Annotated in this window: 55 protein-coding genes (1 of these 55 only partly in view); 37 read left to right on the forward strand and 18 right to left on the reverse strand. The window is 70.4% G+C overall.

What is annotated here, in order from left to right; translation table 11 throughout:
• Together QM779_RS01530 and QM779_RS01535 are read left to right on the forward strand one after the other, a co-directional pair.
• Window positions 1-466, forward strand: the end of a protein-coding gene (locus tag QM779_RS01530; RefSeq protein ID WP_428530558.1) for a hypothetical protein. It extends 530 nt beyond the left edge of the window; the window shows 466 of its 996 coding nt (coding positions 531-996); its start codon lies off the left edge, out of view; the stop codon is at window positions 464-466.
• Window positions 467-563: 97 nt separating this feature from the next.
• Window positions 564-1,331 (forward strand): AfsR/SARP family transcriptional regulator, encoded by a 768-nt coding sequence (locus QM779_RS01535; protein WP_428530561.1) that lies wholly within the window; start codon window positions 564-566, stop codon window positions 1,329-1,331.
• Window positions 1,332-1,352: 21 nt separating this feature from the next.
• On the opposite strand, the gene QM779_RS01540 is transcribed toward QM779_RS01535, so the two are convergent.
• Both QM779_RS01540 and QM779_RS01545 read right to left on the reverse strand, forming a co-directional pair.
• Entirely contained in the window at window positions 1,353-2,186 is an 834-nt protein-coding gene (locus tag QM779_RS01540) for an SDR family oxidoreductase (protein WP_428530564.1), read from the reverse strand.
• A 3-nt stretch (window positions 2,187-2,189) separates the two neighbouring features.
• Window positions 2,190-2,960, reverse strand: a complete 771-nt coding sequence (locus QM779_RS01545) for an enoyl-CoA hydratase/isomerase family protein (protein WP_428530567.1) — start codon at window positions 2,958-2,960, stop codon at window positions 2,190-2,192.
• A 111-nt stretch (window positions 2,961-3,071) separates the two neighbouring features.
• Here QM779_RS01545 and QM779_RS01550 point away from each other — a divergent pair, with 111 nt between their 5' ends.
• The 3 genes from QM779_RS01550 to QM779_RS01560 all read left to right on the forward strand — a co-directional run bounded on the left by QM779_RS01550 (window position 3,072) and on the right by QM779_RS01560 (window position 6,171).
• Complete coding sequence (locus QM779_RS01550) at window positions 3,072-3,329, forward strand: hypothetical protein (RefSeq protein WP_428530570.1); 258 nt, start codon at window positions 3,072-3,074, stop codon at window positions 3,327-3,329.
• Window positions 3,330-3,569: 240 nt separating this feature from the next.
• A complete protein-coding gene (locus QM779_RS01555; RefSeq protein ID WP_428530573.1) occupies window positions 3,570-4,964 on the forward strand; it encodes an MATE family efflux transporter in 1,395 nt (464 codons plus the stop codon).
• 10 nt (window positions 4,965-4,974) lie between these two features.
• Entirely contained in the window at window positions 4,975-6,171 is a 1,197-nt protein-coding gene (locus tag QM779_RS01560; RefSeq protein WP_428530576.1) for an aminotransferase class I/II-fold pyridoxal phosphate-dependent enzyme, read from the forward strand.
• A 78-nt stretch (window positions 6,172-6,249) separates the two neighbouring features.
• Here the strand turns inward: QM779_RS01560 and QM779_RS01565 are convergent, their stop codons facing one another.
• The gene (locus tag QM779_RS01565; RefSeq protein WP_428530579.1) at window positions 6,250-7,989 is read right to left on the reverse strand and encodes a PQQ-binding-like beta-propeller repeat protein; all 1,740 of its coding nucleotides are present in this window, start codon (window positions 7,987-7,989) and stop codon (window positions 6,250-6,252) included.
• A gap of 185 nt (window positions 7,990-8,174) precedes the next feature.
• On the opposite strand from QM779_RS01565, the gene QM779_RS01570 reads away from it, so the two are divergent.
• Window positions 8,175-8,369 (forward strand): hypothetical protein, encoded by a 195-nt coding sequence (locus QM779_RS01570; protein WP_428530582.1) that lies wholly within the window; start codon window positions 8,175-8,177, stop codon window positions 8,367-8,369.
• 33 nt (window positions 8,370-8,402) lie between these two features.
• On the opposite strand, the gene QM779_RS01575 is transcribed toward QM779_RS01570, so the two are convergent.
• From QM779_RS01575 to QM779_RS01610, 8 genes are all read right to left on the reverse strand, one after another.
• Window positions 8,403-8,939, reverse strand: coding sequence for an alpha/beta hydrolase (locus tag QM779_RS01575; protein WP_428530585.1), 537 nt, complete (start codon window positions 8,937-8,939; stop codon window positions 8,403-8,405).
• A 40-nt stretch (window positions 8,940-8,979) separates the two neighbouring features.
• On the reverse strand, window positions 8,980-10,452 hold the full coding sequence (locus QM779_RS01580; protein WP_428530588.1) for an NAD-dependent succinate-semialdehyde dehydrogenase: 1,473 nt from the start codon (window positions 10,450-10,452) through the stop codon (window positions 8,980-8,982).
• A 292-nt stretch (window positions 10,453-10,744) separates the two neighbouring features.
• Entirely contained in the window at window positions 10,745-11,962 is a 1,218-nt protein-coding gene (locus QM779_RS01585) for a Bcr/CflA family efflux MFS transporter (RefSeq protein ID WP_428530591.1), read from the reverse strand.
• Entirely contained in the window at window positions 11,959-12,357 is a 399-nt protein-coding gene (locus tag QM779_RS01590; protein WP_428530594.1) for a RidA family protein, read from the reverse strand. Before QM779_RS01590 ends, QM779_RS01585 begins: the two co-directional genes overlap by 4 nt.
• A 1-nt stretch (window position 12,358) precedes the next feature.
• Window positions 12,359-13,213, reverse strand: coding sequence for a fumarylacetoacetate hydrolase family protein (locus tag QM779_RS01595; RefSeq protein ID WP_428530597.1), 855 nt, complete (start codon window positions 13,211-13,213; stop codon window positions 12,359-12,361).
• Window positions 13,210-13,680, reverse strand: coding sequence for a YybH family protein (locus QM779_RS01600; protein WP_428530600.1), 471 nt, complete (start codon window positions 13,678-13,680; stop codon window positions 13,210-13,212). Before QM779_RS01600 ends, QM779_RS01595 begins: the two co-directional genes overlap by 4 nt.
• A gap of 4 nt (window positions 13,681-13,684) precedes the next feature.
• On the reverse strand, window positions 13,685-14,467 hold the full coding sequence (locus tag QM779_RS01605) for an SDR family oxidoreductase (RefSeq protein ID WP_428530603.1): 783 nt from the start codon (window positions 14,465-14,467) through the stop codon (window positions 13,685-13,687).
• Between the two features lie 38 nt (window positions 14,468-14,505).
• On the reverse strand, window positions 14,506-15,783 hold the full coding sequence (locus QM779_RS01610) for an FAD-dependent monooxygenase (RefSeq protein WP_428530606.1): 1,278 nt from the start codon (window positions 15,781-15,783) through the stop codon (window positions 14,506-14,508).
• Window positions 15,784-16,191: 408 nt separating this feature from the next.
• On the opposite strand from QM779_RS01610, the gene QM779_RS01615 reads away from it, so the two are divergent.
• The 5 genes from QM779_RS01615 to QM779_RS01635 are packed head-to-tail and all read left to right on the forward strand — an operon-like array spanning window position 16,192 to window position 22,487.
• The gene (locus QM779_RS01615; RefSeq protein ID WP_428530609.1) at window positions 16,192-17,217 is read left to right on the forward strand and encodes an ABC transporter permease; all 1,026 of its coding nucleotides are present in this window, start codon (window positions 16,192-16,194) and stop codon (window positions 17,215-17,217) included.
• Between the two features lie 43 nt (window positions 17,218-17,260).
• A complete protein-coding gene (locus QM779_RS01620; protein WP_428530612.1) occupies window positions 17,261-18,427 on the forward strand; it encodes a sugar ABC transporter substrate-binding protein in 1,167 nt (388 codons plus the stop codon).
• Window positions 18,424-20,046 (forward strand): sugar ABC transporter ATP-binding protein, encoded by a 1,623-nt coding sequence (locus QM779_RS01625; RefSeq protein WP_428530615.1) that lies wholly within the window; start codon window positions 18,424-18,426, stop codon window positions 20,044-20,046. Before QM779_RS01620 ends, QM779_RS01625 begins: the two co-directional genes overlap by 4 nt.
• A gap of 56 nt (window positions 20,047-20,102) precedes the next feature.
• Window positions 20,103-21,152: an amidohydrolase family protein gene (locus QM779_RS01630; protein WP_428530618.1), complete on the forward strand. Its 1,050-nt coding sequence runs from the start codon at window positions 20,103-20,105 to the stop codon at window positions 21,150-21,152.
• A 42-nt stretch (window positions 21,153-21,194) separates the two neighbouring features.
• Complete coding sequence (locus QM779_RS01635) at window positions 21,195-22,487, forward strand: DUF3500 domain-containing protein (RefSeq protein WP_428530621.1); 1,293 nt, start codon at window positions 21,195-21,197, stop codon at window positions 22,485-22,487.
• 257 nt (window positions 22,488-22,744) lie between these two features.
• Here QM779_RS01635 and QM779_RS01640 read toward each other — a convergent pair whose 3' ends face one another.
• Both QM779_RS01640 and QM779_RS01645 read right to left on the reverse strand, forming a co-directional pair.
• Window positions 22,745-23,404 (reverse strand): GntR family transcriptional regulator, encoded by a 660-nt coding sequence (locus QM779_RS01640; RefSeq protein ID WP_428530624.1) that lies wholly within the window; start codon window positions 23,402-23,404, stop codon window positions 22,745-22,747.
• A 56-nt stretch (window positions 23,405-23,460) separates the two neighbouring features.
• Window positions 23,461-24,390, reverse strand: coding sequence for a LysR family transcriptional regulator (locus tag QM779_RS01645; RefSeq protein WP_428530627.1), 930 nt, complete (start codon window positions 24,388-24,390; stop codon window positions 23,461-23,463).
• Between the two features lie 130 nt (window positions 24,391-24,520).
• On the opposite strand from QM779_RS01645, the gene hpaD reads away from it, so the two are divergent.
• From hpaD to QM779_RS01670, 5 genes are all read left to right on the forward strand, one after another.
• Window positions 24,521-25,519, forward strand: a complete 999-nt coding sequence (hpaD, locus tag QM779_RS01650) for a 3,4-dihydroxyphenylacetate 2,3-dioxygenase (RefSeq protein ID WP_428530630.1) — start codon at window positions 24,521-24,523, stop codon at window positions 25,517-25,519.
• A 120-nt stretch (window positions 25,520-25,639) separates the two neighbouring features.
• Window positions 25,640-26,359 (forward strand): ribonuclease activity regulator RraA, encoded by a 720-nt coding sequence (locus QM779_RS01655; protein ID WP_428530633.1) that lies wholly within the window; start codon window positions 25,640-25,642, stop codon window positions 26,357-26,359.
• Entirely contained in the window at window positions 26,344-27,033 is a 690-nt protein-coding gene (locus QM779_RS01660) for a GntR family transcriptional regulator (protein WP_428530636.1), read from the forward strand. Before QM779_RS01655 ends, QM779_RS01660 begins: the two co-directional genes overlap by 16 nt.
• 55 nt (window positions 27,034-27,088) lie before the next feature.
• Window positions 27,089-27,874 carry a 2-oxo-hept-4-ene-1,7-dioate hydratase gene (hpaH, locus tag QM779_RS01665; protein WP_428530639.1) on the forward strand — a complete coding sequence of 262 codons (786 nt, stop codon included), beginning with the start codon at window positions 27,089-27,091 and terminating at the stop codon, window positions 27,872-27,874.
• Window positions 27,859-28,659, forward strand: a complete 801-nt coding sequence (locus QM779_RS01670) for an aldolase/citrate lyase family protein (protein ID WP_428530642.1) — start codon at window positions 27,859-27,861, stop codon at window positions 28,657-28,659. Before hpaH ends, QM779_RS01670 begins: the two co-directional genes overlap by 16 nt.
• Before the next feature lie 163 nt (window positions 28,660-28,822).
• Here QM779_RS01670 and QM779_RS01675 read toward each other — a convergent pair whose 3' ends face one another.
• Window positions 28,823-29,422 carry a TetR/AcrR family transcriptional regulator gene (locus QM779_RS01675; RefSeq protein WP_428530645.1) on the reverse strand — a complete coding sequence of 200 codons (600 nt, stop codon included), beginning with the start codon at window positions 29,420-29,422 and terminating at the stop codon, window positions 28,823-28,825.
• A 144-nt stretch (window positions 29,423-29,566) separates the two neighbouring features.
• Here QM779_RS01675 and QM779_RS01680 point away from each other — a divergent pair, with 144 nt between their 5' ends.
• The 4 genes from QM779_RS01680 to QM779_RS01695 are packed head-to-tail and all read left to right on the forward strand — an operon-like array spanning window position 29,567 to window position 33,910.
• Entirely contained in the window at window positions 29,567-30,991 is a 1,425-nt protein-coding gene (locus tag QM779_RS01680; RefSeq protein WP_428530648.1) for an efflux RND transporter periplasmic adaptor subunit, read from the forward strand.
• A gap of 26 nt (window positions 30,992-31,017) precedes the next feature.
• A complete protein-coding gene (locus QM779_RS01685) occupies window positions 31,018-31,746 on the forward strand; it encodes an efflux RND transporter periplasmic adaptor subunit (protein WP_428530651.1) in 729 nt (242 codons plus the stop codon).
• Window positions 31,743-33,290 (forward strand): MDR family MFS transporter, encoded by a 1,548-nt coding sequence (locus QM779_RS01690; protein WP_428530654.1) that lies wholly within the window; start codon window positions 31,743-31,745, stop codon window positions 33,288-33,290. Before QM779_RS01685 ends, QM779_RS01690 begins: the two co-directional genes overlap by 4 nt.
• Window positions 33,291-33,301: 11 nt before the next feature.
• Window positions 33,302-33,910: an AAA family ATPase gene (locus QM779_RS01695; protein WP_428530657.1), complete on the forward strand. Its 609-nt coding sequence runs from the start codon at window positions 33,302-33,304 to the stop codon at window positions 33,908-33,910.
• 534 nt (window positions 33,911-34,444) lie between these two features.
• Here the strand turns inward: QM779_RS01695 and QM779_RS01700 are convergent.
• A complete protein-coding gene (locus QM779_RS01700) occupies window positions 34,445-34,951 on the reverse strand; it encodes a MarR family winged helix-turn-helix transcriptional regulator (RefSeq protein WP_428530660.1) in 507 nt (168 codons plus the stop codon).
• A gap of 165 nt (window positions 34,952-35,116) precedes the next feature.
• Here QM779_RS01700 and QM779_RS01705 point away from each other — a divergent pair, with 165 nt between their 5' ends.
• From QM779_RS01705 to QM779_RS01775, 15 genes are all read left to right on the forward strand, one after another.
• Window positions 35,117-35,992 carry a DAPG hydrolase family protein gene (locus QM779_RS01705; RefSeq protein WP_428530663.1) on the forward strand — a complete coding sequence of 292 codons (876 nt, stop codon included), beginning with the start codon at window positions 35,117-35,119 and terminating at the stop codon, window positions 35,990-35,992.
• 45 nt (window positions 35,993-36,037) lie between these two features.
• Window positions 36,038-36,526, forward strand: a complete 489-nt coding sequence (locus QM779_RS01710) for a hypothetical protein (RefSeq protein WP_428530666.1) — start codon at window positions 36,038-36,040, stop codon at window positions 36,524-36,526.
• A 208-nt stretch (window positions 36,527-36,734) separates the two neighbouring features.
• Window positions 36,735-38,042: an ABC transporter substrate-binding protein gene (locus QM779_RS01715; protein ID WP_428530669.1), complete on the forward strand. Its 1,308-nt coding sequence runs from the start codon at window positions 36,735-36,737 to the stop codon at window positions 38,040-38,042.
• A gap of 27 nt (window positions 38,043-38,069) precedes the next feature.
• On the forward strand, window positions 38,070-39,017 hold the full coding sequence (locus tag QM779_RS01720) for a carbohydrate ABC transporter permease (protein ID WP_428530672.1): 948 nt from the start codon (window positions 38,070-38,072) through the stop codon (window positions 39,015-39,017).
• Window positions 39,014-39,874 carry a carbohydrate ABC transporter permease gene (locus QM779_RS01725; RefSeq protein WP_428530675.1) on the forward strand — a complete coding sequence of 287 codons (861 nt, stop codon included), beginning with the start codon at window positions 39,014-39,016 and terminating at the stop codon, window positions 39,872-39,874. Before QM779_RS01720 ends, QM779_RS01725 begins: the two co-directional genes overlap by 4 nt.
• Entirely contained in the window at window positions 39,871-40,458 is a 588-nt protein-coding gene (locus tag QM779_RS01730; protein ID WP_428530678.1) for a MarR family winged helix-turn-helix transcriptional regulator, read from the forward strand. The genes QM779_RS01725 and QM779_RS01730 overlap by 4 nt, the downstream gene beginning before the upstream one ends.
• Window positions 40,455-41,693, forward strand: a complete 1,239-nt coding sequence (locus tag QM779_RS01735; RefSeq protein WP_428530681.1) for a neutral/alkaline non-lysosomal ceramidase N-terminal domain-containing protein — start codon at window positions 40,455-40,457, stop codon at window positions 41,691-41,693. Before QM779_RS01730 ends, QM779_RS01735 begins: the two co-directional genes overlap by 4 nt.
• Window positions 41,690-42,955, forward strand: a complete 1,266-nt coding sequence (locus QM779_RS01740) for a hypothetical protein (protein ID WP_428530684.1) — start codon at window positions 41,690-41,692, stop codon at window positions 42,953-42,955. Before QM779_RS01735 ends, QM779_RS01740 begins: the two co-directional genes overlap by 4 nt.
• Complete coding sequence (locus QM779_RS01745) at window positions 42,952-43,554, forward strand: nuclear transport factor 2 family protein (RefSeq protein ID WP_428530687.1); 603 nt, start codon at window positions 42,952-42,954, stop codon at window positions 43,552-43,554. Before QM779_RS01740 ends, QM779_RS01745 begins: the two co-directional genes overlap by 4 nt.
• A 257-nt stretch (window positions 43,555-43,811) precedes the next feature.
• The gene (locus tag QM779_RS01750; RefSeq protein ID WP_428530690.1) at window positions 43,812-44,288 is read left to right on the forward strand and encodes a PTS sugar transporter subunit IIA; all 477 of its coding nucleotides are present in this window, start codon (window positions 43,812-43,814) and stop codon (window positions 44,286-44,288) included.
• Between the two features lie 108 nt (window positions 44,289-44,396).
• Window positions 44,397-45,473, forward strand: a complete 1,077-nt coding sequence (locus tag QM779_RS01755; RefSeq protein ID WP_428530693.1) for an amidohydrolase family protein — start codon at window positions 44,397-44,399, stop codon at window positions 45,471-45,473.
• Window positions 45,474-45,475: 2 nt separating this feature from the next.
• Window positions 45,476-46,639, forward strand: a complete 1,164-nt coding sequence (locus QM779_RS01760) for a hypothetical protein (protein WP_428530696.1) — start codon at window positions 45,476-45,478, stop codon at window positions 46,637-46,639.
• Window positions 46,636-47,736, forward strand: coding sequence for a neutral/alkaline non-lysosomal ceramidase N-terminal domain-containing protein (locus tag QM779_RS01765; RefSeq protein WP_428530699.1), 1,101 nt, complete (start codon window positions 46,636-46,638; stop codon window positions 47,734-47,736). The genes QM779_RS01760 and QM779_RS01765 overlap by 4 nt, the downstream gene beginning before the upstream one ends.
• Before the next feature lie 76 nt (window positions 47,737-47,812).
• Window positions 47,813-49,282, forward strand: coding sequence for a PTS transporter subunit EIIC (locus tag QM779_RS01770; RefSeq protein ID WP_428530702.1), 1,470 nt, complete (start codon window positions 47,813-47,815; stop codon window positions 49,280-49,282).
• Window positions 49,283-49,387: 105 nt separating this feature from the next.
• The gene (locus QM779_RS01775) at window positions 49,388-50,341 is read left to right on the forward strand and encodes an alpha/beta hydrolase fold domain-containing protein (RefSeq protein ID WP_428530705.1); all 954 of its coding nucleotides are present in this window, start codon (window positions 49,388-49,390) and stop codon (window positions 50,339-50,341) included.
• A gap of 59 nt (window positions 50,342-50,400) precedes the next feature.
• Here the strand turns inward: QM779_RS01775 and QM779_RS01780 are convergent, their stop codons facing one another.
• The 3 genes from QM779_RS01780 to QM779_RS01790 form a co-directional block, all read right to left on the reverse strand.
• Window positions 50,401-51,306, reverse strand: a complete 906-nt coding sequence (locus QM779_RS01780; RefSeq protein ID WP_428530708.1) for a LysR family transcriptional regulator — start codon at window positions 51,304-51,306, stop codon at window positions 50,401-50,403.
• A gap of 167 nt (window positions 51,307-51,473) precedes the next feature.
• Window positions 51,474-52,697, reverse strand: a complete 1,224-nt coding sequence (locus QM779_RS01785; protein ID WP_428530711.1) for a tetratricopeptide repeat protein — start codon at window positions 52,695-52,697, stop codon at window positions 51,474-51,476.
• A gap of 255 nt (window positions 52,698-52,952) precedes the next feature.
• Entirely contained in the window at window positions 52,953-54,290 is a 1,338-nt protein-coding gene (locus QM779_RS01790) for a DUF222 domain-containing protein (protein WP_428530714.1), read from the reverse strand.
• A 282-nt stretch (window positions 54,291-54,572) separates the two neighbouring features.
• Between QM779_RS01790 and QM779_RS01795 the strand changes: the two genes are divergently transcribed.
• Both QM779_RS01795 and QM779_RS01800 read left to right on the forward strand, forming a co-directional pair.
• The gene (locus tag QM779_RS01795) at window positions 54,573-55,202 is read left to right on the forward strand and encodes a nuclear transport factor 2 family protein (RefSeq protein ID WP_428530717.1); all 630 of its coding nucleotides are present in this window, start codon (window positions 54,573-54,575) and stop codon (window positions 55,200-55,202) included.
• Entirely contained in the window at window positions 55,199-55,936 is a 738-nt protein-coding gene (locus QM779_RS01800; RefSeq protein WP_428530720.1) for an SDR family NAD(P)-dependent oxidoreductase, read from the forward strand. The genes QM779_RS01795 and QM779_RS01800 overlap by 4 nt, the downstream gene beginning before the upstream one ends.
• Window positions 55,937-55,978 lie beyond the last annotated feature (42 nt).

The following is a 55,978-nucleotide window of genomic DNA, read 5'->3' on the forward strand; positions in this document are numbered from 1 at the left end:
GGTCGTCGCGGTCAAGGCCGACCTCGACGCGATCACCGCGGCGCTGGCCGACGACGCCGCCAAGGTGGACCTGAAGAAGCAGTACGCGACCGCGCTGGTGGCCCGGCGGAAGCTGGAGCGGATCTGGAACGGGTTCGCCGACAGCGCCGCGTACATCGAGTGCCTGTGCCACGCGCTGAAGACCTGGGCGGACGGTGTCGACGCGATCTCCCTGCTCACCGGCGCGAAGGCGGTCCTCGACTGCCGACGGCAGTCGGCCAAGGACTGGTGCACGTGGCTGGTCGGCGGACCGGTGGCGGAGATCCTGGTGATCTACGACCGGACGTGTATCTCTGACAAGCCTTGCGGCTCCGACAAGCCGGAAGAGCCGGAGGGAGAGCATCCCGACGACTGTGGGTGCGGCAAGCACGGCGAGGAGCCGTCGACGCCGGAGCAGGCGCCCGCCCCGGAGCAGACCGGGGCGTGACCGGAGGCGGTCGGCGTCGGGCACCGGTGTGACGCGATCGTGACGCACGCTCCGTACGGTCGGGATTCTCAGACTTCCCCGGGGGAGGGGGCTGGTCATGACCGTTGCCTACATCGAGCCGTTCGAAGCGGTCGCCGACGTGGTGCACCTGCTGGGAGACCCGTACGTGGTGCAGGGCGGACGCCGCTGTCCTGTGCCGGAGGGCTGTAAACGGCTGTTGGCGTTCGTCGCCCTGCAGGGGGGCAGGGTGGACCGTCGCCACGCCGCGGGCTCGCTGTGGCCGGACGGGTCGGAGGACCGTGCGTCCGGGAACCTGCGTTCGGCGCTGTGGCGGCTGCGGGGTGCCGGGATCGACGTGCTCGAGTCGGACAAGGTGAGCATCTCCCTGTGCGAGGGGACCACCACCGACCTCGACGAGCTGTGCGACTGGGCGGACCGGCTGCTCTCGGGGACGGCGAGCGATGCCGACCTGCACGTGCCGGAGTGGACGTCCACGGTGTCGGAGTTGTTGCCCGGCTGGTACGACGAGTGGGTGATCTTCGAGCGCGAGCGGATCCGGCAGCGCATGCTGCACGCCCTCGAGGTGCTCAGCCAGCTGCTCTGCCGTGCGCACCGCTACGGTGAGGCGATCGACGCCGCGATGGACGCGGTCGCGATCGAGCCGTTGCGGGAGACCGCCCACCGGGCGCTGGCGGAGGCGCACGTCGCAGAGGGCAACTGCGTGGAGGCCCGCCGGGCGTTCCTGCGCTACCGCGACCTGGCCCGCCGCGAGCTGGGCGTCGAGCCCAGCGCGGAGTTCCAGTCGTGGCTGCGGTCCTCCGCCTTCGGGCGCCGGGTCGAGCCGGGCCGGGCGGGCGTCCGCTGATTCCGGCGTCCGACGCGGGCGTCAGTCGAGGAAGATGTCCGGTTGCAGGTCCTCGTCCAGGGTGCCCGGGACGGCGGCGTAGCCGGAGAAGTCGGTGACGCCCACCCCGCGCAGCACGTCCTCCACGATCAGGGACGCTCCCGTGCACGCGCTGCTCGGTCGGCAGAGCACCACGTGGGCGGCGTCGGCGTACACCTCCGGCGTCCGGCTGGCCCGCATCATCGCCTCGCCGCCGAGGGAGTAGCGGACGGCCGCCGTCGCGATGGTCGTGCGCGGCCACAGCGTGTTGGCGGCGATCCCGTCGCTCGCGTACTCCGCGGCGAGGCCGAGGGTGGCCAGCGTCATCCCGTACTTGGCGAGCATGTAGCCGGGGAACGCGCCCAGCCATGCCGGCCGCAGGTTCAGCGGCGGCGACAGCGACAGGATGTGCGGGTTCTCCGCCCTGCGCAGCCACGGCAGTGCCGCGCGCGACAGCATGAAGGTGCCGCGCACGTTCACGTCCTGCATCAGGTCGTACCGCTTGGCGGGCAGGTCGGTGCTGCCGGACAGGTCGATCACGGACGCGTTGTTCACCACGATGTCGATCCCGCCGAACGCGTCCACGGTGGCCGCGACCGCGCGGGCGATGTCGTCGTCGTCGCGGACGTCGCCGACCACCGCGAGGGCCCGCCCGCCGGCCGCGACGACGGCCTCCGCCGCGGTGTGCACCGTGCCCTCCAGCTTCGGGTGCGGCGTGTCGGTCTTGGCCAGCAGGGCGACGTTCGCCCCGTCCCGCGCGGCCCGCAGCGCGATCGCCAGCCCGATCCCGCGGCTCCCGCCCGAGAGCAGGAGCGTCCGCCCTTCCAGCGTCGCCATGGGTCAGTGCCGCCGCGACCGGGCCGCGAACGCGGCCACCCTGACCCGGGAGACCTCGGTGTCGAAGGCCCTGCCGATGGTGGCGGCCTCGTCGGCGAGGCTCTCCACGAACGGGCGGGACGCGCCCGCGCGGACGAGCCGCTTGGCCTGTCCGAACGCCGCCGTCGCGCCGTCCAGCCAGGCGCGGGCGACCTCTTCGGCCCGCGCGGCCACGTCCTCGGGCGGCACCACCTCCGTGACCAGGCCCCAGTCCAGCGCGGTGCCCGCGTCCAGCGAGCGGTCGGACAGCAGCAGCTGCAGGGCGCGCCGCTCGCCGACCGCGCGCGCGAGCAGGGTGGACGTGCCGAGGTCGGGGGTGAGCCCGATGTCGGCGTACTTCGACACGAACCGGGCCGACGCGGACGCCACGACGTAGTCGGCGGTGAGCATCAGCCCGAGCCCACCGCCGGCGACGGCGCCCTCGACGGCTGCCACCACGGGGGTGGCCGAGGCGACCAGCGCGCGGATGCCCTCGTTGATCACCTCGGCCAGCTTCGTCACGGCCGCGCCGCCCTCGCCCGAGCGGGCCATGTGCACCACGTCCCCGCCCGCGCAGAAGGCGCTGCCCGCCGCATCGAGCAGCACCGCGCCGACCGAAGGGTCGGCCGCGACCTGCAGGGCGACGGCGCGCCAGCGTCCGGCCATCTCCGCGTCGACGGCATTCAGGGACGCGGGCCGGTTGAGCGTGATGCGTGCGAGCCCGTCCGTGATGTCGAGCAGGACGCTGTCGGACATGGTGCTCCTTCGTCGGGACGGCCGCGCAGGCTCCCAGTGAACCCGGAACGGGGGAGCGGCGCCAGTGCCCTGCGACCGGCGGCGGGACCGCGACGGGCCTAGGCTGTCGGCATGGACGAGACGGACAGCGGCGTCGAACGGCTCAGGGACCAGGTCGTGCAGGTACGGGTGCGGGCGATCGCGGCCAATCGCGCGCTGATCGTCGAGCTGACGGGCCTCTGGCGGGAACTGAACGAGCTCGCCGACGGCGACCCCGACGCCCGGATCCTCCGCGAGGAGGTCGCCGCGGACATCGCACGGCTCGAGAAGGTCGACCTGGCCTTCGACACCGAGTGGCTCGCGGAAGCCAAGCGCGTCCCCCGACGCTGAGTCGACCACGGGATCCCGGCTTTCGCCGGGATGACGGTGGTGGGTATGTCATCCCGGGCTTGACCCGGGATCTCCGCGTGGGAGCCGTCGGCATCGTGTCCGAGCGGCGGGTGTCTCCTCGACGGCGCCAGCCGTCCTTGATAACGTTTCACACGAACCAAGAGGCAGACCGTCAGCGGGGGAGAACGCGATCCGTCCGTCCGATTGCGTGATCCGTTCCCGACTCCACGAAGCGCCTGCATGACCAAGAACCTCACCGTCGGACCGCCGGTCCGCGAGATCATCGTGTTCACGCTGCCCCTGCTGGTGGGCAACGTCTTCCAGCAGCTGTACGCCGTCACCGACGCGATCGTCGTCGGGCGGATGCTCGGCGTGGACGCCCTCGCCGCGGTCGGCGCGTCCGGGAGCCTGCAGTTCCTCCTGTTCGGGTTCGCCATCGGCGCGTCCGCCGGCCTCGCGATCCCCGTCGCGCGCGCCTACGGGGCCGGTGACCCGCCGGCGATGCGCCGCTCGGTGGCGGCCGGCGCCCTGATCAGCCTCGGCATCGCCGCCGCGATCGTGGCCATCGGCACGATCGGCGCGCACCCGCTCCTGGTCCTGATGGGGACGCCGCCCGAGCTCCTCGGCGACGCGACGACGTTCCTCACGGTGCTGTTCAGCGGCGCCGCCGCCACGGTGGCCTTCAACTTCCTCAGCGCGGTCATCCGCGCGCTCGGAGACAGCCGGACGCCGCTGCTCTTCCTGGTGGTGGCGTGCGTGCTCAACGCCGCCCTCGTCGTGGTGTTCATCGCCGTCCTCCACCTCGGCATCGGCGGGGCGGCCGCGGCCACGATCGTCGCACAGGCGACCTCGGTGGTGCTGTGCCTGGTCCTGATCGCCCGCCGGATGCCCGAACTCCGCCTGCGCAGGGACGACTGGCGCGTCACCGGTGCGAACGTCGCGGAGTCGGCCCGCACCGGCCTGACCATGGGCTTCCAGATGTCGGTGATCGCGATCGGTGCCGTCATCCTGCAGTACGGCATCAACACGCTCGGCGCGGAGGCGGTCGCCGCCTTCACCGCCGCCATGCGGGTGGACCAGGTGGCCGTCGCGCCGCTCGCGTCCGTCGGTGTGGCGATGACGACCTACGTCGCGCAGAACCGCGGCGCCGGGCAGTGGTGGCGGATCCGGGTGGGGGTGTTCCGGATCAGCCTCGTCGCCACCGCGCTCGCGCTCGTGCTCGGGGTCGTCATCTGGCTGGCCGGGACGCCCATCGTCGAGCTCTTCGTCGGTCCGGGCCAGGATGGCGTCGTCGGCATGGCCCACCAATACCTGGTCATCAACAGCTCCCTGTACGTGGTGCTGGCGATGGTGTTCCTGCTCCGCAACGTCATCCAGGGGCTGGGTGCCACGACCGTCCCCACCATCGCCGGCTTCGCCGAACTCGCGGTGCGCAGCCTGGTCGGACTGTTCCTCGTCGAGCAGATCGGCTTCCTCGGCGCCTGCCTGGCCGCGCCGCTCGCCTGGGTCGGGGCGCTGGTCCCGATCGCGATCGCGTGGTTCGTCGAGCGGCGGCAGCTGGTCCGCTACGACGCCGCGGGAGTGGCGGCCCACGCCCACGGATCGGCACCGCTCGAGGCCGCCGCCGCCCAGTAGGGTGGCCCGCGTGAGGAGCCCGGGACCCTGGCACCGCACCGCGCGGGCGGCGGGACTGCTCGGCGCGGACGGCAGCATCGCGCCCACGATCTTCGCCTCGATGTCGGCGCTCGCCGTCCGCAGCGGTGCGATCAACCTCGGCCAGGGTTTCCCCGACGAGGGCCCGCCCGACGAGGTCGCGGAGGCCGCGAGGGACGCGATCGCCCGCGGCGCCAACCAGTACCCGCCCGGACGCGGGATTCCCGAGCTGCGTGCCGCGGTCGCCGCGCACCAGGCGCACTGGTACGACCTCGCCTGGGACGCGGACACCGAGGTGCTGGTGACCGCGGGCGCCACGGAGGCGCTGGCCGCCACCCTGCTCGCCCTCGTCGACCGCGACGACGAGGTCGTCGTGGTGGAGCCCTACTACGACGCCTACGCCGCCGTCGTCGGCCTGGCCGGGGGACGCCTCGTCCCCGTCCCCGCCCGGGCGCCGGACTTCCTCCCCGACCCGGAGCGGCTGGTCGCGGCCATCACCGACGCCACGGCGGTCGTCCTGCTGAACAGCCCGCACAACCCGACGGGCGCGATGCTGCCGGACGCGACGATCCAGCGGGTGCTGGAGGCGGCCGAGCGCCACGACGCGATCGTCGTGGCCGACGAGGTCTACGAGCACCTCACCTTCGGCCGGCCGCACCGCAGCCTGGCCACCTTCCCCGGGGGACGGGAGCGCGGCATCACGATCTCCTCCGCGGCGAAGTCGCTCAACGTGACCGGCTGGAAGATCGGCTGGGTGACCGCGAGGCCCGACCTCGTCGACGCGATCCTGGCCGTCAAGCAGTTCCTCACCTACGTGAACGGGGCGCCCTTCCAGCCCGCGGTCGCGGTCGGCCTCGCCCTGCCCGACGCGTGGTTCCACGCCGCCGCGCAGCGCCTCGACCGCCGCCGCGGTGTGATCACGGCGGCCCTCGAGCAGGCCGGGTTCACGGTGAACCGCCCCGCCGGCACCTACTTCCAGATCGCGGACGGCGCGCCGCTGGGCCTGGCCGACGCGGTCGCCGCCAGCCACCGCCTGGTCGAGGAGGCCGGGGTCGTGGCGATCCCGGTGAGCGCGTTCCTCGCCGACCCGCGCGACCCGTCCGCCGCGTCCCTGCTCAGGTTCGCCGCGTGCAAAACCGACGCGGTGATCGCGGACGCCGCCGCGCGACTGGCGGCCTTCCGGCCCTGATCCCGGCACGATGGGGACGGTTCCTGTCGTGCCGCCCGGCACGACAGGAACCGTCCCCAACGTGCCGCCTGACCCGCGTCAGCTGATCCGGATGCCGTACAGCTTCTCCGCGTAGGTGCCGACGACGAGCATGTTGCCGTAGACCGCGGGCGACGCCTCGATGTTCTGCGACAGCTGGAGCGTCGAGTAGTCCTGACCCGTGTTCGGGTTGAACAGGTGCAGCAGACCGCTGGAGTCGCCGACGACGCCGTAGGAGTGGCCGTCCGTGCCGGTGAGCAGCAGGGGGGAGCTCCACCCGAAGTGCGCGAGCGTCCGCTTCCAGACCACCGTGCCGGTCTTCTTGTCCAGCGCCACCAGCGTGCCTTGCTTGTCCGAGCCGGTCTTGGCGATGTTGAAGATCGCGAGGTCGGACACCTCGCCGGTGCCGAGGACAGGAGTGGCCATCAGGCCGCCGTTGACAGCCTTGTTGTAGACCGCGTCGATCTCGTACTTCCACACGACGGCCCCGGTGAGGGCGTTGAGCTTCTGGATCGTGACCGTGCCGTGGCTCGCGCCGTTGGTGCCCTCGCCGCGCTTGTCCATCTCGTTGCCGGTGTAGAGGAACGGGGTGCCGTTGTCGTCCTCCAGCACGATGGACGCGTCCGTGTCGTCGCCGGTCGGACGTACCCACACCACCTGGAGCGTGGTCGCGTCCCAGCAGACGATGTTGCCGTCGTTGTCGCCGGCGTACATCAGGTTGCGGTACGCGGCGGCCGAGCCCTCGATGCCGTGCCGGGAGGACTCGGGGGTGTTGTAGTCCAGCTTGGTGAACTCCGGGTCGACGCTCACGGTCTTCGCGGCGGCGTCGAATTTCGCGTTCAGCTTCACCTTGTAGATCAGACCGTTCTCGGCCGGCTCGATCAGGGTGTCGGTGGCCGCGTTCACCAGCGAGGAGGAGTCGAAGGCGCCCCAGTCGCGGGGGGCGCCCGGGTCGGAGCCGTCCCAGCCGGACACCTCCTTGTTCTGGATCAGGTCGAAGATCCGGTAGCGCCAGGTGCCCTCCGCCTCCCCGTTCTGGTTCAGGCCCATCCCGGAGTACAGCAGCGGGTAGCCGCGCGGGTCGATCGAGCCGGTGCCCTTGAACGCCCAGCCGACATCGATCGGCGGCTTGGTCTGCGTCCCGGTGGCGAGGTCGAGCCGGTACACGTTCCCGTCCACGACCGGGTAGATCACCTCGACGAAGTTCGGGTCGTCGATCTGGGCCTGAGACAGCCCCATCGCCTCCTTGGTCGCCGTCGGCCAGTTCACCAGGAGCGGCTGCCCCGTCCAGCCGGCGCCCGCCCAGTGCGACCCCTCGGCGTAGACGTCGCCGGTGTCCTGCGTCCATGCGACCTGGAGCCGCTTCTGGGTGACGTCGGTCCTCCCGTACACCGGGGCGTCGCGGTAGTTGTTCCCGCGGAAGGTGAGCACGCCCGGGATCTTCGTGTAGGTGGACGAGTCGCCGAACGCCACCTGCTGGTCGGGGTCGTAGTTCTCGATCACCTGGTTGGAGCCGTCCAGCACCTTCCAGGTGACCTTTCCGCTCGTGTCGAGGATCGAGCGGCTGAACACGCCGCCGCCCTCGGAGGTCGGCGCGGTGAAGCCCGGCAGCGTCGACAGGTCGAGGGAGAGCTTGGCCGGATCGGTCTCCGAACTCGGCGTCGAGGGTGTCACGGCCGTCGGGGAGTTCGGGCGCTCACCGACCGTGATCGGGTCGGACGCGGCACAGGCTGCCAGCGAGGCGAGCATCGCTGTGCCGAGCACGACCGCCGCCGCACGGGACCGACGCAACCTGCGCATACGTGACCTTTCGGGATCGGGTTCCAGCCCTCCGGAGTCTACGTGCGCCACCGAGGACCGCCCGGCCGGACACGGACGCCCGGGCGTTCGGGAAGAGAATGCTGAGAATGCGACGCGTCATCTGGACGAACGCGGACGCGGCCCCTACGATCTCGCCATCTAGCTCATTCGGGGGGAGGAGCAAGATGCGCTACATCGTGCGTATCAGCGGAATGATCATCGGGGTTCTTCTGGGCAGTGCCGTTCTGGCCACGGCCCTCAGCCAGTTCACGACGAGGTTGGCGTTCGCCGGCCTCGACGGTGCCGGCCTGTTCGTCGGCCTGGTCACCATGGGGTTCATGGTCGCCATCCTGACCAGGGAGTCCTGGCTCGCAGCCTGACCGGACGCGGGAAGGTCGGCGTCCTTGCGGGGGCTAGCCGATCAACCGGTCCAGCAGGTCGAAGGTGGGGAACGGCTGGTCGTAGTCGCCGAAGTGCCCGTCGTCACGGATGACGAGCGTGCCGCCGAGCCGGTCGAACATCGCCCGGCCCTGCGTGGCGTCGCACCCGTAGGGGTCGACCACGGAGTTCACGAAGCAGAGGTCACGCGCGTGCGCGCGGATCGCGTCCCAGTCGTACTCGTCCTGGAGGACCGGTTCCTCGGACGCGTTGGGTCGCGTGCAGTAGCCGGCGACGAGGACCGCCCGCGCGACGGTCGTGTCGAGGTGCTGGAGCAGGGCGAGCAGGAGGGCCGCTCCGCCCGAGTGCCCGACGAGGACCGTCCCCTCGTCCACGTGCACGTCCGCCAGCACCTTCGGGAGGAAGGTGCCGACCGGCTCCACGTTCAGGCCGGGGTAGTGCGGAACCTGCACGGCGTACCCGCGTGCGGCGAGCCTGTCGGCGAGCCAGGGGTACCAGGCCACGCCGGGGTTACCGCCGGTGCCGTGGAAGATGACGGCTGATTTCTGCACGGGGCCACGGTAGTCCGTGGTCCCGCGCGGGCGCTGCGCGTCAGGCGAACGGGTTCGCCGTGAGCGTGTACTTGGTCTGCAGGTACTCGTGGATGCCCTCGGCGCCGCCCTCGCGGCCCAGGCCGGAGGACTTCCAGCCTCCGAAAGGCGCGGCGGCGTTGGAGACCACGCCGACGTTGAGGCCCATCATCCCGGTGGCCAGGCGTTCGATCATCCTCTGGCCGCGGGCGAGGCTCTCGGTATACACGTAGCTGACCAGGCCGTACTCGGTGTCGTTGGCGATGGCGACGGCCTCGTCCTCGGTCTCGAAGGTGACGATCGCGAGCACCGGGCCGAAGATCTCCTCCCGCAGGATGTCGCTGCCCGGCTGGACATCCGAAAGGACGGTGGCAGCGTAGAACGAGCCCGGACCCTCGATCGCCGAGCCACCGGTACGGACGGACGCGCCGCGGGCCACCGCGTCATCGACCAGCTCGCCGGTCTTGGCCACCGCGCGGTCGTCGATCAGCGGGCCGATCGTCACCCCGTCCTCGGTGCCGCGGCCGGTCTTGAACGCGGCCACCCGCTCGGTGACCCGGCGGGCGAACTCCTCGGCGACCGAGGCATGCACGATGAACCGGTTGGCCGCCGTGCAGGCCTGCCCGATGTTGCGGAACTTGGCGGCCATGGCCCCGTCCACGGCCTTGTCGAGGTTCGCGTCGTCGAAGACCACGAACGGGGCGTTTCCGCCGAGTTCCATGGACGTGCGCAGCACCCCGTCGGCGGCCTTCTTCAGCAGCGCCTGGCCGACCGGCGTCGAACCGGTGAACGACAGCTTGCGCAGCCGCGGGTCGGCGATGATCGCGTCCGACACGTCGCCGGAGTGGGTGGCGGTGACGACGTTCACCACGCCCGCGGGCAGGCCCGCGTCCTCGAGCAGCTTGGCGAAGTAGAGCGTGGTCAGCGGGGTGAGGGCGGCCGGCTTCACCACCACCGTGCAGCCTGCGGCCAGCGCCGGCGCGATCTTGCGGGTGGCCATCGCCAGCGGGAAGTTCCACGGCGTGATCAGGAAGCACGGGCCGACCGGATGCTGGGTCACGATCATCCGGCCGGTGCCCTCGGGGTTGGCGCCGTAGCGTCCCTGCACGTGGGCGGCCTCCTCGCTGAACCAGCGCAGGAACTCCCCGCCGTAGGCCACCTCGCCGCGGGCCTCGGCCAGCGGCTTGCCCATCTCGACGGTCATCAGCAGCGCGAGTTCCTCCTTGCGCTCCTGCAGCAGGTCGAAGGCCCGGCGCAGCACCTCCGCGCGCTCCCGGACGGGCGTCCGCGACCAGGTCTCGAACGCCTCGCAGGCCGCGTCGAGGGCCGCCTTCCCGTCCGCGACGGAGGCGCTGGCGATGGTCTTGACCACCGCTCCGGTCGCCGGGTCGTGCACGTCCAGGGTCCCGCCGTCGGAGGAGGGCCTCCACTCGCCGGCGACGAACAGGCCGTCCGGCACCCCCGCCAACAGTTCGGACTCAACGATCTCGCTCATCCAGCTCCTCCTCGCGCGACTCAGCTGAGGTGATCATATACGATTCCGTCCTCCCATGTGGACCCGCGGACTTCGTGAGCTGAGCCGTCCACCACAAGGTGGACGCTTCTGCGGTGTACTCACGTCAAAGCGTCCACGGTGTGGTGGACGGGCGGGCGGCGGGGCTGGTGTCCACGTCAAGCTGGACGGTTCTGCGGCGTAGTCGCGTCGAAGCGTCCACTTTGTTGTCGCAGGAGGGCGGAGATCCCGGGTCGAGCCCGGGATGACAGGGGCCGGGGAGGCGCTGGACGGGTCAGGCGGGGGCCGAGTGGTGGCGGCGGGCGAGCGTCCAGGCGAGGATGCCGAGGCCGGAGCCGACGGCGATGACGCCGCCGAGGTGGAAGGCGGTCGTGCCGATCACCCCGGTCAGGGGCGAGCCGATCACGCCGCCCAGGAACTGCAGCGAGCCGGTGAGCGCGGACGCGGCCCCGCTCGCCACGAGTGTGAGCTGGCCCCAGCTGTGCGCGCCGGGGAGGACGAAGCCGACGCCGGCCGCGTAGAGCGTCGACGTCGCCCACACCAGCACGGCCGGCGCCCCGGACGCGGCGAGCACCAGCAGCAGCACCCCGGCCGCCGTGCACGTCACCAGCCCGATCCCCAGCGGGAGCGACGGGTGCCGCGTCCGCACCACCCGCCGGAACAGCACGTTCGTCAGCAGGATCGCGCACGCGTTCGTCCCGAACACGAGGGCGAACACCGCCGGCGGGTAGCCGAACTCCCGCTCCACGATGAAGGACGCCGTCGCGATGTAGGCGTAGAAGCCGATCGAGTGCAGCCCCAGCGCGAGCGATACGCCGAGCACCTCGCGGTCCCGCAGCGCCAGCCCCAACGCCCCGGCCAGCGACGCGCCGCGGGCCGTCCGCGCTCCCGGCGGGAGCGTCTCCGGGACGGTGACGGCGAAGCCGGCCATGATCGCCACCCCGAGCAGCGCCAGCGCCCAGAAGTCCGCCCGCCAGCCCCACAGCCCGGCGATCAACGTCCCGACCACGGGCGAGAGGATCGGCGCGAGCGCGGTCGCGATCGCCAGCACGCCGATCCGCGTCGCCACCGCCCGCGAGTCGCCGGACAGGTCGCGGACGACGCTGCGCGCGGCCACGATCCCGGCCGCGCCGGCGAGTCCCGCGAAACCCCGCGCCCCGATCAGCGCCCACGGCGTGGTCACCAGCGCGCTCGCCACCGACGCCAGCGTCCACCCCGCCACCCCGGCGAGGATCACCGGACGCCGGCCGAGCCGGTCACTCAGCGGCCCCCACACCAGTTGCCCGACACCGATGCCGAGCAGGCAGGCCGTGATGCTGGCCTGCGTCGCCCACTCGGCCCCGCCGAGCTCGCTCTGGATGACCGGCAGCGACGGAGTGTAGATGTCCATCGAGAGCGGCGACAGTGCGGTCAGCACCGCCAGCAGCAGCATCACCCGCACCGACATCGCCGGGCTGGTCGTGCCACCCCCGTCGGACGGGCCTCCGGTCACCGACCGGACCGGTTCTCCAGGACGGCCAGCAGGTCGCACTGGATCAGCTGGCCGCCGTCCAGCTGCGCGGCCATCGCCTGGCGCGCGGGTCGCCGCGCCGGATCGGGGAACATCGCCACCCACTGCCGGTTCAGGGCCTCCCGGTCCCGGTGGTCGGCCAGCCAGAACGTCAGCTTCAGGATGTCGTCGGGGGAGCCGCCCGCCGCGGCCAGCACCGCCCTGATGTGGGCGAACACGTTCGCGCACTGCTCGGCCAGGCCCTCGGGCAGCTCCTTCGTCGCCGGGTCGCGCCCGGTGAGGACGCCGCTGGCGAGGAACGGCCCGATCCGGCTGGCGACAGGGATCGGGTTGGTGTGGTCGAAGCCGGGCACGTAGAGGCTCTCCCTGCGCGGCATGTCAGGCCTCTTCGACGATGCGGTTCTCGATGGCCCCCAGGCCGTCGATCTCCGCGCGGACCACGTCCCCGACCTTCAGGAAGCGCCCGCTGGGCGCCCCGATCCCCGACGGGGTGCCGGTGGCGAGGATGTCGCCGGGCTCGAGTGTCATCACCTGGGTGAGGTAGGCGATCTGGTCGTAGATGTCGTAGATCATGTCGCCGGTCGTCCAGTCCTGCCGCACCTCGCCGTTCACGGTCAGCACCATGTGCAGGTCGTGCGGGTCGGCGACCTCGTCGTCGGTGGTGAGCCACGGCCCGAGCGGCCCGTGGGTGTCGAACGACTTGCCGAGGGTGAACGTGGGGGAGCGCTTGGCCAGCCAGTCGCGGACGGACACGTCGTTCGCCACGAGGTACCCGGCGATCACGCCCCGCGCGGCCTCCACGGGGACGTGCCTGCAGCGCTGCCCGATCACGACCGCGAGCTCGATCTCGTAGTCGAGTTCGTCGGAGATGTCCGGCTTCACCACGTCGCCGAAGGGCGCGTTGAGGCAGGACACCTGCTTGTTGAACCAGAACTGGCTGGTCGGCGTCGGGATGCCGGCGGCGGCGGCCTCCGCGGCATGCTCGGCGTAGTTCATGCCGATGGCGAGGTACTTCTGCGGCGCGTCGACCGGCGCCTCCAGGACCACGTCGGCCAGCGCGTGGGACGCACCGTCCGCGGCCTCGATCGCCTCCCTCAGCTCGGGCAGGCGGGGCAGGATCGCCCTCAGGGACGTGCCGACCCCCGGCATGTCGGAGATGTCGACGAGGACGTCCCCTTCGACGCGGCCGAGCCGGGACTCCCCGTCGGGGAGGTGGTAGCGGGCGATCTTCATCGGTGGGTGATCTCCTCGTTCATCGTGGTGGCGTCCGCCGCCTGCTCGCCGGGCAGCGCCGACCAGACGTGTTCGCCGTTGGGTGTCATCTGGAAGCTCAGGAAGCGCCACTTCCCGTCGTCGCAGCGGCGCAGCACCTGCGTGACCATGCCGCCGACGGTGCGTTCGCCGCCGTCCGGGCTGCGCAGCCGGTTCACCAGCGGCCCGGTCATGATCGCGACGTCCCCGACCACCCGGATGTTCAGCTCGCCGCGCGTCGTGCCCAGGTAGGGCCGCCGGGTCGCCACGTGCTCCAGCAGCTGGGTCTTGTCGTGGGTGAGGCCGGGTGCGTGGATGTGCACGATCGAGTCGTCGTACAGGTCGGCCAGCACGTCGAGGTCGACCGCGACCAGCGCCTGCTGGCGGCGTTGCTCGACGGCGAGGAGGTCGGCGCGGGTGGCCGCGTCCGGTTGTTCCACAGTGTTCATGTCCTCAAACCAATCCGGAGTAGGAGCCGCCGTCCAGTTGCAGGTTCTGCCCGCTGATGTAGCCGGCCTGCGCGCTGCACAGGAACGCGCAGGCGTCGCCGAACTCCTCCGGGCGACCGAGCCGACCGGCGGCGATCGTGGACGCGATCCGCGCGAAGGCCTCGTCGTGCCCGATGCCCTCGGACGCCATCATGCGCTGCGCCATGAACTCCTGCCGCGGGGAGTCGATCCGCTCGGGCAGGAGGTTGTTGACCGTCACGTTGTCGCGGGCGACGTCGGTGCTGATCGCCTTGCTGATCGCGGTCAGGGCCGCGCGCGCGGACGTCGAGAGCCCCATCTCGTAGGCGGGGCTCTTCACCATGGCGGAGGTGATGTTGACGATCCGCCCGAACTTTCGGGCGCGCATGCCGGGAAGCCAGGCGCGGATCAGCTGCACGGCCGGCACCATGTTCGCCCGCAGCGCGCCGACCAGGGCGGCCTCGTCCCAGTCGTCGATGGTGCCCGGCGCAGGGCCGGCGTTGTTCGTGACGAGGATGTCCACGTCCGGGCGGGCGGCGACGATCGCCGCCCGCTCCTCGGCCGTGGTCAGGTCGGCGGCGATCCAGGTGACCTTCGCGCCGCCGACCTCGGACCTCAGGGTGTCGGACGCCGCGGCGAGCTTTGCGCGGTCGCGTCCGTTCAGCGTGACCGCGACGCCCTCGCGCACGAGCGACCGTGCGCAGGCGAGTCCCAGCCCCTGTGACGAGGCGGCGACGAACGCCGTCCGTCCTGCGATCCCCAGGTCCATCGTGTCCTTCCCGTGCAGGTCCTCCCGGAGGTCCCGGGTCAGGCCCCGGCGACCAGGGCGTACTCGGTGCGGAAGCCCGTGGCCTCGCCGGCCTCGTGGCCCGGCCGGGGCTGGCCGACCAGCGCGTGGTACTTGCTGAACACCGCGTCGGCCTCGGCCAGCGGCAGCACGTCGTCGACGTTGCTGAACGGCTCGCCGCCGGTGCGGTCGGCGACCATCCGGCGGATCACCTCGTAGCCCTCGCCGCGGTTGGCCATCACGATCCGGTTCACGACCTCGAGCCGCTCGTCCTGGTACGCCGTCAGCGCGGCGTCGATGTCGTCCGTCGATGCGAGCTTCTCCGCGATCACGCGGGAGTCGACGATCGCCTGGCACCAGCCGTTGCCGCCGCGGGGGTACATGGCGTGCGCCGCGTCCCCGGCGAGCACGACGTGCCCGTCCACCCAGCTGTCGAGCGGGTTGTGGTCGATCAGCGGCATCAGGTACACCTCGCGGGCGTTGCGCATCATCTCCTGCACGTCGAGGAACGGCAGCTTGCAGTTGTCCCAGTAGGGGAGGATTTCCTCGACCCCGCCGGTCTGGTTCCAGTCCTCGACGCTCTCGTCGCGGACGGCCTCGCACACCCAGTTCACCAGCGTCTTGCCGGTGCCCTCGAAGTCGTTGGCGATCGGGTAGACGATCAGGCTCGACTTGTGCGGGTTGCCGATGTGCAGGATCGTCTGGCCGTCGGCGTAGGGCTCCATGATCGTGGTGCCGCGGAACATCGTGATGCCGGAGTACGCCGGGGACGCGCTCTCGGGGTGCATCTGGGTGCGGACGGCCGACTTGATGCCGTCGGTGGCGATCAGCACGTCCGCGGTGACCTGGAAGGTGCTGCCGTCAGGACGCAGCAGGTTGGCCGTGACCTTGCCGTCCGCCTGGGAGTAGCCGGTGCAGCGCGCGCCGAGGACGACCGAGTCCTCGCCGAGGCGCTCCAGCACCGTGCGGTAGAGCAGCATCTGCAGGGTGCCGCGGTGCACGAAGCGCTGCTCGTGCAGGTAACCCATGTACGTGCCGCACAGCTCGGCGTAGATCTCCTGGCCGTACTCGTTGAAGAAGATCGAGTGCTTGGCGTTCACCGAGATCTTGCGGAACTCGTCCAGCAGGCCGACCTCGTCGATCTCGCGGGTGCCGTAGATCTTGGTGTCGATGCCGACGCCGAGCGGCTTGAGCTCGGGCACCGCCTCGTAGACGGTGGGGCGGAACCCCTGCTGGTGCAGGCGAAGGGCGGTGGTCAGCCCGCAGGGGCCGGCGCCGATGATGGCGATGTCGAGCATGTGTGCCTCTTCTCGGTGGGCGTCCGGGCCGCCGTGGCCCGGGACGGGAGTGCCGTGTGTGCGGTGTCGCGAGCTTCGACGGGGATCCGGACGGTTCCCGGGGAGCGCTGCGCTGCATCCGTGTGAGCCGATCGTAGGAAGAATCGTACACGATTTCAAGAGGATGGCGTCGGCGACGCCGCCACGCCTATCTGTTCCTGCTGTCCCTCACAGGCTCGTGGGAGCCGTCTTGCGCTCAGATCGAGCGTCTCCGGGACGGTCTTGACGCCGCCCTGGTTGCGTCCCACCAGAAACTGTCCGGTGCGGGGTCTTGTACCGCCTAGGGATCGTATATATGATTTCGCACACGATCTGGCCACCACGGCGGACGGACACAGCGATGTGCATCACGAGGAGAGCAGCGAGCGTATGGCTGAGACCACACTGCCGGACCCGAACAACCCGGGTCCCGTCAACCTCAACGCCACCCCCCACCACCGGCCCGGCCGGCTGGTCTGGTTCAGCACGCGGTTCGCGCTGATCGGGGTGTGGCTGCTCTTCGTGGTCGTCTTCGCGATCCTCGCGCCCGGCACCTTCCTCACGGTCGGGGCGGCGAAGGCGGTCTTCGGCAGCCAGCAGGCGCTGGTCTTCCTGACCGCCGCACTGCTGTGCACGATCATCGTGGGCGAGTTCGTGGACATGTCGGTCGCCGCGAACTTCGGGCTCGCGGCGATTCTGGTCACCGTCCTGAACGTCAACCACGGGTGGAACGTCTGGCTGGCCGCCGCGGTGGCGATCCTGGCGTCGGTGTGTGTCGGCGCACTGAACGGGCTCCTGGTGGTCCGGCTGGGGGTGAACACGATCGTGGTCACGCTCGGCATGGGCACCTTCATCCTCGGACTCGCGCTGTGGGCGTCCAACCTCACCCCGGTCTCCGGCCTGCCGTCGTGGTTCCGGCTGATCGCGACCTTCAACGTCCTCGGGCTGCCGATCAGCTTCTACCTGGGCCTGCTCCTGATGCTGGGCTTCACCTACGTCCTCAAGTTCACCCCGCTGGGACGCAACATGCGCTTCGTCGGCGAGAACCGCGAGGTCAGCCGGCTCGCCGGCGTCCGGGTCTCTCTCGTGCGCTGGGGCGCCTTCACCGTCGGCGGCCTGATCGCCGGTGTCGGCGGCGTCCTGGCCGCGGCGGGGACGGGCGGCTTCGACCCGAACGTGTCGAACGCCTACCTGCTGCCGATGTTCGCAGCCACGTTCCTCGGCACGGCGATCATCGAGCCGGGGCGGTTCAACCCGCTCGGCACCCTGATCGCGGTGTACTTCCTTGCCACCGGCGTGCTCGGGCTGCAACTGCTCGGTGCGACGTCCTGGGTCTCCAGTGTCTTCTACGGCGGGATCCTCGTGATCGCCGTCACTATCACCACTGTCCTCCACGCCCGTTCCCGGTCGCACTGAACCGGCGTCCGCCAACCGTTCCACACCACGAGAGGGTCAACCCATGGCAACCGAACTCCTCACCACGCGCCGCCTGAGGTCGCTCGCAGCACTCGGCCTCGCCGGCCTGGTGGCCGCCAGCCTGGCCGCCTGCAGCTCGGGCGCAGCCACGCAGCCCAGCGCCACCGCGTCCGCCGGTCAGACCGCGGACGCTCTCAGCGCCGAGGTCGCTGCGCTGACGAAGCCGCTGGACGCGTACCCCGTCCCGACCGACACGGCCGATGCCTCCGTGCTGAAGGGCAAGACGGTCTACTACGTCCCGATCACCATGCAGTCGCCGCAGTTCAAGATCACCCAGAAGACGGTGACGGACGCCCTCACCGCGGTGGGCGCGACGGTCCAGGCCTGCGACGGCAAGGCGACCCCGACCGATGTCAGCGCCTGCATCACCCAGGCCACCAACACCGGTGCGGCAGCGATCATCACCGATGCGGTGCCGTACGTGATCGCCGCGAACGCGATCGACGCGGCCCGTGCCGCGGGCATCCCGGTCCTGATCACCAACCAGGTCGCGAGCGACAAGTACCCCGCGGACGGCACGCTGGCCTACATCCCCGCGGGCGGTGGGCCCATGCAGGCCGCGCTGGCGAAGTGGGTCACCCTCGATTCCGCGCGCAAGGCGAACATCCTGATCAACCAGGGCACGGACGGCCCGGCGCCCGCGATGTTCGTCGCCGAGGGCAAGAAGGTCTACGCGTCCGAGTGCCCCGACTGCACGGTCACGATCAACGAGGTCTCCTCTGCGAACTTCTCGCTGATCCCGTCTTCGACCAGCGCAGCCCTGCTGAAGGACCCGAACATCGCCTACGTCGAGTCGCAGTTCGAGCAGTACCTGCAGCCCACGCAGGCGGGTGCGGAGCAGGCCGGCCGGACCGACCTCAAGGGCCTGACGGGCTCGGTGCAGCTGGGTGGCCTGCAGGCTCTGGCCAGCGGGAACTTCCTGTACGCGGCCGCCGGGCAGGCGTCCGCCTTCCAGGGCTGGCTGGATGTCGACGCGGCCATTCGCCTGGTGGCGAAGAGCGAGCTGCCCGAGTACACCATCCCGGTGCGGCTGTTCACCCGCGAGTCGATCTCCGGTGTCACCCTGACCGATGCGGCCGAACTGTCGGGCGAGTGGTACGGGCCGACCACCTTCACCGACGAGTTCAAGAAGATCTGGGGCGTGGCGTGAGCCAGGCCACTGCGCCGCAGCCGTCCGGGGCCACCCCGGCGGCTGCGGCACCCCGCCTGGACGTCGGGTCGCTGTCGATGACCTTCGGCAGCAACCGGGTCCTGAAGGACGTGTCCCTGCAGGTCCGCCCCGGTGAGATCCACGGGCTGATCGGCCAGAACGGGTCCGGCAAGTCGACCCTGGCGAAGATCCTGACCGGGCTCTACACGCCCGACCCGGGGGCGTCCGTGGCGGTGGACGGCGAGCCGCTGCCCCTGCCGATCCGTCCCGTCGAGTCCCGCCGCCGCGGCGTCGCCGTCGTGCACCAGACCCTCGGCCTCGTCGCGGAGTCGACCGTCCTGGAGAACATGCGGGTGGGGCGCCTGAAGGGCTCCCGCTGGCTGCGCAAGATCGACTGGAAGCGTGAGCGTGCCGAGGCCGAGGCCGTGTTCGAGCGGCTGGGTCGTGCGGTGCCGCTGGACGCCGCCGCCGGCACGCTGCGCGAGGAGGACCGCGCCACCGTCGCCATCGCCAGGGCGCTGCAGGACGTGCACGCGGGCACCGGCCTGATCATCTTCGACGAGTCGACCCGGTCGCTGGGACGGCCGTCGCTGGAGCACTTCTTCGGCATCCTCGACGAGATCGTCGCCACCGGGACCGCCGTGCTGATGATCACCCACCGACTGGAAGAGGTGGTGGATGCCGCCGACCGGGTCACCGTGCTGCGCGATGGTGCCGTGGTCGAGAGCGGACGGCCCGTGGCGGGCATGGTCGAGGCCGACCTCACTGCGATGATGCTCGGCCGCAACCTCGGCGACCTGACCGACCGCGAGGAGTTCCGGGCCCCGGCGGGCAGTGAGCCGGTCCGGATCGAGGCTGTCTCCGGGCTGCGGGTGCGCGACGCGTCCATCGAGATCCAGCCCGGCGAGGTCGTCGGGCTCACGGGGCTCGGCGGCTCGGGCTACGACGACCTGCCCTACCTGATCAGTGGCGCCAGTCCGGCGACGGCGGGCACCGTCCGGCTGCCGGGTCGCGAACTCGCCGTACCGCGGCTCACCCCTTCGGCGGCGGCTGCGGCGGGGATCGCCCTCGTCCCCGAGGGCCGCGACTACTCCGGCCTCGCCATGTCGATGACCGTCGCCGAGAACGCCAGCTTCCCGCAGACCAGCCGGTCGACACGCCCGCTGGGCCCGATCGACGCCGGGGGTGAGCGACGGCTGGTGGGGGAGTGGATGGAGCGCCTCGACGTCCAGCCGCGGGCGCCGCAGGCCGTGGTCGGGACGCTGTCGGGCGGCAACCAGCAGAAGGTGCTCCTGGCCAAGTGGCTGGCCACCGAACCGAGCCTGTTCGTGCTGCACGAGCCCACCCAGGCCGTGGACGTGGGCGCCCGGCACACGATCGTGGAGACCGTCCGGCAGGCGGCGGCCAACGGCTGCGCCGTGCTGGTCGCCGGGTCCGACGAGAACGAGCTGTCGCTGCTGTGCGACCGGGTGCTGATCTTCGCCGAGGGGCGGATCCGCCAGGAGCTGAAGGCGGGGGAGATCGGGCCGGACGAGATCGTGCACGCCATCTACGCGACCGGCTCGCGGTCGAAGCTGCGGCAACGTGCGCCGGAGGTCTCGTCAACCGACGCCGGATGACCTATCATCGAGATAGTTTTGTTACCAAATAATCTTTGCCCGGAGAGGACCGCTCGATGACCGTCGTCGACATCAACATCCACCACCTGCCCGAGGACCTGTTCACCAACGAGAAGATGCTGAACGGCTTCCTGAACAGCGCGCCGCGCGGGTTCGGCGAGATCGCCCGCGTCGAGACGATGGACACCGGCAAGAAGCACCTGATCCTGGAGAAGCCGGCCGGCCACCAGAACCTGAACTACGTCGAGGGTGACTACTCGGCCGAGGCGAAGCTCGCCGCGATGGACGACGCCGGCGTCGACTACGGCATCATGCGCGTCCCGGTGTGGCAGGAGTGGCTGGACCTGGAGACCTGCAAGGCGGTCAACGACAACGCCGCCGCGATCGTGTCGAAGTCGGGCGGGCGGCTGTTCGCGACGGCCGCGGTCCCGCCGTGGGGCGGCAAGGAGAACACCTACGAGCTCGAGCGCTGCGTGAACGAGCTCGGCGTGGTCGGCGTCCAGCTGGCCTGCCACTACGGGCAGCTGTACCTCGACGACCCGGTCTTCGAGCCGTACCTGAAGACGATCGAGAAGCTGAACGTCCCGGTGATCGTGCACCACACGCCACTGCCGGTCGACTGGCACTCGGTGGTCGACTACACCAACCTGCGCCGCGAGTTCGGCCGCATCCTCGACCAGGCCACCGCCGTCGGACGCGAGCTGTTCAGCGGCATGTTCGACCGGATGCCGGGGCTGCGCTTCGTGCACACCATGCTGGGCGGCAACTGGTTCGCGAACACCGCGCTGCTCACGCCGCACGCGTCCAACAAGGCCGAGTCGCTGACCCGGCTCGACCCGTCCGGTGGCGAGAAGATCAAGAGCTACCTGGAGGAGAACATCTTCTTCGACCTGACCCACCCGCACTCGTGGGGCAAGGTCCAGGTGGAGGCCGCGCTGACCATCAACGGTCCCGACCACTTCATGTTCGGCTCGTCGTTCCCCGTGTTCTACGGCTGGATGAGCCAGGGCGTCGACTTCGTGAAGAACGACCTCGAGATCAGCGACGCCGACCGCGAGCTCGTGCTGTCCGGCAACGCCAAGCGCATCTTCAACCTGCCCATCTGATTCCCGGGCCGGGCAGCCCGACCACCTCGAAGGGGAGGAACCATGACTGACTCCGACATCGACGGCTTCTTCTCCACCGCGCGGATCAGCGGCAGGGACGAGGCGGTCGAGCTGCCCGCCGACAGCTACCTGAACTACCTGTACCCGCTGGACGCCCCGCAGCTGGCGCCCTACCGCGGGATGACGTACGAGGAGTTCACGGCCGACCGGCAGCAGAACCCGTTCCTGCGCGAGCTGCTCGACTATTGGAACGGCCTCTACGACGAACCGTTCGCCGGCGTGACGACCGATGGGGTCGTACTGGAGGGGCTCTACCAGCTGCCGTCCCGGCTGGACGTCGACCCGGCGCCGCAGGCGGCGGCCGAGGGGCTGCTGGCGGTGCTGGACGAGGGCCAGCGGGCCCGCGTCCACTACCCCTTCGACGCGCCGGACTGGCGTGGCTGGAGCAACCCCGAGTTCGTGTTCCACCGCAACGGGCTGCGCCTGGAGGACCTCGGCGAGGAGGCGGTGGAGGCGATCCTCGCCGTCGTCGAGGCGTCGCTGAGCCCGGAGGGCTACGCCCGGGTGCGCGAGGCGATGGCGCTGAACGGCTACCTCGGCGAGCTGGTCGACCTGCCGACGATCATGAACGACCGCTCCTACTGGTTCTCGCTGTTCGGCACGCCGGACGGCGCGCAGCCGTGGGGCTGGCAGCTGTTCGGGCACCACGTCGACGTGAACTTCGTCTCGGTCGGGGGGCGGCACGTGGTCGCGCCCGGGTTCATGGGGGCGGAGCCGGCCTTGTCGGACGGGCTGCGTCCGCCGATCTTCGACGCCCGCGAGCAGGTGGCCCTCGAGCTGGCCGGCTCGTTCACCGACGAGCAGCGCGCGCAGGCGGTCGTGTACGCGTCCGTGCTGGACCCGGCGATGCCGGCCGACCGGATCCACCCCGCGGACGAGCGGCACCTGGCCGGGGCGTTCCGGGACAACCGCGTGATCCCGTACGAGGGCCTCAACGCGTCCGTCCTGGACGACCGGCAGTGGGAACTGGTCCGGGCGATCGTGGCCGACTTCTTCCTGCTGCTGAAGGAGCCGCAGCGGGACGCAATGCTGGCCGACGTGGACGCGCAGCGCGACCAGACGTGGTTCTGCTGGTACGGCGCGACCGACGGCACCCAGCCGTTCTACTTCCGCGTCCAGAGCCCGGTGGTGCTGGTCGAGCTCGACCACCACGCCGGCGTCTGGCTGAACAACCGGCTCCCGGCACGCTTCCACGTCCACAGCACGTGGCGCCTGCCCAACGGCAACGACTACGGACGCGCCTACGTCGCCCAGTGGCGTGCGAGGCAGTCCTGAGTCGCCGTCCGCGGGGCCCCTCGTGCCGGTGAACAACCCCCGTCTGTCATCCCGGCCCTCTGTCATCCCCGCCCTCTTGTCGTCCGGCCCCTCCTGTCATCCCGGCGAAAGCCGGGATCTCGCCACTGCGGGACTGGAGATCCCGGATCAAGTCTGGGATGACGGCGTCCTCCGGTGTAGTCCCGGCCCCTCCTGTCATCCGGGCGAAGACCGGGATCTCGGGGACGCGTCCTACCCCACAGGAGCGGGAAGCCTCCTCAGGCGCCTTCGCCGTCGAGCTGCGACTCGTGCCGCAGGACGGCCTCGACGGTGTTCAGCTCGTGCCTTCGGGCGGCGGTCTCGATCATGTCCGGGTCGGCGCCGCCCTCGATCAGGTCGATCAGGCCCTCGTGCTCGGCCACGGACGCGGCGGCCCGTCCGGGCGCGTACCAGAACGCCGAGCGGCGGGTGAGGTCGAGCCGCGTCCACTCCGCGTCGACGAGGTCGACCAGGCGCGGGTCGTCGCAGCGCGAGCACAGCAACTGGTGGAACTCACGGTTCAGCCGGCCGAACGCGACCGTGTCGAGGCCGGCCAGCGCCTCGGCCATCGCCTTGTTCAGCGCGCGCGCCCTGGTCAGGTCGTCCGGGGTGAGCTGCCGCGCGGACAGCGCCGTGGCGAAACCTTCCAGGCGAGCGAGCAGCCGCAGCGTCCGCTGCCAGGTGTCGGTGTTGAACGTCTGCACGACCGCGCCCACGTTGGGGACGATGTTCACCCAGCCCTCGGCCTCCAGCCGCCGCAGCGACTCCCGCCACGGCACGGAACTGATCCCGTACTCGCGCACCAGCTGGTCGATCACCATCCGGTGGCCGGGCCCGTACGTCCCGTCCATCACCCGCTCGCGCAGGATCTGGTAGCACTGCTCGGCCTTGCTCGGCACGGCCACCTCCCTCGCTGCGCGCTCCGGTCGTCCGGACGCCTGTGTCGTGGGCCGGATCATAGCCCGGCCGGGTCGCTGGATCGGGCATGCGCCGCGATCCGTGCCAGCAGTCGCCCGAGCCGGGGGTCCGCGGACGCCCCGGGCCGGGCCAGCGCGAGGGCCCGGAGGGGGCGCGGACGCGGCTCCAGGTCCCGCACGACGACGTCGAACCGGCGCAGGCTCGCCCGGTCCGGGTCCGGCAGGATCGCCCGGGCGACGCCGGCCTCGATGAGCGGCAGCCCCGCCTGGATGGTGTCCACGGTGCGCAGGGACGCGGGCGCGATCCCGTGCCGCCGGAACGTCTCCGCCACCGCCTCGGGGAGGCTCGGCACGGCGGCGGCGCGCCGCGGCACCAGCACGAGTTGGTCGTTGAACGCCGTCAGGGGCAGCGGGTCGGGCGCGTCGGCGAGGTCGGGCGGCAGGGCGGCGACGAGGGGGATCTCGCCCCAGTCGACCACGTCGAGGGTGCCGCGGTAGCGCGTCCGGAACCGTCCCGGATCGGCCACGACGACCGCGGCGAGGTCAGCCCTGCGCTGCTGGACGTCCTCGATCGCCGTCCACGGCGGCGGGTCGACGAGCTGGATCTCGACGTCCGGCGCCTCGGCGGCGTGCGCACGGACCAGCTCGGGGACGCGGTGCCACATCAGCACGGGGACGGCGGCCAGGGTGAGCGACCCCGCGAGGCCCGCGCCGAAGCGTCCCAGCGCGGACAGGATGTCGTCGACGTCGCCCAGCACGCGGGTGCCTGCGTCCATCAGGTACCGGCCGGCGTCGGTCGGCTCGACGCCTCGCGGCGTCCGCACGAGCAGGGGGACGCCGACGTCCGCCTCGAGCTTGGCGATCGCCACGCTGAGCGGGGGCTGGGAGATGTGCAGGCGGCCGGCGGCGGCGGTCAGCGAGCCGGCCTCGACCACGGCGGTGAAGTAGCGCAGGTGCCTGAGCTCCATAGCGGCACTGTACCGAAAGCACACTAGCTATAGCGACAGACTATGGACAGGAGACCGAATCTGTAGTTCTCCGGAAGGTTCGGCGGTGCCAGACTTCCGGCATCGAGACGACGAGGCGAAGGAGCCGACGATGCTTCCGGTGAGGAACGACAACCCCGCTTTCACGATCACCCGCGCGAGCCATGTGGTGATGAGCGTGACCGACCTGGCGAAGAGCCGCGACTTCTACCGCGACGTGGTCGGACTGGTGGTCACCGAGGAGACCGACAACACGGTCTACCTGCGCGGCCTGGAGGAGGCCGCCCACCACAGCCTGGTGCTGGAGGAGGCGCCCGAGGCCAAGGCGGTGGCGATCGGCCTGCGCGTCCGCACCGACGACGACATCACGGCGGCGGAGAAGCACTTCGCCGACGCCGGCATCCCCTTCCAGCGTCTCGAGCGCGACCACCAGGGCCCGACGCTGCGGTTCCGCGACCCGGTCGGGACGATGATGGAGCTCACCTCGTCGATGGACGTGGTGGAGCGCAAGTACCAGAGCTTCAACGAGTTCCGCGCCGGCTTCCCGCAGCGGATCGACCACTACCAGGTGGCCACCTACGACGTGCAGACCGCGACCGACTTCTGGTCGGGCCTGGGCATGCGGCTCAGCGAGTACACCACCACCCAGGACTCCGACGACGAGCTGTGGGGCGCCTGGTTGGAGGTCAAGGGCAACACCCACGACCTGGTGTTCGCGAACGGACGCGGGCCGCGGCTGCACCACTTCGCCTACGCGGTGCCGGACGGTTCGTGCCTGCTGCACGCCGCGGACGTGGCGGGCGCGCTCGGCGCGGGCAACGAGATCGACCGCGGGCCGGGACGCCACGGGCTCAGCAACGCGCTGTTCCTGTACCTGCGCGACCCCGACCAGCACCGGGTCGAGCTGTTCAACTGCCACTACCAGTTCATCGACCTCGAGGTGCCGCCGATCAAGTGGGACATCACCGACCCGCGCCGCGCGCAGCTGTGGGGCATGCCGGCGTCCAAGCGCTGGTTCTTCGAGGCCAGCGAGTTCCCGGGCGAGGAGGTCCACGAGCCGCTGCTGAAGACCACGCCCGAGACGCTCGAGAGCTACCTCGGCCTGCACTGACCGGCGGGCCTCCTCGCGCGCCTGCGCTGCCGCGAGCCCGTCGGCGCTTCCCGCCGAGCGGTGGACGCCACGTCCTAACTCGTATACGATTTGGAATAGGAAATCGCACAGAGGAGCCCCATGACCACCAGCACGCCGGCCGCGTCCGCGGGACTCCCGGACGCGCTGCGCGAGAAGCTGGAGCAGGCTCCGACGGCGGGGCTGTCCGCCCAACTCCGCAAGCGCGGGATCAACAACGTCACGGTCGACGGTGTGCGTCCGCTGGTGTCGGGGACGCGGTTCGTCGGCCCGGCGCGGACGCTGCGCTTCGTGCCCAACCGCGAGGACCTCTTCGACGCCCACGGTGGCGGCTACAACGCGCAGAAGCGCACGTTCGACGCGGTGCTGCCCGGCGAGGTGATCGTGATCGAGGCCCGTGGCGAGGCCGGTTCCGGGACGCTCGGTGACGTCCTCGCGCTGCGCGCGAAGGTGCGCGGCGCGTCCGGCATCGTCACCGACGGCGGCGTCCGGGACGCGGAGGCGGTCGCCGGCATCCTTCCGGTGTTCAGCGTGGGCACGCACCCGGCCGTCCTGGGCCGCAGGCACGTCCCGTGGGAGTCGGACGTGGCCGTCGCCTGCGGCGGCACGACCGTGCTGCCGGGCGACGTCATCGTCGCGGACGCGGACGGGGTGGTCGTCGTCCCCCGGGCGCTGGCCGAGGAGGTCGCCGACGCGGCGATCGCCCAGGAGGCCGAGGACGCGTGGGTGGCGGACCGCGTCGCGGAGGGGAACCCGGTCGACGGCCTGTTCCCGATGAACGCGGAGTGGAGAGAGAGGTACCGGGCGTGGCAGGCGCAGTGAAGGCGGAGAAGAGCAAGTCCGAACGCGCCTACGAGTGGATCAAGGACCGGATCTCGAAGGCGGAGTTCACGCCCGGATACCGGTTGGTGCTGGGCACGATCGCCGCGGAACTCGACATGAGCGTGGTGCCCGTGCGCGAGGCCGTCCGGCAGCTCGAGGCCGAGGGTCTGGTAACGTTCGAGCGCAACGTCGGCGCGCGGGTCTCGATGGTCGACGACACGCAGTACCGGTTCACGATGCAGGCGATCTCGATCGTGGAGAGCGCCGCCACCGCGCTCGCGTCCCGCAGCCTCACCGCGGAGGACCTGCGCCGCGCCCGTGCGCTGAACGACGTGATGACGCAGAGTCTCAGCCACTTCGACCCGCGGACGTTCAGCGCGCTGAACCAGGAGTTCCACCACATCCTCTACTCGACCTGCCCGAACCCCCGGCTGCTGGAGATCGTGAACGCGGAGTGGTCGCGGCTGGGCGGGCTTCGTGACTCGATCTTCGCTTTCGTCCCCGGCCGGGCGCCCGAATCGGTGCGCGAGCACGAGGAGATCATCGTGATGATCGAGAACAGCGCACCGCTGGAGGAGATCGAGAAGGCCGTCCGCAAGCACCGGACGGGGACGCTGTCGGCCTATCTCGTCCACGAGCACCCGGGCGAGTCCCTCGGCCTGCCCGCCTTCTGACCACAGAGGACGGCTGCGTCCTCACCGACCCGCACCCCCACCCGAAGGAGGACGGATGCTCTCCGCAGAGACGATCACGACGATCGCGGGCGAACTCGCCGACGCCGACCGGTCGCGCGGGGTGATCCCGCGGATCACGTCCCGCTACCCCGAGGCCACGGTCGAGGACTCCTACGCGATCCAGGGCGTGTGGCGCGACCAGCGGCTCTCGGCGGGACGGCGGCTGGTCGGACGCAAGATCGGGCTGACGTCGAAGGCCATGCAGGCGTCCACGGGGATCACAGAGCCCGACTACGGCGTGATGTTCGACGACACGGTGTGGGAGAACGGGGCGACGATCCCGTTCGACGCGTTCTCGAACGTCCGGGTGGAGGTGGAGCTCGCGTTCGTGCTGGACGCGCCGCTGGAGGGCCCGCACTGCACGCTGTTCGACGTGCTGCGGGCGACCGAGTACGTGACGCCGGCGCTGGAGATCCTGAACTCGCACATCGAGCTGGAGGGGCGGACGATCGTCGACACGATCGCCGACAACGCCGCCTACGGGGGCATGGTGCTCGGCGGCAACCCGACGCGGCCCGACGAGGTCGACCTGCGTTGGGTGTCGGCGCTGCTGTACCGCAACGAGACGATCGAGGAGACCGGCGTCGCGGCCGGGGTGCTGAACCACCCGGCGACCGGGGTGGCGTGGCTGGCGAACAAGCTGCATTCGCACGGCGCCCGGCTGGAGGCGGGGGAGATCATCCTGGCGGGGTCGTTCACGCGGCCGACGTGGGTGTCCCGCGGGGACAGCGTGGTCTGCGACTACGGGGCGATGGGGACGGTGTCGTGCCGCTTCGCCTGAGCCCGACATTCGCCGCCGCCCTGGCCGCCGCGGCACGGCCGCTGGCGGGGATGTGGGTGTGCTCGGGCAGCCCGCTGGTCGCGGAGATCTGCGCGGGCGGCGGGCTGGACTGGCTGCTGATCGACGCCGAGCACGGCCCGAACGGCCTGGAGTCGCTGCTGGCCCAGCTGCAGGCGGTCGCCGCGTACCCGGTGACGCCGGTGGTGCGGGTGCCGAGCGGGGACGCGGTGGTGGTCAAGCAGGTGCTCGACCTGGGCGCGCAGAACATCCTGGTGCCGATGGTGAACTCCGCCGCAGAGGCGGCCGCGGTGGTCGAGGCCGCCCATTACCCGCCGCGGGGCCGGCGCGGGGTGGGGTCGGCGCTGGCCCGGTCCGCGCGCTGGAACCGGGTGGACGGCTACCTGGCCGACGCCGCCGACCACGTGTCTGTGTTCGTGCAGGTGGAGACGATCGAGGCGGTCGGGGCCGCGGCGGAGATCGCCGCCGTCGACGGGGTCGCCGGCGTGTTCGTCGGCCCGTCCGACCTGGCCGCGTCCATGGGGGTACTGGGCCAGCAGACGCACCCGGACGTGACGGCCGCCGTCCTGCGCGCGTTCGAGGCGGTTCGCGGGGCCGGCAAGCCGGTCGGCGTGAACGCTTTCGACCCGGCCGTGGCGGACGCGTACCTGGCCGCGGGCGCGTCCTTCATCCTCGTCGGGGCGGACGTGGCCCTGCTCGCCCGGGGCTCGGAGGCGCTCGCCGCCCGCTTCGTCGGCCGTAGCGCCGAGGGTCGCGCGAGCTACTGAGACGACACAGCCAACAGCCGGGCCACGCTGCCCTGCCCGCGTGGGGCCGTCCGCGACTGGACCTCCGGCGCCAGCGGCCCCTGCCCGACAAACGCTCCCGAAACTCGCAGACGCCACCGAAATTCCGGGAGCTTCTGCGCGTTTCGGGAGCGTTTGTGGTCGGTCAGTCCTCGGGCGGGACGGCCGCCGGCGGCAGGCCGGACGCCGCGCGGTAGAGCGGCAGGGCGACCTTGTCGACGATGGCGACCACGTCCTCGTCGGTGAACGGGCCGAAGACCAGCCGGTCGCGGCCCAGCCGCATCGGCGTCAGGATCACGTCGAGGTCGAGGGGGAGCGGCCCGAGTTCGCCCCGCTCGCGCGCCGGCGCGACGATGACCGCGTCCAGATGGACCGCGAGGTCGGCGTTCAGCCCCGCCACTTCGGCGAGGGTCTCGTCGCGGGCCTCGCCGATCAGCGCGCGGTACGCCTCCGAGCCGAAGTCGGCCGCCCTCCGGAACGACGTCTGCAACAGTGCCAGCAGGTCGTCCCGCAGGCTCCCTGTGCTCGCCTCCATCCGTCGGACGGGTCCCCGCTCACGCACGGCCGCGAAGATCATGGACGCCCGGTCGGGGTAGCGGCGGTACAGCACCGGCTTGCTGGTGTGCGCCCGACGCGCGATGCCCTCGAACGTGACCGCCGCGTAGCCGCCGGCGGCCAGTTCGGCGAGGACGGCGGCGTGGATCGCCGCCTCGACCTCGGCGGCGCTGCGTCGATTCCTGCGCATCCGAGCCCTCCTTCCGGGGACGTTGCGAACTGGTTCGCGTGAGGCTAACGTTATCGCTAGAAACGGTCCGTATCCATGGTGCCCTCGTCACGAGGTTGTCGGGAGCAGGGCGAACCGCGATTTCCCCAATGACTGGAGGACCCCATGGAGGGCGCTACTTCGCGTGCCCGTTCCCGTGCCGCCCGGCCCGCTGCCGTCACGGCGGCCGTGCTGGCCGGTGCGGCACTACTCGCCGCCTGCGGCTCGTCGGGAACGACGGCCGTCGCTTCGACCGCACCGGTGGAGCGGGCCACGATCAGCGTCGGCGTGTCCGGCGCGGGGACGATGGCCGCGTCGTCGTCCCGGAACCTCGGCTTCGCCGCCGGCGGCCTGCTGACCAGCGTCGACGTCCAGGTCGGTGACACCGTCACGGCCGGCCAGGTGCTGGCGAGGATCGACCGTTTCCAGCTCGAGCAGCTGGTCGTGCAGCAGAAGGCGAACCTGTCCTCGCAGAAGGCGGCGCTGGCGAAGCTGGAGAACAGCCCGGCGCTCCAGGGCACCCGGAACACTCTCGCGCAGGCACGGACGATCCGGAACGCGACGAGCAGCCAGGTGGCAGCGACCAAGCGTGCCGACCGGGTGGCGTTGTCCCGGGCGAACGGCGCGCTGAACTCGGCGCAGGCCGCCCTGGCGGCGTGCACCACGGATTGCGCGAGCCTGCAGGCCGCGGTGGTCTCCGCACAGACGGCCGTCTCGACTGCGGAACAGACGCTGAAGGTGGCGACCGCCGCAGGGAAGGTGTCGGTGGCGAGCGCGGAGCAGGGTGTGGTCACGGCCCAGAACGCGGCGAACTCCGCGGCGTCCGACCGGCCCTACACCATCGCCCAGCAGAAGGCGGCGGTGACGACCGCGCAGTCGCTGGTCGACGTGGCGAAGCACAACCTTTCGCTGGCCACGCTGAAGGCACCGTTCGACGGCACGGTGACCGCGATCAACGGCGCGGTGGGTGAGTACCTGACCGCCAGCACCGGCACGTCCGCAGAGGCACCGGGGACGGACGCCGCGGTGCCCGGCACGACGGTGGTCGCCGGCACCAGCACCACGACCCGCGCGGGTGGCACCCAGTTCATGGTCATCTCGGCCACCGGTCCGATGACGGCCGTCGTCCCGTTCCAGGAACTGGACGCGGCGGGGATCGTCGCCGGGCAGACCACCACCCTCACCTTCGACGCGCTCCCCGACGTCACCACGACCGGTGAGGTGACCGCCATCTCGCCCGCAGGCACCGCGCTGGGCGGGTCGATGAGCTACCTCGTCACCGTCTCGCTGGACACCTCCGACAAGCGGCTGAAGGAGGGCATGACCGTGCACGCCACGGTGGCGACCGAGGAGAAGAAGGACGTGCTGAGCGTCCCCAACGACGCGGTGCGCACCGAGAACGGGCAGAGCGTCGTGACCCTGGTGGACGCCGCCGGTGCCCAGCGCACGGTGGATATCACCGCCGGACTGGTCGGCCCCGACCGCACCGAGGTCGTCTCCGGCCTGGCCGAGGGCGACCAGGTCCTCCTCCCGACCTCCACCACCCACTGACCCCCTGACCCGAGGAGGGACAAGTAATGTCCGAGACCACTGAAGTCATTGAGCCCGCCGACGAGGTCGACGAGGTCGCCCCGCCCGAGCCACCGAAGAAGAAGCTGAGCCGGCGGATGCGGATCGGCCTGATCGTGGTCGGCGCTGTCGCCGTGGTCGCCGTCGTCGCCCTGGTGGCGAACTGGCTGCTGAACGCCAGCCGCTACGTCACCACCGACAACGCGCAGGTCGACGGGACGCAGATCACCATCACCGCGCCGACCAGCGGCACCCTGACCGACTGGACGGTCGCGATGGGCTCGCAGGTGAAGGCGCAACAGGCGGTGGGACGCATCGCCGTCCAGACCGGGTACCTTCAGCCGCAGACGCTCGTCCGGGCGCCGGCCGACGGGGTGGTCGCGGTGAACAACGGCGTGAACGGCTCCTTCGTCGCTGCGGGCACCAGCCTGGCGATCGCCTACGACCCGTCCGACGTGTTCGTCACCGCGCGGGTCGAGGAGACCGACATCAGCGCGGTCAAGGTGGGCCAGAAGGTCGACATCTCGGTGGACGCGTTCCCCGGCACCCCGCTGACCGGCCACGTGGTCGAGATCAAGACCGGGGCGGCCGCCGTGTTCTCGCTGTTCGGCCAGTCCAACACGACCGGCAACTTCCAGAAGGTCACCCAGGTGATCGCGGTGAAGGTGAGCATCGACGACCGGCAGGGTCTCGCGCTGGTGCCCGGCATGAACGTCACGGCCAAGATCGAGAAGTGACCGCCGCCGCCCCGGCGGCCACCGGCCGCCGACCCGCACCCGTCGTCGCGCAGCACGGCGGCACCACCCACTGGGTGGGCCCCCTGCTGGTGCTGATCGTCGGCATGTTCATGACGGTGCTGGACACCAGCATCGTGAACGTGGCCGTGCCGACCATCCAGACCGAGTTCGGCGGGTCGACGGCCGACATCGCGTGGATCTCGACGGCGTACAGCCTCGTGCTGGGCGTGATCGTGCCGACGACGGCGTGGCTGGGCGACCGGGTCGGGCTCGGCCGGCTCTACACGATCTCGCTGGTCGGCTTCGCCGTCGGTTCCGCGTTGTGCGGGGTGGCGTGGAGCCTGCCCAGCCTGATCGCCTTCCGCGTCCTCCAGGCGATCCCCGGTGGCATCCTGCCCGCCATCACGATGACGATGCTGTTCCGGATCGTCCCGAAGGACAAGTTCGGCACCGCGATGGGGCTCTACGGCATCGGCGTGATCGCCGCGCCCGCCCTCGGGCCGACGCTCGGCGGCTACCTGGTCGAGTTCGTGGGCTGGCGGCTGATCTTCTACATCAACATCCCGGTGGCGGTGGTGGGCGTCGTCCTCGCCCTGTTCATGCTGCCCAAGTTCGCCCAGCAACCCACCTACCGCTTCGACGTCTTCGGGTTCCTGACCGTTGCGGTCGGCATGGTGTGCCTGCTGCTCGCGTTCTCCGAGGGCGCGTCGTGGGGGTGGACGAGCTACCCGATCCTCGGCCTGCTCCTCACCAGCGTGCTCAGCCTTTCGCTGTTCGTGCTGATCGAACTCGAGGTCGAGCATCCCCTGCTCAACTTGAGCGTGTTCCGAATCTGGCCGTTCGTGAACTCCCTGCTCGTGATGAGCGTGTTGTCGATCGGCATGTTCGCCACGCTGTTCTACATCCCGACCTTCCTGCAGACCGTGCTCGGGCTCCCGGCGCTCCAGGCCGGGCTCGTCGTGATGCCACAGGCCCTGGTGATGGCGGTGATGGCGCCCCTGTCGGGCCAGCTGTACGACCGGATCGGACCCCGCTGGCTGGTGGTCAGCGGCATGCTGATCGCCGCCTGGGCCACCCACCTGATGACCGGGCTCACCCTCAACACCACCACCGGTGACATCATCGGCTGGACCTGCCTGCGCGCCGTCGGCATGGGCCTGGCGATGATGTCGGTGCAGTCCAGTGGTCTCTCCGCCCTCGAAGCCCGCCTGACCAGCAGCGGGACCGCGATCAACAACGTCGTGCAGCGGGTGTCGTCCGGTCTGGGCCTGGCCGCGCTGTCCGCGCTCATGGTCAGCCAGCAGGCCCAGCTCACCGCAGACCGCTACGGCCAGATCACCGCCACCGACCCGCAGGTCGCCCACCTCGGCCTCGCCGCCCTCTACCAACTCGCCCGGAGCACCTCCCTCGAGGTCGTCGTCACCTCGTTCACGAACATGTTCCAGATCACGACCTGGCTGACCGTCCTGGCAGCCGGCCTCGGCCTGTTCCTGCGCTCCGGCCGCCTTCCCGCCTCGGGCCCGCGGCCGGCGATGATGGACTGAGTGGGGGAGACATGACCGCAAGCATCGTGATCAACCGTGAGTTCGGCAGCGGCGGACGCGAGATCGGTCGCCGTCTGTGCGAGCGGGACGGCCTGGAGTTCTACGACAGCCGGATCCTTCAGCTCGCAGCGAGCAGGCGGGGCCTCCCTTCGGACGCGCTGGAGGCGCTCGACGAGCGACTCGGGGCGGGCCAGTTCCTCGACCTGACGGCCATCGGCGGGTCGACGCAGGGCAGCATTTCCGTCCCGGCTGTGCTCTTCTCCGCGATCGCGGGGGAGGTCGTGGGGGCCGCGCGCAGCGGCCCTGCGGTGTTCATCGGTCGCTGTGCGGACCGGATCCTGCGCGACGCGGGGCTGCCGTTCCTCAGCGTCTTCGTGTTCAGCACGAACAACGCGCAGAAGGCGGCCCGCGCGATCCGGGTGGACGGGATCGAGCCGAGGGACGCGGCCCGGTACATCGCGAAGATGGACCGGACGCGCGCCCGCTACCAGCAGTTCTTCACCGGCACCCGCTTCGGCGACTACCACGAGTACGACCTGTGCCTGAACAGCGCCCGCCTGGGCTACGCGGGCTGCGTGGACGTGATCCGCGCCGCGGTGGCCGCCGCGGGCCGGGCCTGACGCCGGGCGCATCAGGCTCCTGGCCCGGCCCGTTATCGCGGCACGCCAGGAACCGTCCCCATCGTGCCGCGCCCGGACTCGGCGCCCGTCCACCACAAGGTGGACGGTTTGACGCGAGTTCGCCGCAGGAGCGTCCACATTGTGGTGCGGCAGCCTGTCCTCCACGACAAGGTGGACGGATCATCGCGAGTTCACCACACCAGGGTCCACCTTGAAGTGGACACCAGATCGTCGGCTTCCACAGCAACGGCCCCTGAGGAGCCGACGGGGCGAGGGACGAGGCCCGGCGGCGTCACGAAGGGCCCCGTCACCCCGTCCACCACAAGGTGGACGGATCGTCGCGAGTTCACCACAGGAGCGTCCACTTTGTGGTGCGGCAGCCTGTCCTCCACCACAAGGTGGACGGATCGTCGCGAGTTCACGGCAGAGGCGTCCACCTTGACGTGGACCGCCACGTCGGCAGCCTTCGTGATGCGGCGGGCGCGTTCCTCCAACCGCTCCTCAGGGATCGCGACGTCCGAGCCGGCGCTCGGGCTACGCCGAGTTCGAGCGGGTGCCCGCGGCGGACTCCTCGCGCTCTGCGATGCCGGTGAGTCGGTCGAGGAGGTGCGCCAAGGCCGGCAGGTCGCCGACCAGGCGCTTCACGTCCTTGCGGGACATGGTCGAGAACGCCTCGTTGACCGCGTCGTCGATCCCGCTGCGGAAGTGGTGGAACACGTATAACCCGCGCTCGGTCGGCGTGAGGATCATCGAGCGCCCGTCCACCTCGGAGCGGCGGCGCGAGACCAGCCCGTTCTCCTCCAGCTTGCCGATCAGTTCGCTGACCCCCGGACGCGAGAGTTCCATGTCGGACGCGAGCTCGGTCGGCGTGATCCCTGTCTCCGCGCTGATCACCCTGCGCAGCGCGAGCGCCTGGGACGGGGTCAGCGCCGGCAGGTTGCCGCTCGACCGGGACGCGAGCGTCGCCTTGCGCCAGACCAGCTCGAGCATCTCCGCGAACTGCGAGGACTGCATGCGCAGCGCCTGCTCCTCCTCCGTCATGAGACCTCCGACCTCCGCGTCGCCCCGCTGTTGCGGACACCCTATCGTGATCCGATTTGGTTCACTGGACCGAAGCACATTTACTTTGGTAGCCTGAACTAGTTCCTCCGCGAAGAGCGGGGGCGTCACCCCGGAATCCCGCCCACGTGCCACATGGAGGTCGCCGTGCTGAACTATCCCGAGGAGATGCTGGTCACCCGGCGCATCCCCCTGACCGACCTCGAGCGCAGCCTGCCGCTGGCCAAGTACTGGGACCTCCCGTTGCACCGGGTCGCCCCCCTGCAGCGCCAGCTGATCGAGGCCGGTCCGATGGACCCGGCCAAGGCCACCCTGCCGGAGAACTTCACCGACCTGCTGCGTCCGGTCGGCTACGAAGAGGTCGAGTACGGCTACTGCATGCGTGAGGACGGGACCGGCTACCTCGCCGTCTACACCACCTACCCCGGCTGCACGCCCGCGATGCTGGGCTGGTACTTCCGCTGGATCAACATCCGCTCGAAGAGCACGCCCGAGGGCATCGGCAACCTGCGCTACAAGATCTGGAACCGGGCCGACCACTGGGACCACGGCTTCATCAACGGCGTCGACAAGAGCGGCGGCATCTACACCGTCGAATCCCTCGACCTGGGTGAGGGTGAGGAGAAGTTCTGGTCGGTGCGGCACGAGCTGAACCCCCGCGACTTCGGGCTCACCGCCGAGCGGGAGCAGGAACTCAAGGACGCCGGCTGCTTCGTCGACTGCTGTACCGAGTCGTTCCACCCGGTCTCCGACCCGTCGATCACGCTGCCCGGCACCCACCTGTTCATGACCCTGTCCCGGATCAACGCCTGGGGTGTGCTCGAGAAGTGCAGCCGCGAGTGGATCGGCTACGGGGTCGTGGACGGGAAGATCGTGCGCGACGAGAGCACGCCGGACTGGATGCTCAGCGAGACCTACCTGAAGAAGGTCATCACCCATTCGACGACGGAGGCGCAGCAGCTCAGCAAGTTCCTGCCCGCGCTGTACGCGGAATACTCCGGCCAGCCCGACGACGCCGACTGAGGCGATACTGACTCCCGGCTCGTGAACCTGGAAGGACCCGGCCTGATGGTCGTCATCGCAACACTGCTCGCCGCGGTGTGCTTCGCCGCCTTCCATGTCCCCGTCCCGCAGCGGCGGGGCGGACGCTGGGCGCTCGTCCGCCTCGAAGGTCCGGTCACCCGCCTGCTCGGGGTGGGGTACCACCTGCTGCTGCTCCCCGCCGTGGCCGCGCTGCCAGCCCCCGCGTGGGCCACGGCCGCCGGCTTCGCCTGGATGCTGCTCGACGTGGTGCTGGACGGCGCCGAGCTCGCCGGCAGCACCATCGATGCCCGACCGCTGCGGGACGGGGTGCACCTGCTCGCCTGCGTGTGGCTGGTGTGCGCCGGCTGGACGGCCGGCCCCGTCCCCGGCGTGATCGGCACCGCCCTCGCGCTGGCCTTCCTGGCCAGGTTCGGCCTCGACGCCACCCGCCGACCCGTCCCGCCGCGGCTCCTCACCGTGAATGCCCTGCTGAACGTCGCCTGGATGCTCGCGATCGCCGCCGTGCTCGGCTGACCCCGGCCCGCGCGAAGCCTGCGAGACGCCTGCGCGCGCCCTGTCGCTCCTGACGTTAGCGAATTGTTACGTAGTCACCCTTGACGAAGTATGTCGGTCCGGTGAACTATCCATGTACCAAAACGATTGCAGCACACGGCGCTGCAACACCTCCTGCGCAGCGAAGCGCTGGCAGGCGACGACTCTCACAGACGAGGAGCCGCAGATCATGTCCCGACAGACCCTCACGCGACTGGGCATCACGACCGTCGCACTCTCCACCCTCCTGCTGGCCGCGTGTTCGAGCGCGGGCGAGGCCACGACAGGGGCCGCGGGGAGCGCCTCGGCGTCGGCACCGACCGGTGTCACGCTCACGCTCTGGCACCAGTCCGCCGACACGGACGCAACCCTGAACCTGTACAAGGCCTACGAGGCGGCGTCCGGCAACAAGATCGACCTGGTCGACCTGCCCTCCGACACCTACACGACGGCCGTCCAGACCAAGTGGGCGACGGGGGACCGTCCTGACATCATGGAGTACGCGCCGACCCCGCAGGACATGCGCCAGCTGAACATGAGCGAGAACATGCTGCCGCTCACCGACATGGACTTCGTGAAGAACCGCACCTCCACGGCCGGTGACCTGGACGGCGTCACCTACGCCGCGGTGCTCGGGCCGTTCTCCTCGTTCACGATGTTCTACAACAAGGACGTCCTCAAGGCCGCCGGCGTGGACGTGCCGACGAACTACACCGACCTGATGACCGACTGCCAGGCCGTCACCAAGACCGGTGCAGCGATGGTCGAGATAGGCGGCGGGTCGGAGTTCCCCGTGAACATGTTCGCCGGCTTCGCCTACATGGCCGACTTCAACGCCAAGGACGAGTTCGGCCTCGGCGTCGCCGCCGGTACCACCAAGGTCAACGACCCGAGCGGCCCGATCGTCGCCGGCCTGACCACGATGGACAACCTGGTCAAGGCGGGCTGCGTGAACAAGGACGCGGCCACGGCGACCTTCCAGGAGTCGATCAAGGCCGTCTACAACGGCAAGGCCGCGCTCACCGTGCTGCCGTCGGACTTCATCTCGCTGTTCTACTCCGAGGGCAAGGACGACACTGCGGCCGTGGACGCCAAGGTCGGCCTCGGCGCGATCTCGGCGAAGGCCGCCACCGCCTCGTGGTCGGGCAGCCCGATCGGCAGCTACTTCCTGCCCAAGACCGGTGACGACACCAAGGAAGCCGCAGCCAAGGACTTCATCAACTGGATCACGAGCAAGGGCTACCAGGCCTACGTGAACGACGCCAAGTCCGCGCCGACCCTGAACACGGCCACCGCGCCCCAGCTGGAGGGCATGTACGCCGCGCTGGCGAAGATCCTCCAGGACCCGACCACCACGCCCGCCTTCAACCAGTCGATCCCCGGCTTCGGCAACTTCGGCACCATCTCGGTGAGCGTCCTGACCGGTCAGGCGACCCCGCAGAAGGCCGCGGACTCCTGGCAGACCTACGTCGACCAGGCGATCCAGGCGCAGAAGTAGCGAACGGCGCACGGAGCCACCGTCATCATGTCTGCAACGGGTGCTGGTACCCCCTCGCCGAATACCGCTGCGGCGCGCGGCGGGCTCTCAGAGGAGAGCTCGCCGCGTGGGCGGCAGCGCCGGGCGTACCGGCTGTGGTTCGCCCTGCCGGCGATGCTGCTGGTGCTGCTCTTCTTCCTCGTCCCCTTCGTGGCCAACGCGATCCTCGCCTTCACCAAGTGGACGGGCTTCAGCAGCCAGATCCGGTTCAACGGCCTGGACAACTTCCAGTCCCTGATCTCGCTGGGGATTCTCGGCCACGCGACCCTGGTCACGATCGGGTTCGCCGTGACGACGATGGTCGTTCAGAACGTGGTCGGCCTGGCGCTGGCGAAGGCACTCCAGGAGACGAACCGCACCAACTCGGTGTTCCGGACGATCTACTTCATCCCGGTGCTGATGTCACCGCTGGCGGCCGGCTACATCTGGTCGGCCATGCTCGCCCCCGAGGGTCCCGTCAACGCCTTCATCGGCCTGTTCGTCCCCGGATTCGACTACTCGTGGCTGGGCTCGCCGAGCACGGCGCTGGTGACGGTGGGCTTCATCGACGGCTGGAAGTGGGTCGGGCTGGTGACCCTGGTCTACATCGCCGGGCTGAACAGCATCCCGCGGCAGCTGAGTGAGGCGGCGGTCCTCGATGGCGCGGGCGCCTGGCGGCGCTTCCGGCTGGTCGAGATGCCGCTGCTGGCCCCGTCCTTCACCTTCAACATCGTGATCACGCTGGTCGGCTCGTTCAGCGCGCTGGATGTGATCTTCGCCACCACCAAGGGCGGCCCGGGGGACGCCACGTCCGTCCTCAACGTGGCGGTCTACCGCCAGTACGGGCAGGGCCTGTTCGGCACGTCGAGCGCGCTCAGCTTCATGATCGCGATCCTCGTCATCATCGTCGCGATCCCCCTGATCCGCGCCCTCCGCAAGCAGGAGCTCGAGGCATGATCACCAACACGGGCACCTGGGTCACGTCCAGGGGCACGCTCTGGCGCCGGCTCCGCTACCTCGTCCTCTCGATCGTCGCGATCCCGTGGGTGGTCCTGCCGTTCTGGATCCTGCTGGTCAACTCGTGGAAGACGGACGCAGAGGCCGCCACCCCGACCATCGCCCTGCCCACCCAGTGGGCGCTGTGGGAGAACCTCCAGATCGTGATCGACCAGGGCCGCTACTTCACCGGCCTGCGCAACAGCCTGATCGTCGCCGTCCCGGTGGTGCTCGGCGTGCTGCTGCTCGGGTCGATGTCGGCCTGGACCTACGCCCGCACGAAGTCGCGAACGCTGCTGACCGCCTACTACCTGACCGCGCTGTCCATCATCCTGCCGCCGGCGGTGGTGCCCACGGTGGTGCTGCTCACCAAGGCCGGGCTTACCGGCTCGACCGCGGGGTACATCCTGGCGCTGCTCGGCACCCGGATCGGGGTCATCGTGTTCCTGACCACGGGCTACATCCGCGGCCTCTCGCCCGATTACGAGGCGGCGGCCCAGGTCGACGGCGCGAACCGCTGGCAGACCTACTGGCACGTCATCCTCCCGCTGCTGCGTCCCGTGCTCTTCTCCGCGGCGGTGATGACCGTGATCAACGTCTGGAACGACTTCTTCTTCGCCCTCTACATGATCAAGGGGACGGGGAACGCGACCCTGCCGCTGACGCTGTACAACTTCGCGAACGTCGGTCAGTACGGCCTGCGCTGGAACCTGGTCTTCATGCACGTGATCCTGACCAGCCTGCCGCTCGTGATCGCCTACGTTGTGCTCCAGCGCCGGGTGATGTCCGGGCTGACCGAGGGAGGCCTGACCGGATGAGCGACCAGCAGGGGAACCTCCCAGCGGAGGACGAGGTCAGGGAGCCGGTTCCCGGGCCGGCCAGCGCGCCGGTCGAGCAGCTGGCGCACCTCGTGCCGGCCCTGTGGCGGACCATGAAGCGCGCCAGCCGTGCCGCAGAGCTCGAGCTGCCCGGCAACGAGTCGCAGGTGACGATCCTGCGCCTGGTCGTCCGCTTCGACGGCCTCACCACCGCGCAGCTCGCGGACTCGCTCAGCGTCGCCCGCTCGACGGTGAGCAACCTGCTCAAGGGCCTCGTCCACTCAGGACTGGTGCAGCGTCTGGTGGCACCCGACGACGCGCGCCGGGTGACGATCGTCCCCACAGAGAAGGGGCGCAGGGTCCTGGAGGAGTTCCGGCATGACCGGACGGCCGTGCTGGCCGCGGCGCTCGAGGGCGGCCCCGACCAGCCCGCGATGGACGCGGCCCGCCTCGCCGGAGAGCTCCGCCAGCTGCTGCGCCGGCTCGAGGGGCTGGTCCAGGAGCCCCGCGACGACGGCGGGCACGACGAAGGCGACGGGCACCGGGACGCCGACGACCCGGACGAGGAGAGGACGATCGCGTGACCCGGAACCAGCCCTTCCCGTCCCCCCTGAGCGCGGGCGCAGCACGGGTCGACATCACGCCGTCCGACCTCGGCGGCCTGAATGCCTTCGGCCCGGACTTCCTGGGCGTGCACGACCGGCTGCACGCGCGGGCGCTCGTACTGGACGTGGGCGGCGACGTCGCGGCCCTGGTGTCGCTGGACCTGGTCGAGGTCGGCGACACCAGCGAGGTGCGTGCGCGCGTCGAGCGCGAACTGGGCATCCCCGCGGACCGGGTGCTGCTCGCCCCGTCCCACGACCACAACGCCCCCCGGATCGGACTGGTGCCGCCCGGAGGAAAGGCGCGGATCCCCACCCCGGAGTCGCTGGCCTACACCCGGACGGTGTATGAGGCGATCGTCGAGGTCATCGGGCGGGCCCGGGCGGCCGTCCGTCCGGTGACGATGGCGATCGGTGCCGAGGCGGTGGACGTGAACGTCTGCCGCGAGGCGTGGGTGGACGGCCGCTGGACGCTCGGTTACGAGCCCGACGGCGCGTCCGACAAGAACCTGACCACGGTCTCCTTCACCGCAGAGGACGGGACGGTGGTGGCCGTCGTCCTGAACTACGCCGTGCACTCGACGGTGATGCTGGGCGTGCGCCAGGTCAGCGGGGACCTCGCCGGCGCCGCTGCCGCGCACGTGGAGGCCGAGCTGGGCCCGGACACGGTTGCGTTGTGGACCGCCGGTGCTCTCGGCGACCAGGCGCCCAAGGTGCAGCTCGGCACACCGACCGACGACGCCGCGCACGACGAGGCGTTCGCTGTAGCGGCGATGCAGGCGCAGGGCTTCCTGCTCGGCGCGACGGCGGTGCGGCTGGTCCGGCACGCCGCCCGTCCCGTGCCCGTGCGGAGCCTGGCCGGCTCGCTCCGGGTGATCCCGTGCCCGGCCCGCCGCCTCGAGGTCCCCCCGGGCATGGAGCAGGCCGACGTCGAGACCGTCGACCTGACCCTGACCTGCTTGGTCGTGGGACCGGTAGCGCTGGCCGGGGTGTCCGGAGAGATCACCGTGCCCGTCGCACGGGCGCTCGCGACCGCGTCCCCGCTCGCCACCACGCTGGTGGTGACCAACGCGAACGCCCGGATCGGCTACCTGCCCACGGACGAGTCGTACCTGCGGCGCACCCAGGCGGCCGACGGCTGCCCGATCGTTCAGGGCCACGCCGCGTCCACGATCGTCGACGGGCTGGCCGGCATGATCGAGGCTGCCTTGTCATGACCGGTTTCCGAGCCGGTGCCGGTCGTGCGGAGATCCGGTACCCCGACGACGTCTGGCCCCTGGACGGCTTCTCCGGCACGCACGACCCGCTGTTCGTGCGGGTGGTCGTCCTCGACGGGACGCAGCAGCTGGTCTGGGCGGTGCTCGACCAGACATCGCTCGCTCCCGAGCCGCTGGCGCGCGTGCGGGACGTGATCGCCGAGATCGCCGGCGTCGCTGACCGCCAGGTCGTGGTGTCGGTCACCCACACGTTCTCCGCGCCGCACCTCGCCGATCCGGCCACGCTTGACGACCCCGGTCTGGCCGAGCGGATGAGGGTCGCGCGGCTCGCCGTGTTCGCCGCGGTCGCCGACGCCACGCACGACGCGGTGCGGACGCTGCGTCCGGCCACGCTCGGGGTGGGGTGTGGCGGCTCGGACGTGAACGTGAACCGCGACGTCGAGACGTCAGCCGGCTGGACGCTCGGCCTGTCCGCGGACGGCTACTCCGACCCGACGCTGGTCGTCGTGCGCCTCGATGACGCCGACGCCCGCCCGATCGCGGTGCTCGTCAACCATGCCGTGCAGCCCTCGGCGACGAACGTGCCGGGGGACGCGGCCCGTCCGGCCAGCGCCGACCTCGCCGGGGTCGCCGTGCGGCGGATCGAGGCGGAGACCGGGGCCGTGGCCTGCTTCCTGATCGGCGCGGCCGGCGACCAGGCGCCGAACCCCGCCGCAGCGGGAGTGGGCCTCACCGACTCCGCGCCGGACGAAGGCGGGTTCCTGCTCGCGGAGCGGCTCGGCGATCGGCTGGGGGAGGCGGCGCTGGCCGCCTGGCGCGCGACCGCGTCCGCGCCGTGCGCGCCGGACCTCCGCGTCCACGAGGGGCTGGTTCGGGTGGGCGGGCAGCGGGCCACGCCTCGACAGGACATCCGGCCGACCCGCGTCCACGCCTACCGGCCGGAGCCGCCGCGCGACCTGCCGTACTGGGTGCTCGGCCTGGGCGAGGTGGCCGTTGTCGGCGTGCAGGTGGAGCTGTCCGCCGCCACGGGACGCCGGCTCAGGGAGGGCTCGCCCTTCCCGCACACCGTCGTCGCCACGATGGTCAACGGCGCGGCGAAGTACCTGCCCGACGCCGGGGCCTTCGACCGCTTCACCTACGAGGCGCAGTCCTCCCACTACGCGCGCGGCGCGGCGGAGGCGCTGACCCGGCGCATCGGCGTCCACCTGCACGAACTCCACGCCGCCGCCCGGCCCGACCCCCACCAAGGAGACTCGACATGACCACCACCACGCCCCACCTCGGCCTGGAGACCGAGCTGTTCTCGATCGTGCGGCGCGAGCGGCTGGCCCGCGACCTCGGCGACTGGGACGGGATGGAGCGGCTGTACTGGTCCGGTGCGTCGGTGCGGGTGACCTGGTTCGCCGGCACCAGCGACGAGTTCATCGCGATGTCGCGAGAGCGCGCCAAGGGTGGCAGCGGGATGCACACGATCAGCCCGACCCGGTGCGCGGTGGTGGGGGATCGGGCGTGGGTGGAGAGCCCGGGCCAGATCCTGATCCGTCCGCGGCTGCACGGGGTCGAGTGTGACCTGACCGCCTGGTGCCGGTTCCTGTGCCTGCTGGAGCGTCGGGCTGGCGAATGGCGGCTGACAAGCTTCGACAGCATCTACATCAAGGACCGGATCGATCCGGTCGACCGGGCGGCTGTCCTCGACCTGGACCGCGCCCGGTTGGCCGCCGGCCGCGCCTCGTACCGCCACCTGACGTACCTCAACCGTGAGGTGGGCTACACGGTGTCGGACGACCTCCCGGGGGTCGACCGGCCCGACCTCGTCGAGGCCTGCTACGCCGACGCCGACGCGTGGGTGGCTGCCGGGTAGGGGAGCCGGCCGGTGCCGGCGCAAGAAGCTTTCTCCGCGGCCGGAAATAGTCGGAGGATGTACCGGACGGTGCATTCTGTGCCGCGAATGTTCGTGGCCGGATTTTCCGACCGGCGGGATTTGTGGTATTCAGGAGTGGTCCGGGATTCTTCCCCGACTGCTGACCAGTGCCGACCTGCGGGCCGGCGGCCCGCACCGAATTTCCCACCCTGGACGACCGTCGCGTCCGCCCAGCTGCGCCAAGGAGGCCACCCGTCATGTCCGTCACACCGCCGTCGACCGGCGTCATCGTCCAGGCTCCCGTCGCGGGCCGCGTCCTTCCGCTCGCCGAGGTGAGCGATCCGGTGTTCGCTGGTGGCGTCCTGGGCCAGGGAGTGGCTGTCGAACCATCCGGGGGCGTGCTGGTCGCGCCCGTGTCCGGAACCGTCGTGACGGCCTTCCCGACGGGCCATGCCTTCGGCCTGAAGGCGCACGACGGCGCAGAAGTGCTTGTGCATGTGGGAATCGACACCGTCGAGCTGGAAGGTGCAGGGTTCTCGCGGCTGGTCGAGCAGGGTGCTGTCGTCGACGCGGGAGCCACTCTCGGCACCGTCGATCTCGACGCCGTCCGCGCCGCCGGCTACGAGGCGACCACCATCGTCGTGGTGCTGAACTCCCCGGACTACGCCAGCATCACCACCGTCGCGACCGGCGACGTGGCCGCCGGCGACGCCCTCCTCGTCCTCGCGCGCTGAGGACCCTGCGGGATCTATTCCGTCCTGGAATAGATCCCGCAGCGATTGGAATCGACCTGCGCGGCACCGGCTCCTAGGGTTGTTGACATCCGACGACAAGGTTGAGCAATGGTGATCGACGCGAATCTCTACTGGTTCCCCGAAGAAATGTTCGAGGACCAGTCCCTCCTGGATTCATTCTTCGAGAATGCGCAGCAGCGCTGTGGAATGACCGGAGTTCTGCGCGTCGACCCCGAGACCGGGATCAGGGAGATCTCGCTGGAGAACCCGCCCGGACAGGCGAACCTCAACTACCGCCAGGGCGACTACCGCGTGGAACGCCAGCTGGCCGACCTCGACGCCGCCGGCGTCGACCACGCCGTGCTGAAGATCCCGGGCGCCCAGGAGTGGCTGCCGCTGGACCTGTGCCGCCGGTTCAACGACGGGATGGCGCAGGCGTCCCGGCTCAGCGGTGGGCGGCTGGTCCCACTGGCCTGCGTGCCGCCGTCGGGCGATCCCGACTGTCTGGCCGAACTGCGCCGCTGCGTCGACGACCTCGGTTTCACCGGTGTGCAGCTGAGCGCCCACTACGGCAGCGACTACCTGGACGCGCCGCGGTTCACCCCCTTCCTCGCCGAGGTCGAGCGGCTCGGGCTGACCGCCTACGTCCACCACACGCCGATCCCCGTCGACCACGCCAGCCTGGTCGACTTCACCAACCTCCGCCGCTCCTACGGGCGGTGCGCCGACCAGACGACGGCCATCGGACGGGAGCTGTTCGGCGGCCTGTTCGACCGGCACCCCGGCCTGACCCTCGTGCACTCGATGCTGGGCGGCGGCTTCTTCGCGCTGGCCAACCTGCTGTTCCCGGCGCCGGCGGCCAACGACTCCCACGGGCGCTTCGAGAGCGCCTCCGCCGTGCGTCGGCAGTTCACCGAGCACGTGTACTTCGAGATGTCCCACGCCGAGCCGTGGGGTGCCGCCCAGCTGGAGTGCGCGGTGCGCGTGTTCGGCGCCGACCACGTCGTGTTCGGCACCTCCTACCCGGTCAATCCGCGCTGGCTGGCGGGCGGGCCCGACTTCATCCGCTCGCTGGCGCTGTCCGAGGCCGACAAGAACCTGATCCTCGGCGGCAACGCCGCCCGGCTGTACCGGCTGCCGGTCGCCGACGTCCGCGCCGCGTCCGGTCCGGTCGAGGCGGCCTGACCATGACCACCCTGCGCGCGGGGGCCGGAGCGGCCCCGATCGAGTTCCCCGACGGGATCTTCTCCATCGACGGGTTCGTCGGCGTCCACGACCCGATCCACGTCCGGGCCGCGGTGTTCGAGGGGCCTGACGGCCTGCGGCACGTGATCTGCTCTCTCGAGCTGCCGTCGCTGCGCGACGACGCGCTCGACCGGCTGCGGGACCGGATCTGCCGGGTCGCCGGGGTCGCGGGGACGGACGTCTGGATCAGCGTCACCCACACCCTCAGCGCTCCCCACACCCGCTCCGCGCAGGCCCTCGCCGACCCGGACGTGGCCCGGCGCAACGACCTGTTCTGCGCGGCTCTCGACGCCGCCTGCGCCCGCGCGGTCGCGCAGGCTGTCGAGACGCTCCGCGACGCCCTGGTCGGTGCCGCCACCACGAGCGAGCCGCTGAACGTCAACCGCGACATCGACGGCCCGGGCGGCTGGACGACCGGCGCCAACCCCGACCGGTTCTCCGACCACACCCTCGGCGTGATCCGCGTCGACGCCCTCGACGGCGCCCCGATCGTGCTGCTGTACAACTTCGACGTCCGTTCCTCCCTCACCGAGGCCGCCGGGGACGCGCTGGTGAGCGCGGACGGCACGGGCGCGGCGTCCCGCGCACTGGAGGACGCGCTCGGCGGCGTGGCGATCTTCCTGCCCGGTGCAATGGGCGACCAGGCGCCGGACCTCTCCGGCCTTCCGGACGCGAGCGGTGCCGCGTATGCCGCATCCACGGCCTGGGGAGCAGCCCTCGCGGACGCCGTGCTGGCCACGGCCCGCGTGGCCGACCTGACCGTCTGCGGGCTGCACGCGGCGCGCGCATCGTTCCGTTACCCCGGCGTGGACGGCGAGCGGACGCTCGACCTCGACCTTCTGGTGCTCGGGGGTGCGGCGCTGGTCGCGCTGCGTCCCGAACTCACCAGCGGAATCGGCAGCCGCGTCCGGCTCGGCTCGCCGTGGCCGGTCACGTTCGTCTGCACCATGGTCAACGGCGGGGCGAAGTACCTCGCCGACGACGAGGCCCACGCACTCGGCACGTGGGCGGCCACCCACTCGGCGTTCGGGCCGGGCGCGGCGGACGCCGTCGTGGACGCGTCGCTCGACCTGCTCACCGCCCAGACCCTGAGGAGCGCATCATGAAGGTCGGCAGCGCCCGGTTCGACATGACACCCAGCGGCGAGTTCCACCTCGGCGGCTACCGCGCCGAGAGCCGACTCGCACCGGCCGCGGAGGTGCACGACCACATCTTCGGCAACGCCCTCCTGTTCGAGCAGGACGGGGAGCGGGCCTTCCTGCTCTCCCTGGACCTGGTCGAGGTCGAGCTGTCGATGGCCGAGGAGGTCAAGACGCTCCTGGCCGGGCAGTTCGGCATCGACCGCGACCTCGTGCTGATCGCGGCCACCCACGACCACTCCTCGATCGCCGAGTACCACCGTGCGTGGTGGACGCGGTGCTTCGACCCGGCCTACTACGACCAGCTCATCGGCTGGATCGTGGACAGCTACGTGACCTGCCTGGCCGAGTTGCAGGACGTCACCGCCCGCTACGGGCGCGAGACCGTCCTCGGCTACTACGGCAATCGCAATCACCCGGGCGAGCCCGCCGACAACGAGGTGATCGTGGTCGAGTTCGTGGACGCCGACTCCACGCCGGTGGCGGGCATCGTCAACTGGGCGGTGCACTCCACCGTTCTGCCGGCCGACAACGACCAGCTCACCGGAGACCTCGCCGGTGCGGTCGCCGCGAAGCTGGCGGAGCCGTTCGGGTTCCACCCGCTGGTCCTCAACGGGGCCGGCGGCGACAGCAGCAACCGCCACCAGCGCCAGGGCCAGGACTTCGCCGAGCTCGAACGGGTCTCCTCCGGGCTCGCCGAGCGGATCGCGTCCATTCGGCTCGACCGGTCGGTCGAGCTGGGGCCGATCCGGTGCCAGACGCTGTTCCACACCGTCCACAACGACGACTTCCACCTCGACGCGCTGGGTTGGGTGGTCGACCTGGGCGAGCTCCGCCTCTTCGTCTTCCCCGGCGAGCTGGGCTCGGCCTTCGGGCCCCAGCTCAAGCAGACCCACCCCGAGCTCGCGCTCGTGGCCGGCTACACCAACGGCTACTACGCCTACTGGATGCCGGCGAGCGAGTACGGGCTGTCGTTCGAGACCACCACGAGCCGCGTCCCGAAGGGAGAGCCAGAACGCTTGGTCGCCAAGTTCATCCAGACCGCGTCCCGCCTGGACGAGTAACCCGCGAGAACCCCATCCCCACCCCAAGAACCGAAGGCGTCCAGAGCCGGACGCCGAACACCCGAGGAGAAGAACAATGAAGTACGAAGCCCTGGTCAGAAAGATCATGACCAGTATCGGTGGTACCCAGAACGTGAACGACCTGACCACGTGTGTGACGCGGTTGCGGTTCCGGTTGAAGGACGAGAGCGTCGCGGACACGGCGGCGATCAAGGCCACGCAGGGTGTGTTGGACGTGATCCAGCGTGGCGGCCAGTACCAGGTCGTGATCGGCCCACATGTGGAGGACGTGTACAACGAACTGGTGGAGCTGTACCCGCTGGGCGGGGCTGACGCCGCGGTGGCCACCGCGGCGCCGGTGGAGGAGAAGAAGGGGCCGGTCGCGCAGTTCCTGGCGATGGTGTCGGCGATCTTCCAGCCGGTGATGGGTCTGCTGATCGCCGGCGGCATGATCAAGGCGATCCTGGTGATCTGCGCGATGTGGCTGGGGATGTCGAAGACGAGTGGCGCGTACACGATCCTGTCGGCGATCGGTGATGCGGTGTTCTACTTCTTCCCGGTGGTGCTGGGCTGGTCGGCGGCGCGGCACTTCAAGCTGAAGGAGGTCATGGGCATCGCGCTGGGTGCGATCCTGGTCTACCCGACGCTGGTGGCGTTGACGTCGGCGGATCCGTTGTACACGATCTTCACCGGCACGATCTTCGAGCAGAAGATCTACACCGACTTCTTCGGGATCCCGGTGATCATGCAGTCCTACTCCACGACGGTGATCCCGATCCTGGTGATCGTGTGGTTCGCCGCGAAGCTGGACAAGTGGCTGAACACGGTGATTCCTGCGGTGGTGAAGTCGTTGTTCGTGCCGCTGCTGACGCTGGTGATCACCGCGCCGCTGGCGCTGCTGGTCATCGGCCCGGTCGCGGTCGTGCTGCAGGACCTGCTGGGTCAGCTGGTGGGTGGTCTGGTGGCCTTGAACCCGGGGATCGCCGGGCTGGTGCTGGGCACGTTCTGGTCGCTGCTGGTGGTGTTCGGCCTGCACTGGGGCGTCATCCCGCTGTTCGCCGTCAATATCGCCAACTACGGCTACGACGTCATCAACCCGCTGATCTTCGCCGGTGCGCTCGCGTCCCTCGGTGCGGCTGTGGGTGTGATCATCCGGACGCGGAACGTGGAGCAGCGCAGCCTGGACATCACCGCGGCGATCTCGACGTTCTTCGGGGTGAACGAGCCGACCCTGTACGGCATCCTGATCCCGCGGCAGAAGCTGATGTGGGCGACCTTCCTTTCGGCGGGTGTGGGCGGCATGATCGCCGGCTTCTCCGGCGCCAAGCTCTACAACTTCACCGCCGGCGGCCCGCTGGGTGCCCCGGGCTTCATCAACCCGGCCGGCATCGACGGCGGGTTCATCGGGATGATCCTCGGTTCGCTGGTCGCGTTCGGTCTCGCCATGGCCGCGGCGCTCATCCTCGGCCCGAAGAAGGACGCGGACGGTGGCGAGGGCCTCAAGCTCTCGCTGAAGAACAAGAAGGACGCGATCGCGAAGGCCTGATCGCACAACCGCCCGCCACCGAGAGGCGGGTGAACAGGCGGACCCGGTGGGACGACATCCCCCGGGTCCGCCCGTAGTGCATGGGAGACAGCCATGAGGAGAGCGATGACCGGGACACCCACCCACCACTTCATCCAGCCGGCTCCGTGCGAACCGGGCGACTTTCCGGAGTCGCTGCGAGAGACGGAAGGCATGGTGGTGCTCGACGTAGCTGCGGCCGCAGTGCTGCCGGAGGCGGTGCTCTCGGTGCCGTTCGCGGAGAAGCAGGGCACAACGCTCCACCTGCACCTGCTCCTTCCACCTGCCGCGCGCGAGGGCGCCGCATGGACCTTCCCGCTCGTGGTGTACGTGCAGGGCTCGGCCTGGCGCACCCAGAACCTCGGCCAGAACCTCCCTGCTCTGGCCCGGGTGGCGGCGTGGGGTTACGTGGTCGCGATCGTCGAGTACAGGCCGTCCGACGTCGCCCCATTCCCCGCCCAGGTGCGCGACGTGCGCACGGCGCTCGCCTTCCTGTACGAGCACGCCGCCGAGTTCCGGATCGAGCGGGACGCGTGCGTGCTGTGGGGCGACTCCTCCGGCGGCCACACGGCGATGCTCACCGCGCTCACCGTCGGAGACCCGGGGTACGCCGACGAACCGGCCGACGCCCCGGCGCCGGTGGTCAGGGGAGTCGTTGACTTCTTCGGGCCGACGGACATCTCCCGCATGAACGAGGAACCGTCGACCCAGGACCACCGCGCCCCGGACAGCCCCGAAGGGAGGCTGATCGGCGGCCACGACGTCCTGAGCCGACCGGACCTGGTGGCTCCCACGATCGTCATGAACCACATCGACATGCGGCCCCTGCCGCCGTTCCTGGTCTTCCATGGTGGGCGGGACCGGTTCGTCCCCTTCGGCCAGTCCGTCCTGCTCGCCCGGGCACTGAGGGACGCGGGCCACGAGGTCAGCTTCTACAAGCTCGCCGGAGCCGACCACGGCGGCCCCGAGTTCTGGTCGCCGCCGGTGCTGTCAATCGTCCGGTCGTTCCTGGGCGCCCGGCTGAACGGGGCCGGGACCTGACCGACGTCGACGCGGCGTCCGAGGCGGCCCGGATCGTGCCCGGAGCGCGGCCTCCGGCGTCAGGCCTCCGAGCGGGAACTGGTGATCGTCTGGTTCACGATGACCGAGTCGATGAAGTGGCGCGCTGTGGGCGAGAGCTGCTGGTCGGAGCGGTAGTAGATCTTGACGAAGGTGGTGACCGGCGGAACGACCTCGATGATCGCCACCCTGTCCCGGACCAGGCGCTTGGCCGCCTTCCGCATCAGCAGGCCGACGCCCATGCCCTGGCTGACCAGGTCGAGGATGTTCTCGGCCCGCTGGCCGGTGAACACGACCTTGGGCTCGAAACCCGCGTCCTCGCAGGCCTTCACGCTGAGTTCGTGGAGCAGCGAGCCGGGGGAGAGGAGCATGAAGTCCTCCTGCGCCAGTTCGGTCAGCCGGACGGTCTTGCGTCCGACCAGCGCGTGGGTGGCCGGCAACACCGCGGCGAGTGCGTCCTGCGCGAACGGGATCTTGGAGAAGGTCGGGTCGTCCTCGCCGTCGTCACGGATGAACGCGAGTTCGCACTCGTTCCTGCGCAGCGCGTCCTTCAGTGCCTTGGCGTCCCCCTCGATGAGGCTCACGGAGAAATCGGCGTTCTCGCGGCGGAAGGCGGCGATCGCGTCCAGAATCCCGTAGGGCGCCATCACGGGGATCGAGCCGATCGTGAGGGCATAGGCGCGCTGGCTGGTCATCGTGCGGATGCGTGTCGCGGTCTGGTACTGCAGCGCGACCACTTGCCTGGCGAACTCGAGGAACACCGCGCCGGCCTCGTTCAGCCTCACGTGGCGGGTGGACCGGTCGAACAACGGTGCACCCAGTTCGGCCTCGAGGGCCTTGATGTGCTTGGACAGCGACGACTGCGAGATGAACAGCAGGTCGGACGCCTCGAGGTAGTTCTGCACCTCGGCCAGGACGGCGAACTCCTTGATGTGCCTGATGTCCACGGGTGCATCCTAGGTCTCGTCGCTCTCTGGCCGATCCGGACGCATCAGGACCCACGGGACCCGAGGGGAAGTGGTGTCCGGGGGGACCCGCGCGAATCCCCCTCATGGCGGGGTGGGGTCGCGCCGAGGTGGGGCTGGTCAAGCCCCACCTCAGCGCGATGAGCGGGCTACCCGTTCTTCTGGCCGGTTCCCGCCGCGAGCCGCTTCAGTGCTGCAGTGGCCTCATCGTGGACCGCCTGCGCGTCCTTGCTTCCCGCTGCCTCCTTCAGGGCGAGGTTCTCGTCGGCAGCGTCCAGAGCCTGCTTGTAGTACTTCTTCGCCGTGGCCAGGTCGACAGTGGTGCCCCTGCCCTTCTCGTAGAACTCCCCGAGGGCCAGGTAGGTCTGCGGGATTCCCAGCATCGTGGCATGGACGTTCGGATCGGAGATCGCCTTCTCGTAGTACTTCAGCGCCTCCGCGTCGTTCTGTTCCACACCGTCGCTGCCCTTGTCGTAGAGGACCGCGAGCTTGTAGGCGGATGTCCCGTCGAACGTCCGACCATTGCCGTTGGCCGCGACGAGATAGGCGGCCAGGGCCGCAGCGGGATCAGGGGCGGCCTTCGTGCTGTCGTCGTGGACGTAGCCGGCCTCGTAGAGGTCGCCGGCGTAGCGAGGGCCCTTGAAGTCGGTTTCCTTGACCTGCGAGCTGTCGTAGGAGCGCAGGAAGTAGGCGAGTGCCACGTCGTCGCTGTGCGTGATGCCAGGGTAAGTGCCATCTGCCGCCTCGTAGAGCAGACCCATGCTCGTCCAGCCGTTGCCCTTGCCGAGGGTCTCGGCGCTGTACTGGTAGAGCTCGGTGGCAAGGTTGATGTCCTGGGCGCGCCCGTTGCCGTCCCGCACCAGGTCCGCGATGCTGCCGAGGCCCCGGTACAGTGGGTCCTGGAAGAAGAACGCATCGTCGTGGAAGATCGCGTAGGCCGCCTCGTAGTCCTCCTTCTGTCCGGCTGTCACGCCGGCGCGGAAGAAGTCAAAGATGGCTCCCTGGCCGTCGGGGCTGGCTGCCAGGACTTCAGCCTTGTGATCCTCCAGTCGCTTCAGCGCGGCTTCAGCGTCGGTGTTGCCGGCGGCCTGCGCCGCGGTGTAGTAGGCCTGAGCCATGCCGTACCACTGGACCTGACCGTCACCGGTCTCGTACTGCTTACCCGTCGCGTACAACTGGTCGGCACTGAGTCCGTCGGTCTCGGGGTGCAGTGCGAAGTCCTCCTGCAGGACCTCCCACGTCACTGCCGTGGCGCTGCTGGCAACCGTCGAGGGTGCGGCCGCAGCGGTACCTGCGGTTCCAGAGGCGCCGGCGGTGGCGGAGGCGCAGCCACCGAGCACCAGCCCGCCCAGCACCACTCCCGTTACTGCCATTGCGAAAGCTCTGCGTCGAACATCAGCCATGAAAATTCATCCTCTTCATCGAAGAAATTGCGAGAATGAGATCGGGGGCGCGCTAATCCGATGCAGCCGCCGTGATCCCCTTTGCCGGGCAAATCCAAGGTAGGGCTGGCCTCTGCGGACTGTCGATTCGCATTCCGGCGTCATTTATTCCATTGCGGAATAGATGCGTCACCACGAAGAGAGCGCCGCCCCAGGGCGGCCGTCGGCCTGCATCGGTGGCGCTTGTCAGCACCTCAGGATGAATCGGGCATGCACTCGCGGCTTTCGACCGGGATCCACGCGCTTCGGCGGGAGGACCTCGGGGATGCCGTCGGCTCGAAGGCGGACGCTCCACCGGTCGGCGGTGGGGTCGTGGCCGGGTTCGACGATGCCGTGGTGGTGCGGACAGAACAGGGCGAGATTCTGCAGCGCCGTCATCCCACCCGCCCACCAGGGAACGATGTGGTGGGCGTGGCAGTCGCGCGGTGGCTTGTCGCAGCCGGGGAACGCGCAGCCTCCGTCGCGTTCCTCGAGGGCGGCCCGGATGGGTGGGGTGACGAGGCGTTGGGTGCGTCCGACGTCGAGGGGTTCGGATTCTCCGCCGAGGACGATCGGGAGGATGTCGGCGTCGCACAGCCAGCGGCGCAGCACCGATGCGGGGACGGGTTCGCCGCATCCGACGACCTGCCCGGCGGGGATGCCGTGGTCGCACGCCGCCTTCGCGAGCTTGTCGTAGGACAGGGTCACCACGATGCGCGGCCGGTCGCCGCCGTGGCTGGGCGCGAGCGCGTCCTGGGTGTGCTGGGAGACCATCGCGAGCAGGGCGTCGGCCCGCCACATCCCCGGGGTGAGGTGTTCGGTGTTCGGGTCGAGCCGGTCGAGGCCGCGCCGGGCCTGGGCGGCGTAGGCGTCGATGATCCGGATGAACGGTTCCGCCTCCGCCACCGGGAGGCTGCCGCGGAACCACACCGAACCGTGCCCGTCATGGGTGAACACCAGGTGGCGGTTCCGCATCGCCAGTTGGTGCTCGCGTTCGAGCCGCTCGGCCTCCCTGGCCTCGGCACCGTCGGGGTCGAGCACCTCGACCAGCCGGCCGGTGAGCCTGCGGAGCTCGGTGGAGTTGTGGCTCTCGGCGAACCCGACCATCAGTTCCTGCGCCCGACACCGGGATTCGTCGGGCAGGTCGTCGGGCAGCAGGTCGAGGACGCCGGTGATGGCTTCGGCCTGACCGGGCAGCACGTCGCCGGCCCTGGCGGCGGCTCCGACCTGGTCGAAGCGGGCCAGGCCCTGGCCACCCGCGACGAGCCGGGCGGCCTCGCGGGGGGTCAGGTTCAGGGTGTCGGACAGCCAGGTGGTGGTGGACGTGCCGTGTTCATGCCAGGCGACCTCGCCGGCCTCCTCGGTCGCCGCGAGCCCGGCCAGCCAGGCGTGCAGCCGGCCCTCCAGCCGAGCCGCGGCCTGGACCAGCGCGAGCTGTTCGGGCTCGGACGGGAGCCGCAGCCGGTCGTCGGTCAGCGCGTCCAGGGCGGCACCGATCACGGCGACCAGTTCGCAGTCCGTGCGCTCCCCGAACCCTGCTTCCATAATCCGACGCTACAGCCCGCCTCTGACATTTCTTCCCCGAAAAGGCGGCCCAGCCGCGTGATTCAGAAGAATGCACAAGAATACGTAGTCCTGAGCGTCAGACGGGAAGACAGATCCCGGGTCAAGCCCGGGATGACAGTGGTGGCTGGGGCGTTGCAGTGTCATCCCGGGCCTGACCCGGGATCTCTACGGCACGGTCCGCAACCGGGCCGCCCAACACGCACCCATCGTTAGGTGTAGTTTTGGCACCAAATCAATAACCCGTCTGTCGTGGGAGACACCATGCATGCAGCAGGAGGGCCGGAGCTCGCCCTGGAGACCGAGCTGTTCTCGATCGTGAGGCGTGAGCGGCTCGCTCGCGACCTGGGCGACTGGGACGGGATGGAGCGGCTGTACTGGCCGGGCGCCGTGGTGCGGGTGACGTGGTTCGCGGGCACCAGCGACGAGTTCATCGCCATGTCGCGCGAGCGGGCCAAGGGTGGCAGCGGGATGCACACGATCTCCCCGACTCGGGCGTCGGTGCTCGGCGCCAGGGCGTGGGTAGAGAGCCCCGGCCAGATCCTGATCCGCCCACGGCTGGAAGGTGTCGAGTGCGACCTCACTGCGTGGTGTCGCTTCCTGTGCCGGCTCGAGCGCCGCGCCGGTGAGTGGCGACTGACGAGCTTCGACAGCATCTACGTCAAGGACCGGGTCGACCCGGTTGTGCCCAGCGCGGTGGTGGACCTCGACGCGGAGTTGCTCGGCGGAGCGCGGGCGTCCTACCGGCACCTCACCTACCTGAACCGGAAGTCCGGCTACACCGTGCCGGACGACCTGCCGGGTGTGGACCGCCCCGACCTGGTCCGGGCCGTCTACGCCGAGGCCGATGCCTGGCTCGCCGAGGGTTCTGCGCTTGGCCAACCCGCGTCATGAGCGGTACTCGGAGGCACCGCCGCTGGCTGATCGCCGGCGTCAGCGGGGGATTCGGACGCCAGCTCGCGCTGCAGGCGCTGGCCGCCGGCGACCGGGTGCTCGGCGGCGTGCGCGACCCCGCGCGTCCGCTGGACCTCGCCGGGATCAGGCCGGACGCGTTCCGTGCCGTCCGTCTCGATGTCACCGACGCCGCCGGCGTGCGCGCGTTCATGGACGCCGCGTTCGCCGAGCCGGTGGACGTGGTCGTGAGCAACGCCGGGCACGGGCTGTACGCCCCGGTCACCGACCTGACCGACGAGGCCGTCGAGGAGCTCCTCGGCACCAACCTTCGGGGCTCGATCAACGTGATCAGGGCCGCGGTGCCGCACCTCCTCGCCCAGGGTTTCGGCCGGGTCGTGCAGGTGTCCTCCCACGGCGGCCAGGTGGCGACGGCGGGGAACGCGCTGTACCACGCGACCAAGTGGGGGATCGAGGGCTTCGCCGAGGCCACGGCTGCAGAGCTCGCCGGCACGGGGGTCGGCCTCACCATCGTGGAGCCCGGGGGCGAGCGGCTCACCGGGGGACAGCTGGACCCGGCCAACCACCTGCCGGCGGCCGAACTCGCGGACGCCGCGGCCGGGACGATCGCGAGCCTCGCGCTCGATCCGGCCCCGCTGCGGCTGATGGTCGGCACGGGCGCCCGCGCGCTGGTCGGCGCCACGCTGCGGCGGCGGATCGCCGACCTCGCGCTGTAGGCGCCCGGCGTCATCGTCCCGGTTCCCGCAACGTTGGGGCCC

Origin of the sequence: Propionicimonas sp., assembly GCF_049840635.1 — a bacterium.
Taxonomy (GTDB): Bacteria; Actinomycetota; Actinomycetes; order Propionibacteriales; family Propionibacteriaceae; genus Propionicimonas.

Bases quoted from the DNA above. Each gene is read 5' to 3' on its own strand.
- QM779_RS01535 (WP_428530561.1), top strand. From the start codon at position 564: ATGACCGTTGCCTACATCGAGCCGTTCGAAGCGGTCGCCGACGTGGTG.
- QM779_RS01540 (WP_428530564.1), bottom strand. From the start codon at position 2,186: ATGGCGACGCTGGAAGGGCGGACGCTCCTGCTCTCGGGCGGGAGCCGC.
- QM779_RS01545 (WP_428530567.1), bottom strand. From the start codon at position 2,960: ATGTCCGACAGCGTCCTGCTCGACATCACGGACGGGCTCGCACGCATC.
- QM779_RS01550 (WP_428530570.1), top strand. From the start codon at position 3,072: ATGGACGAGACGGACAGCGGCGTCGAACGGCTCAGGGACCAGGTCGTG.
- QM779_RS01555 (WP_428530573.1), top strand. From the start codon at position 3,570: ATGACCAAGAACCTCACCGTCGGACCGCCGGTCCGCGAGATCATCGTG.
- QM779_RS01565 (WP_428530579.1), bottom strand. From the start codon at position 7,989: ATGCGCAGGTTGCGTCGGTCCCGTGCGGCGGCGGTCGTGCTCGGCACA.
- QM779_RS01570 (WP_428530582.1), top strand. From the start codon at position 8,175: ATGCGCTACATCGTGCGTATCAGCGGAATGATCATCGGGGTTCTTCTG.
- QM779_RS01580 (WP_428530588.1), bottom strand. From the start codon at position 10,452: ATGAGCGAGATCGTTGAGTCCGAACTGTTGGCGGGGGTGCCGGACGGC.
- QM779_RS01590 (WP_428530594.1), bottom strand. From the start codon at position 12,357: ATGCCGCGCAGGGAGAGCCTCTACGTGCCCGGCTTCGACCACACCAAC.
- QM779_RS01595 (WP_428530597.1), bottom strand. From the start codon at position 13,213: ATGAAGATCGCCCGCTACCACCTCCCCGACGGGGAGTCCCGGCTCGGC.
- QM779_RS01600 (WP_428530600.1), bottom strand. From the start codon at position 13,680: ATGAACACTGTGGAACAACCGGACGCGGCCACCCGCGCCGACCTCCTC.
- QM779_RS01605 (WP_428530603.1), bottom strand. From the start codon at position 14,467: ATGGACCTGGGGATCGCAGGACGGACGGCGTTCGTCGCCGCCTCGTCA.
- QM779_RS01610 (WP_428530606.1), bottom strand. From the start codon at position 15,783: ATGCTCGACATCGCCATCATCGGCGCCGGCCCCTGCGGGCTGACCACC.
- QM779_RS01615 (WP_428530609.1), top strand. From the start codon at position 16,192: ATGGCTGAGACCACACTGCCGGACCCGAACAACCCGGGTCCCGTCAAC.
- QM779_RS01620 (WP_428530612.1), top strand. From the start codon at position 17,261: ATGGCAACCGAACTCCTCACCACGCGCCGCCTGAGGTCGCTCGCAGCA.
- QM779_RS01630 (WP_428530618.1), top strand. From the start codon at position 20,103: ATGACCGTCGTCGACATCAACATCCACCACCTGCCCGAGGACCTGTTC.
- QM779_RS01635 (WP_428530621.1), top strand. From the start codon at position 21,195: ATGACTGACTCCGACATCGACGGCTTCTTCTCCACCGCGCGGATCAGC.
- QM779_RS01645 (WP_428530627.1), bottom strand. From the start codon at position 24,390: ATGGAGCTCAGGCACCTGCGCTACTTCACCGCCGTGGTCGAGGCCGGC.
- hpaD (WP_428530630.1), top strand. From the start codon at position 24,521: ATGCTTCCGGTGAGGAACGACAACCCCGCTTTCACGATCACCCGCGCG.
- QM779_RS01655 (WP_428530633.1), top strand. From the start codon at position 25,640: ATGACCACCAGCACGCCGGCCGCGTCCGCGGGACTCCCGGACGCGCTG.
- hpaH (WP_428530639.1), top strand. From the start codon at position 27,089: ATGCTCTCCGCAGAGACGATCACGACGATCGCGGGCGAACTCGCCGAC.
- QM779_RS01675 (WP_428530645.1), bottom strand. From the start codon at position 29,422: ATGCGCAGGAATCGACGCAGCGCCGCCGAGGTCGAGGCGGCGATCCAC.
- QM779_RS01680 (WP_428530648.1), top strand. From the start codon at position 29,567: ATGGAGGGCGCTACTTCGCGTGCCCGTTCCCGTGCCGCCCGGCCCGCT.
- QM779_RS01685 (WP_428530651.1), top strand. From the start codon at position 31,018: ATGTCCGAGACCACTGAAGTCATTGAGCCCGCCGACGAGGTCGACGAG.
- QM779_RS01695 (WP_428530657.1), top strand. From the start codon at position 33,302: ATGACCGCAAGCATCGTGATCAACCGTGAGTTCGGCAGCGGCGGACGC.
- QM779_RS01700 (WP_428530660.1), bottom strand. From the start codon at position 34,951: ATGACGGAGGAGGAGCAGGCGCTGCGCATGCAGTCCTCGCAGTTCGCG.
- QM779_RS01710 (WP_428530666.1), top strand. From the start codon at position 36,038: ATGGTCGTCATCGCAACACTGCTCGCCGCGGTGTGCTTCGCCGCCTTC.
- QM779_RS01715 (WP_428530669.1), top strand. From the start codon at position 36,735: ATGTCCCGACAGACCCTCACGCGACTGGGCATCACGACCGTCGCACTC.
- QM779_RS01720 (WP_428530672.1), top strand. From the start codon at position 38,070: ATGTCTGCAACGGGTGCTGGTACCCCCTCGCCGAATACCGCTGCGGCG.
- QM779_RS01725 (WP_428530675.1), top strand. From the start codon at position 39,014: ATGATCACCAACACGGGCACCTGGGTCACGTCCAGGGGCACGCTCTGG.
- QM779_RS01730 (WP_428530678.1), top strand. From the start codon at position 39,871: ATGAGCGACCAGCAGGGGAACCTCCCAGCGGAGGACGAGGTCAGGGAG.
- QM779_RS01740 (WP_428530684.1), top strand. From the start codon at position 41,690: ATGACCGGTTTCCGAGCCGGTGCCGGTCGTGCGGAGATCCGGTACCCC.
- QM779_RS01745 (WP_428530687.1), top strand. From the start codon at position 42,952: ATGACCACCACCACGCCCCACCTCGGCCTGGAGACCGAGCTGTTCTCG.
- QM779_RS01750 (WP_428530690.1), top strand. From the start codon at position 43,812: ATGTCCGTCACACCGCCGTCGACCGGCGTCATCGTCCAGGCTCCCGTC.
- QM779_RS01755 (WP_428530693.1), top strand. From the start codon at position 44,397: ATGGTGATCGACGCGAATCTCTACTGGTTCCCCGAAGAAATGTTCGAG.
- QM779_RS01760 (WP_428530696.1), top strand. From the start codon at position 45,476: ATGACCACCCTGCGCGCGGGGGCCGGAGCGGCCCCGATCGAGTTCCCC.
- QM779_RS01765 (WP_428530699.1), top strand. From the start codon at position 46,636: ATGAAGGTCGGCAGCGCCCGGTTCGACATGACACCCAGCGGCGAGTTC.
- QM779_RS01770 (WP_428530702.1), top strand. From the start codon at position 47,813: ATGAAGTACGAAGCCCTGGTCAGAAAGATCATGACCAGTATCGGTGGT.
- QM779_RS01775 (WP_428530705.1), top strand. From the start codon at position 49,388: ATGACCGGGACACCCACCCACCACTTCATCCAGCCGGCTCCGTGCGAA.
- QM779_RS01785 (WP_428530711.1), bottom strand. From the start codon at position 52,697: ATGGCAGTAACGGGAGTGGTGCTGGGCGGGCTGGTGCTCGGTGGCTGC.
- QM779_RS01790 (WP_428530714.1), bottom strand. From the start codon at position 54,290: ATGGAAGCAGGGTTCGGGGAGCGCACGGACTGCGAACTGGTCGCCGTG.
- QM779_RS01795 (WP_428530717.1), top strand. From the start codon at position 54,573: ATGCATGCAGCAGGAGGGCCGGAGCTCGCCCTGGAGACCGAGCTGTTC.
- QM779_RS01800 (WP_428530720.1), top strand. From the start codon at position 55,199: ATGAGCGGTACTCGGAGGCACCGCCGCTGGCTGATCGCCGGCGTCAGC.